The following is a 57,671-nucleotide window of genomic DNA, read 5'->3' as shown; positions in this document are numbered from 1 at the left end:
GACGCGCTCAAACATTCGCTTATAGGTTAATTGAATATTGAGCTGTCCTTCTTGAACAGAAGCACCAGACGTTGTTTTTAACAAACGGCCAAATGCCATTTCGTCTTCATCTAATATCGCCAGTGCTTTTTCATACTTGCCTAACTTGATACGTTCAAGAGCCAAGCTCTCTTTTAAAACGTCTAACTCCATATTCAGAATAAGAGTCGATCGTTGGTTCCGCCCAGCTTTCGGGTGCCAGCTCAACCACGCCTTCTGCTGCATCTGCGTTAGCAGGCTACGAGCATGCCGAGAAGAAGTGAACATGATGTCGGCAATGTCCTGTAACGTGGTTTTTGTTTCATCACCAACGCTAAACGAGAGTAATCGTTGGTAATAGCGAAACAAATTGAGATCAGACACTGAATCAACCTTAGATCTGTGAAGTTTGTGGATAGGAATAGTTTACTTAAGTTGGCGGTAATAAAATAAGAAAACTTCCTAATTATCTGTTCCCCTTTTCCACAATTAACCTCCAAATTCGGCTTTAAAGCCCCATATATTTACGTTATTAGGAAAAAAGCCAACAAAAGCACTCTCTTTTTTATATCCCCTTTTATACACATAATTTACTCGTCAGCGTAAAGGAGGAAGAAATGAAGAAGCCAATGATGGCGTACTTTTTTCAGCAACGCCTAGCTCAATCGAGTAATAAAATAGAAGTGATGACTCTGGTTTATCTTAACGATATGTTCCAGTGGTCATAGCCTAACCTCAAGCAGAACTTAGCTCCTGATACTACACCCCCACTTCGTTGTATCTTAAGTTCTGCTTTTTCATCTTTTGCACTCTACTACCTTATTGCAGGTTACTAAAAGTTAACTAGTTGAAACACAGCAAAACAGAGTCTACATTGAAGTCTCATCCCCCAATCGCTTTGTTGAGAAAGGGGCATTCATGGATATACACCACCAATTCGGGAGTCAATATGGCAACTTCAGTGAAACTTAAAGCGGGCGACAGCTTCCCTCATCTTCAAGCCACTTTGCTAGATGGTTCAAGCGTAACGTTGGGTCAGCCGCAAGGTGATGCGACTTGGCAAGCAGTATTCGTTTATCGTGGTAAACACTGCCCTCTTTGTACTAAGTACCTCAACGAGCTTGAGAGTTACAAACAGGCTTTCGCTGATGCTGGCGTCGATATTCTTGCCGTTTCTGGCGATTCAAAAGCACAGCTAGAGGGGCATCTAGAGAAACTCGAAATCAGCTTCCCTATCGCTTACGGCCTGACCGAAGAACAAATGAAAACGCTAGGCTTGTATGTATCTATTCCTCGATCTGAACAGGAAACCGATCATAATTTCGCAGAACCAGGTCTGTTTGTGGTGAATGAACACGGCGACTTACACGTGGTGGATATTTCAAACAACCCGTTTGTTCGCCCTGAGCTTGGCGCGCTATCACGCGGATTGGCATGGATTCGCGATCCAAACAATAACTACCCTATCCGTGGCACATTGGATTACTAATATCTTCTACACCCAAGTAAACTTTCTATCCTTAAATAAGCTAAGATTCTTGCCTTAGTGAGAATAACTTGGAATGCATATCAGATCCGTGAGATCTGATATGTATCAACAAGTTGGAAATAGAGTCCTTGTTCATTATACAACGCCTTGATGAAAAACAAGATCAGTGAAGCCCAGGCTCCCCTCAAACAACGTTAGTTATTTACTTCTAAGTCACTTTCGCGATAAATACATGAAATTAAGACTAAAAACTTAGACTTAACGGATATATAAATCATAACGGTACCTACACAAGTAGTTGGCTAGCGATTATTATCCTATTGCAACTCACAATTGTGCAAATCTAATAATTCATACCATAAATGAAAACATAGATACCGTAAGAGACAAAATAAAAGCAAACGATTAAATTACCAATAAAACACCGTTCAATTAAAATAAAAAACATTTCACTTTATAAAAATGTAATTAATCGTTATTTGCAATCACACATCTTAATTGAGAAATACAGTATGAATAAAATCTCTTTGCTTTATATGGCCGTTTGTATCGGATTAGTTGGATGCGGTTCAGGAGGAAGCGACAACGATCCAGCAAAAGATATACATCCCACCATTTCAAATCCGGAACAAGTCAACGCAATGACGGTGGACAAAGGTCATTTCTATTGTTCTGTAAACCAACAAAAACTGGAACACGGAGGGACATCTGCAACTATGTCCTACCTGATTGAAAAGAAAAGAAATTCTACGGTTGTCGACGATTATGAATGTACCGAATACGGTTTAAAGAAAGGTGAGTCAATTATCGTCACTAAAAGTGCAATTGAAAACTTTTCATACTCAAAACATTATAAAAGCACGAAGAAGAATGACATTAATAGGTTTAAAATCATCTACCCTACAGGGCTTACGACTCCGATTAATAAAGATTATGAAAAAATTACGATCACGTATAATACGGAGAGACCTGACGTTAACATTAAGATAATTCAATATTTTGACGAAAAGTCTAAATTATATACCATCAAAAAATATGAAAGCCACGTTAACGACAACTCACCAATAGGTTTAGTTGAGAAAGAGGAATTCGATAAATATTCCGATTTTGAAAAGAAACTGGAATTAAATAGTGCTTTTTTAAATTCAACTGAAGTGAGTGATTTATTCTACAACTTATTAAGCATGATAAAATAATAACTAAAAATCAAAAAGTTAAAAAGTACGATTATGCTCAAGTAGCTTCGATATGCCTGACTAGAAAGAGTACGTTGTTTTACGAAACAAATTACGATTTGAATAAAGCACATCTAAGTTACTTGGGTATAAACGGCGATGTATTGTTAATCAGCTTTCAAAAGAGAGTGACGTTTGCGATTAACTACTTTGGTCTTAACGAAGCTCAATTTGATGCTTTTCAGACCAAATTCGCAAATCATCAAGAATCTTAAGTGCGGTACGGCCGAACTCTGTTAGCTCATAGCTGACTGCAATTGGGCGATCGCTGATCACTTTGCGTACCACCATACCTTCCGCTTCTAGCTCTTTGAGGCGCTGGTCGATCATCTTTTTGCTTGCGCCGCCTAGCATGCGTGCTAAGTCATTGAAACGAACTGGGCCGTCTTTCAAATGAAAAATCAAAGAGCCTTTCCATTTACCACCAATTAGACGCATCCCTTTCTCGATAGCACATGGCTCCGCACATACGTTCGCCACTGACTTACGACCTTTGCTATCTACACTGATTCTGCTTTCCACAATACACCTCAAGATACGCACCTAATCTAGGTAACGAAAAGTAAGCTAGATACATTTAGTGCTTTAGAGTAATAAAAACGTCACCTCGCCGCAAACAAATAAAAATGGACCGCATGCAGCAGTCCATCTCAATTCATCATTCAGTTCGCACTATGTTTCTAAAAGGATTAGAAGTTTTCGTTAATGTGCGCTTCGAAACGAACAAAATCGTTTTCGATATCTGCGTTCTTCATCACGTCGTAACAAGCGAATGTAGGCAGTGCTGACATACCAAAGAAGCGGAAGTTAGCGTGCATGTGGAACATCAAATCGTCCACGCCTTTACCTTGGAATAGGTATTCGTTCTCATCATCAAACGATTCTTCTGGCGCGTTGAATGTCAGTGACAGCATGTATTTGCTGTTGGTTTGAGTGCCGCCTGTACCATAGTTTTTCTTTGGTTCTTCTGCGCTACGGCCATCGAATGCACACAGTGCGCCGCCCATACCCGCAGTAAACACGTCGTCCATGTATTTTTTGAATGACCAAGGCACAGACATCCAGTTGATTGGGCTTTGGATGATCACGCGATCAGCCCATTCAAAGTGTGCGAGTTGCTCATCTACGTTGATCTCATCTTGCATTGTCACAACGCGAACCTCATGGCCTTTTGCTTGCAGAAGCGTCTGTGCTTTGTCGACAAGAGAAGCGTTTAGACGACCTTCTGAGTATGGTGATGGTTCGTGTGCATTGATGATCAGTACGTTGCTCATGGGATTACCTTTAAATAAGTTCACAAGATGACGCAATAACCATTGTGCGTCGGATGTGGTTTATTATGGTAACCTAGAAATATAGTGCAATTAGTTAACTTTTAGTAACCTACTTGAATTTTGATTATATTACTGTTTTTAAAAGAGATATTTTTTCAACTTTTTATTCATCGTTATTTCCCGATTAATTTTTTCATCGATTTGTTGCATCTTCCACAGAGCAGGCGTACACTTTATCGCAATTCGACGATTAACTATTAAGGCCAGCGAATGAGTGATAAGTGCAAGGACACGTGCGAAGTCGTTTTTCAGACAACGCAACAACAGCTCGAGAAAGAACAAACTCTAGCAGCGCAAGCAAAAGCTTTGTCGCATCCAGCACGTTTGCGCATTCTGCATATCCTGCACACGCTCGATACCATGGGCGGTTGTTTGAACAGTGATTTGGTTTCTGAACTGGGTCTTGCGCAATCTACTGTTTCCGAGCACTTGCGTATTCTAAAGCAAGCAGGCTTTATCAGCGCCGAGCCAAACCCACCTAAGGTGTGTTACCGCATTCAACGCGACGCGTTTGATCAGTTCAATCTAGGATTTTCCAAGTTATTTGATTAATGCCCTTTGCACGCTGTTCAGGCGTGCAGAGATAAACTATACCTTTAACTATCGCCTTTCGACGATAAACGAATAAGAGAACACTATGACTACTCAAGTTTTAAATAGTGCCAGCGACAAAATGAGCTTCTTGGACCGTTACCTAACGGTGTGGATTTTTGTTGCAATGGCAATCGGTGTAGGTATTGGCGCAGCATTCCCTCAAGTTGCTGAGTGGAACGAGTCAATGTCAGTTGGTAGCACAAACGTACCGCTAGCGATTGGTTTGATTTTGATGATGTACCCGCCACTCGCAAAGGTGAACTACAACCTGCTAGGCACTGTGACGAAAGACAAAAAAGCGATCACGCTGTCTTTGGTCATGAACTGGATTGTCGGCCCTATTTTGATGTTCATCCTTGCATTGACTTTCCTAGGTGATCATCCGGGTTACATGGTTGGTATCATTCTGATCGGTCTTGCTCGTTGTATTGCGATGGTGCTTGTCTGGAACGATATCGGTGGCGGTAACAAAGAATACGGCGCAGCCCTAGTTGCACTAAACAGCGCTTTCCAAATCGTGACTTACAGTGTGATGGCATGGTTGTTCATCACTGTGTTGCCACCAGTCTTTGGTTACGAAGGTTTCGTGGTTGATATCTCGATGATGGACATCGCGGAAAGCGTTCTGATTTACCTTGGTATCCCATTCCTAGCGGGCTTCCTAAGCCGTAAATGGCTGGTCGCTGCGAAAGGTGAACAATGGTACAACGACGTGTTCATCCCACGCATTTCACCAATTACGCTTATCGCCCTGCTTGCAACCATCGTACTGATGTTCAGCTTGAAAGGTGAAATGATTCTTGAACTGCCAATGGATGTATTCCGTGTAGCAATTCCACTGGCTATCTACTTTGTGTTGATGTTCTTTGTCAGCTTCTTCGTTGGTAAGAAAATGGGCATCGACTACGACAAAAACGCATCGATTGCTTTCACGGCAACAGGCAACAACTTTGAATTGGCAATAGCGGTTTCTATCGCGGTGTTTGGCCTAAACTCAGACCAAGCTTTTGCTGGTGTCATTGGTCCACTGATCGAAGTGCCTGTATTGATTGCTTTGGTGAACGTAGCATTGCGAATGAAAGCCAAATATTATGGCTAACCTAAAAAGCACAAAAAATAAAAAAGCGGTAAAACATTAACTCACTACCGTTTTAATATACTCGCTGGGCGTTAGGCCGAACTTACTTTTAAAGCGTTGGCTAAAACGCCCCTCTGACTGATAACCACACAACTGTGCGAGCATAGCAACGTTATACGAGCCATTTTGCATCAAGTAAAGTGCGTGATTTAAGCGCACTTCTGCCAATACTTCACGATACTGGGTACCTTCTTGTTTCAGTTTTCGTATCAATGTTGCTCGGCTCGTAGCAAAGTGCCCCGCGACCATATCTAATGGATGCTCCTCCCCTGGAGAGCGCGATAAGTAACGACTAAGTTTCTGACTAAAAGAGATATGTGAACTCGAGAACAACCGATGCAATAACCCTCTCTCAGCTAGCTGCTGATATAGGCCCATAATCCAATAGCGTTGTGTCGCTTCACTTAAGCTTTCCCGCTCAAACGAAAACAAAGCATTTAACGTCGCTTGCAATGCTTTATCTGTCTCAACAACGGGTACATAGTTTCCTAATGCGTTGCTCATGCTTAGCTCCAACATTTCATCGCTAGGCACACAGTGAAAACTGAACATTCGAGAAAGAAATCGCCCTTGTAGAGGAAGATTTTCAAAATTTAGGGATGCATTTGCTTCACAAAGCATGATATTTGGATGATGGATGTCGAGTACTTCGTCTTTCCAGAAAAGATGTTTACTCCCCTTAACAATCTGAATAATGCTTGGGGAGTGAATCCTGACATTACGAAGCTTCTGCTGCTGCTCCGCACGAAACAGCGTAACCTGATATTGGTGACCCATTCTCTCCCCTTATATTCAATTATCGCGTGTAAGTCGTGGTTAATGTCGCTTTACCCAAAGCAACACTATTCAAAGTAAACCCTACAATGGCTGGTGGCGTGTTTTCATCCAAATTCAGTTCTTCAGTTGGCAATGCCCACACCGTAAACTGGTAACGATGCATCCCATCATTCTTAGGAGGACACGCGCCGCCGAACCCCGTTGTGCCGTAGTCAATACGAGATTCTTTACCGCCTAACTTGTTCATATCAATGCCTCGAGGTAGCTCGCTAACGGTGGATGGAATATTAAACGCTATCCAATGCCAAAAACCACTGCCTGTTGGTGCATCGGGGTCATACACGGTGATCGCAAAACTTTTTGTGCCCTTTGGAGCTTCTTTCCACATCAATTGTGGTGATTGATTCCCGCCATCACATCCCCAACCAGAGTATTCAAACGTCTTCGCCATCGGGTGGCCTTCTTGAATATCTCTACTCACGAGTTCAAATGCATGGGCAGAACCGACCGCAAAAACACTCAATGCCAAAACTGATTTGTAGATCGCTTTCATGTTTTTCTTCCTTTCAATGAATTCAACACTAGTGTAAGTACCCAGCAGTCCGAATCCTTGTCAGTAAGTATCAAAAAAAACAAAATAATCTATAATTTTGACACTTTAAGATTCTAACACAAATTTCTTACTCTCTTAATTGCACTTGGTTTATGCTAATTAAGCGCTCACGGAATAAGGAAGGGAAATGGAATTGGATATCTACGTGGTGCACGCCTTCACCGATACGCAATTCAAAGGCAACTCAGCAGCGGTGATACCGTTAGTGGAATGGCTAGCCCCAGAATTGATGCAAAATATCGCGACAGAAAACAACTTATCGGAAACGGCCTTTCTAAAATCCATTGGCGCAAACCGATATGAGATTCGTTGGTTCTCTCCGATTACTGAAATCGATTTCTGTGGACACGCAACACTGGCCTCTTCGTTAGTGCTGTTTGATGAGTTTGGCATTAATGGCACGATTGAATTTCATACTCTGGAAGTAGGAACCCTCACCGTAGAGAAGAATGCGCAAGGTAAGATCGAGATGACGTTCCCTGCTCGTCCTCCAAAAGCCGTTTCTGATATTCCCTCGGCATTGATTGAAGGCCTAAGTTGCGATGTGGAACGCGTACTGCTTAGCCCTCAAGCGTATTTCGTGGTGGTCGGCAACCAGCAGGAGGTACTTGAGGTTCAATACCGTTCAGAGCACCTCAAGACACTCGCTCCTTACGATGTGGTCGTTACCGCAAAAGGCGATCAACAAGACTTTGTATCTCGTTACTTTTGGCCTGCAAATGGTGGTGACGAAGACCCCGTAACTGGCTCGATTCACGCTGGGTTAGCACCGTTCTGGGCAGAAGCGTTAGGCAAAACATCACTGGTCGCTTACCAAGCTTCTCAGCGCGGAGGCATTTTGCACTGTGAAGTTACTGGCGAACAAGTAAGAGTATCTGGCGACGGCGTGCTCTACATGAAAGGCAAGATTTTTGTTTAAATGATATTCATGTAATCAACTTAAAAGAGCCAAGTAAAGCACGGCTTCCGCAGGATCAAGCCAGCTTCAATAATTAATCAATTGATGAATATTGAAGGAATTAACTTCCTAGCCGGACAAAACTGACTCACGTTACACTGAATGCAGTCCCATACTCTTCTATAGCTTGATACGAGTTCAAGCTCACCTTCTTAGAGGAAGCGTCGCATGATGAAGCGAATCATTCTTGGCACCCTAGCCCTGACTCTTTTAACTGCCTGTTCCAAAGATGATGGACAGCAAGCCCTTGGTACGCTTGAGCGTGACCGCGTAACTTTTACTGCCACCTCTAGCGAGATAATTCGTGCCCTACCCATCAAGGAAGGCAGCCAAGTCACCGAAGGAGAAGTGCTGGTTCAGCTCGATACAAAGAACCAAGAAGCCGTTTTAGCTCACGCCGTAGCCGAACAAGCCAAGGCTGACGCTTATCTTTTGAAATTGACCAATGGTGAGCGACCAGAAGACATTGCCGCAGCGCAAGCACGTGTTGCAAGAACGGAAGCTCAATTGATTGAAGCGCAAAAGAACTACCAACGTAAAGCGGAGTTAGTTCGTAAAAAACTCATCAGCCAATCAGAAAAAGACACCGCTTTAGCAGCCAGAGATTCTGCCCGTGCAGAGCTAGACTCCTCACAAGAAGAGTTCAGCAAACTGACGGCTGGCTCTCGTCCTGAAGATATTGAACAAGCGAAAGCCGCACTCATGGCTGCAAAAGCCGATGTAGCACTGCAAGAACAAAAGCTGGCAGAACTCACCATCACGGCCACGCGAGATGGCTTGTTAGATAACCTACCGTTTAACCTTGGTGAACGCGTTCCTGTGAATGGCATTGTTGCCGTAATTCAAGCGAGCCGCGTCCCATACGCCCGTGTTTATGTTCCTGCCAATTATCGAGTCAACTTTGTGCCGGGTAAAACGGTTAACGTGCATGTAGATGGCGTTGAGCAACCTTATAGCGGCACCGTTCGTTGGGTTGCGACTGAGCCTTCATTCACGCCTTATTTCGCGCTCACCGAGGAAGAACGCTCGCGTTTGATGTACCTAGCAGAAGTCGACCTACAAGACTCCGCACAATCCTTGCCTTCGGGTATTCCAGCGCAAGTGGATTTGGTGGAGTAAGCCAATGACCGAATACGCGATTCAAGCTGAAAATGTGGTGAAGAAGTTTGGTGACTTCACCGCCATCAACAACATCACGCTTAATGTGCTCAAAGGCAGTATTTATGGTTTTCTTGGTCCTAACGGCTGTGGCAAATCGACAACTATTCGTGTGTTAACTGGCTTACTTAGCCCAAGCGAAGGCAATGTCGATGTACTCGGGCTAGAGATCCCAAAACAATCTGAGCTTCTGCGCCTCAAGATTGGCTACATGACGCAAAAGTTCTCGCTTTATGATGATCTGACGGTTCAAGAGAATCTTGAGTTTATTGGACAAATCTTTGGTATGGAAACCAAGGCCCTAAAAGCTCGCATCGAAGAACAACTATCCACCTACGGTCTCGACCAGTTGCGTAAACAGCGCGTCGGCGGAATGAGTGGCGGCCAGAAACAACGCTTGTCTCTCGCCGCAGCGACCATGCACAAACCAGAACTGTTGTTTCTCGATGAACCCACATCTGCGGTTGACCCAGAAAACCGACGCGATTTCTGGGAGCAGTTGTTTGATCTCTCTGACCAAGGCACGACGATTTTGGTCACTACGCATTACATGGATGAAGCAGAGCGTTGCCATCGTCTGGCTATTATGGAAGCGGGGGAAATCCGCGCCGATGGTGAGCCAGAAGAACTCATGGCGCAAATGGGCGTTAACATCGTCGAAGTCAAAGCGGATAACTTACGCGAGCTAAAAGAGAAAGTCATTCAGCGTGAAGAGGTGCGCTCGGCCGCACAGCTCGGCATTCGCTTACGCATTTTGATCCACCAGCACATCGAAGAACCGATCGAATGGTTAACCCAAACCTTTCCTGAGCTTGATGGCTGCGAGATGAACATTGCTCGTCCTAGCTTGGAAGATGTGTTTGTCAGCGTGACGGGAGAAGGTCGCCAATGATGAAATCTATTGCCCGTATGAAAGCGGTAATGATCAAAGAGATCCGTCAGCTTTCACGTGACCGCATTACCTTTGGCATGGTCGTGATGATCCCGCTAATTCAGCTTCTGCTGTTCGGCTTCGCTATTAATACCGATATTCGCAATATTCCGGTTGGTGTCGTTGATCAAAGTGGCAGTACCGCCGGGCGCGTGATTACCGAGTCCGTTAAAGTAACGCAAGTGGTCGATGTGGTTGAAACCTTCGCTACCGCAACAGAAGCCGAGCAAGCCATTCAAGACGGCTTGGTACGAGCGGCTTTAATTCTGCCTAGCGACTTAACCCAACGTATGGTGCAAGGTCGAGAACTTGGCCAGTGGATTGTGGATGGTTCAGACACCATGATCAGTTCTGCGATTCTCTCGCTACAAACCATGCCGTTAACGGATTTTGATTTTGAGATACGTCCTGCTCCAACCAAAACCTTTGAAGTTGCGCTGTATTACAACCCGAGTCGGCGCTCAGCGGTGAACATTGTCCCTGGTTTGTTGGGCGTGATTCTAACCATGACGATGATCTTGTTCACCAGTGCAGCCATTGTTCGAGAACGGGAGCGTGGCAATTTAGAGTTACTGATTACTACGCCAATCCACTCCATAGAACTCATGGTGGCGAAGATCATCCCTTACATCTTTGTTGGTCTGATACAGGTGTTTATCATTTTAGGCTTGGGGCACTGGATATTTGGTGTGCCGATAAACGGCGCCATTAGTCAGATACTGTTTGGTACGCTGCTGTTTATCGCCGCGAGTTTAACCTTAGGTTTGGTGATATCCACCATTGCGACGACGCAGCTTCAAGCAATGCAGATGACGGTGTTTATTCTTTTGCCATCGATTCTTCTGTCCGGATTTATGTTCCCTTATGAAGGAATGCCCATCGCGGCACAATGGATATCCGAAGCGCTGCCTGCCACCCACTTTATGCGAATTATTCGTGGTGTGGTGCTGCGTGGTGCAGACCTAATAGAGCTATGGCGAGATACAGTTTGGTTACTTGGATTCACCGTTATCGGCCTTATTGTCGCTTCATTTCGCTTCAAAAAATCACTCGACTAATCCCACGATATTGCGTTCATTCCTTAAAAACAAAAATAGCCCCAACGAAGGGCTATTTTTTGTTTCTGTATTCATACACTGTGCTATCGAGCTCAACTCTCAGACAATATTAATAGTACTCACCGTAGGAGCAATCTCGTAAATCGGAAATATTGTAGTTTTTCAAAGAGTTTATTTTAAAGTTGAACACTACCTGTTTACAGACAACGCCTTCGCGATCCGTGTACGTGATAATACCTTCACTGTACGCACGCTGACCATCAGAGGATGTCACGTCAGCAACAAGTTCCAAATGGCCCTTATGCGCGTCTACGCGATTCATCATCTCAAACACATCTACCCACTCTTCGCGATTTGCCATTTGTATTAGCATGGACTTCGCCTGTGTTTCCAACTGCTGGGGGTATACATAATAACGGTTGTAACCAAAGTATGCGCACATAAGTAATAAAACGAGTGCAAATGAGGTTGTTCTTGTCATACAAGCTTCCTCTTGTTGTTATAAAAATCTTGCTTCGTTAATTCAGTATAGGAAGCGAGCAAAGTTTAGGTTATAGAACTTGCCCAAATAACAGAGGACAGTCAGAGACAGTCAATTCTATGACAAGCTCAACAACAAACTTTATTGCACTCTCATCATGGGCTTGAACAAAAATACGCCATAGAGACAGTAAGAAGTAAGAAGTAAGAAGTAAGAAGGGAAAACTAACCGGAGCGCGGTGATAACAGAAAAGTAAAAGGAGTTTGAAGAAAAAGACAATCCGAGTGAATGTAGTGAGAGCGGAAATCAAGATTAGATTATCCGCCCATCAACTAGGCTCAAATTGTCAGTGACAACAACGTGACTCACCGAGTTTAAACGTGTTGGTAACTATCTTCGAGAGACTCTGTCTGCGTTGTTTTCTCGCTCACTTCCACTTTAACCGCAGCGACCTTGAACTCAGGGATCTTCGCATGCGGGTCAGTTGCCGTTGTCGTTAGGCGGTTGACTGGCGATTCAACAAAGTGGAAAGGAATGAACACCACACCTTTTTGAATCCGCTTAGTCACAAAGGCATCAATCTCAATGCTGCCGCGACGTGTAGACACCGTCAGACGCTGACCATTACTGATGCCTAGCGCTTCTGCGTCTTCCACGCTCACCATCGCACGAGGGCCAGCAAGATTATCCAACCCTTTGGTTTTGCGCGTCATAGTGCCAGTATGGAACTGCTCAAGTACGCGACCCGTCGTTAACACAAGTGGGTACTCTTCATCTGGCAGCTCAGCCGCATAACGGAACGGTACGCCCACCATTTGACCTTTACCACGAGTAAACTGGGTTTGGTGCATGATGCGAGTACCCGCAGGGTTGTTCTTGTTGCTCGGCCATTGCACACCGTTTGGCGTAATGGCATCCCAACGAAGACCCGCGTATTGAGGTGTCACTCGTGCGATTTCATTAGTGATATCAGACACGCAGTGGTAATCCCAATCACTACCCATTGCATTGGCGATCTCTTGGATAATCCACCAATCTTCTTTCGCTTCACCCGGCGCCGTTACGACCGGATTCACGCGCTGAACACGACGCTCCGTATTGGTGAAGTGACCCGCTTTCTCTGCAAACGAGCAAGAAGGCAGAACCACATCCGCGTATTGCGCGGTTTCCGTTAGGAAGATGTCTTGAACTACCAAGAAATCGAGCGCTTCTAAACCTTCAATCACATGCGCTTGGTTCGGGTCACTCAACACTGGGTTCTCACCCATGATGTACATACCACGAACGTCACGATGGCAAGCCGCATCAATGATTTCTGTCAGGGTTAGACCTTGCTCAGAAGGCAGATTTGGTGCGTTCCATTCAATCGCAAACTTCTGACGCACAATTGGGTTGTATACCTTTTGATAGCCCGGGAAGCTGTTTGGCAAAGCGCCCATATCACACGCGCCTTGCACGTTAGATTGACCACGTAGTGGGTTAATACCACCACCTTCAATACCGATGTTGCCACACAGCAATTGCAGGTTAGCGATAGAACGCACGTTGTCATGACCTGTCGTGTGCTGAGTAATACCCATCGAGTAGTAAACAGCCGTACGATCTGCTGTACCGATCATGCGCGCCATTGCTTGAATGTCTTCGGCTTTTACGCCCGTAACCAACTCCACTTTATCGAGGTTATAGGCTGGCGACATCACTTCTTGCAGTAAGGTATCAAAGCCGTCGACACGTTCTTCGATGTACTCTTGATCGTACCAACCGTTCTTGATGATCTGCTGCATGACACCGTTTAGGAGCATCACATCCGTACCCGGACGGTGCGCCATATACAGCTCAGCATGCTCTGCCATATCGACACGTTTCGGGTCAGCCACAATCAAACGAGCGCCGTGGTGACGAATTGCTTGTTTGATATGTGAAGCAATAATCGGGTGCGCCGATGTGGTATCCGAACCAATAATAAAGATCACATCCGAGTGCTTAATGCTTGGAATGTCGTTGGTCATTGCACCACTACCCAGTGACGCTTCAAGACCGGTTACACTCGATGCGTGGCACAAACGCGCACAGTGGTCGACGTTATTGGTGCCCAGTTCACGACGGACAAATTTTTGGAACGCGTAGTTGTCTTCGTTGGTGGTTTTCGCTGAAGAGAAACCCGCCAATGCGTTGCTGCCAAAATCTTGCTTGATGCCAGAGAACTTGCTCGCAATCAGTTGAATCGCCTCTTCCCAACTTGCAGGCTGCAACCAACCGTCTTTACGAATCAATGGCGTGGTAAGACGCTCTTCACTGCCAATGAAATCAAAACCAAAGCGCCCTTTCACACACAGCATGCCTTGGTTCACTGGCGAGTCACCGCCCTTCACGTAACGAATCGTATTGGTTGCTTCATCCACGAACATAGTCAACTTACAGCCCACACCACAGTATGTACAAATGGTGTCGACCGCTTTCAGATCTTCGGTACGACCTTGTGAACGGTCACGACTATCGACCATTGCGCCCGTTGGACACACTTGAACGCACGCGCCACATTGCACGCAGTTCGAATCACCCATTAGGGTTAAGCCATTCTTGTTACTTCCAAAGTGTGGACGATCGTCAGGACGTAATGCAGGACGACCTTGTTTATCGCACACGAAGTTCAGTACACCGTGTACGGCTTTGTCGCGGCACGCTTGGATGCACTGACCACAGCTAATACAGCGGTTAGCATCAAACTCAATAAACTCAGAACTGCGGTCAACTTCGTACTTATGACGCAAGTCTTTCGCACGAAGATCTAGCCAATCTTGGTGTGATTTAATCTGCAAGGAGAAGTCAAAGCTTTGCTCAGCTTCATATTCGGTGGAGTAATCACGCAGCGCACAATCAGTATTTGCCTGACAGCCACATTCTAGACAGCGCGCCGCTTCCTTCATTGCTTCTTCGTTATCAAAGCCCAACTCCACTTCAGCGAAGCTTTGCTCGCGTTGTACTGGAGTCAGCTCAGGCATGATAGATCGAGCAACTTTCTGGATGTTCTCGAAGTGAAGCGGATCGACTTGAGAGAGCTTCTTCTCTTTTCGTGAGTTGAACGCCGCCTTTGGCATATCCGCCATATCACCATTCAAAAATAGGTCTATTGCTTTTGCCGCAACACGACCATCACCCACCGCTTCAACTGCCGTTGCTGGACCACGGCGGAAATCACCAATACTGAAGATGTTACCCGTGCCGGTGTGCATGGTCTTTTCATCGGCATCAGAAGTATTCCAGCGCGTAAGTGGAATCGACAAATCTTCGCCTTCGAGGAAGCTCAGATCTGGCTTTTGCGATACTGCTGCAATCACGGTGTCGAACTCTTCGGTAAAGAACTCGCCAGTTGGTTTAGGGCTGCGACGACCAGATGCATCCGGCTCACCCAACGCCATGCGCTCTAGACGAATCGCATTCACGCGTCCGGTTTCATCGGCAAGGTTTTCTGCAGGATTGGTCAAGAAGTGGAATTTCACCCCTTCGTGTTCCGCTTCAACAATCTCGTAGTCTTCTGCCGGCATTTCGTCACGGGTACGACGGTAAATCAACGTGGTGTCTGCACCAGCACGACGCGCAGTACGAGCACAGTCAATTGCCGTGTTACCACCGCCGATCACCGCGACTTTCTGACCCGTTACATAGTTTTGCTCAGTCACGTAATCTTTGAGGTAATCAACACCTAAGTAGCAACCTTCAAGGTCACTGCCTGTGTAATGCATTTCGACCGCTTGAGACGCGCCGACCGCCAAACACACCGCGTCGTATTCTTCGCTCAATTGAGAAAGCGTGAAATCCACACCTAGCTTTTGATTGGTGTGAACTTGCATACCGTTGCGGCACATCAATTCGATTTCTTTATCGAGAATGTCTTTTGGTAAACGGTATTCAGGAATACCGTAACGCAACCAACCGCCCGCTTTTGGCATGGATTCAAAGACCGTAACGTCGTAGCCTTCATTCGATAAGTAGTAGCCAGCTGTTAGACCACCAGGACCACTGCCCACGACGGCAATGTTCAAACCTTTACTTGGTTTCTTTTCCGGTACGTAGGCTTCATGCGCAGACAAATCCGCATCCGCGGCGTGACGTTTTAGCTGACGAATTGCGATTGGTTCATCGACTAACGAGCGGCGACATTCGCTCTCACAAAATGCTGGGCATACACGGCCAATCGATAGTGGCATAGGAAGCGTACGCTTAATCACTTCAATCGCTTTTTGATGATCGTTCTGTGCAATGTGATAAAGGTACGACTGGATATCCACGCCCGCAGGACACGCGGTTTTACATGGCGCTTCACAATCGGCGTAATGGTCCGTCATGATGCGGTTAAGTGCTTTTCTGCGGTGCTCGCTTAGTTGTTCTGATTGCGTGACCACATTAAGGCCGCGGTAAACTTCGAGTTCACACGCACGCTTAGTACCGCCGCTTTCGACTTCAACCACACACAAGTCACACGGTACTTTTTCATTACTTTTGTTCATTCCGCACAGCGATGGGATCTCGACCCCACACACTTTTGCTGCTTCTAAAAGGGTTAGACCCTCTTCTACAATTCTATATTTTCCATCGATGACAATTTCTATCATGCAACCCCCGCAGCAAAGCAAATCCAAATCTGCACAAGTAAAACCATGCATTCTATAAGGATAATCATTTGTAAGACAAGTTAGTGTGATGTAAAACTTATAAACCACATTTTTCACGTGTCATAAAAAGCGAGGGCTTCTTTCGCTAACTTTCAACACTCGGTGTTTAACAAACGTTTTACTCCCTCGAAAGTGCGAAAACTGTAGGGGTGGACTATTTTGATAATAAGAGTAATAAATGATTGACCTTACCCTTAGGTTAACCTTTAGAATCGAAGGGTTTTCATCATTTTCATCAAACACATGGGAAAAGGTATGCACTTAAAATCGCTGCATACAATCTGGTTAACTCTCTTCACGACGCTAGTACTATTGGTATCTAGTGTGGCGAACAGTGAGCCGTTGATGAATATTCAAATGATGTCTACTGGCATGGCTCATCATCCTTCTATGATGAGTGACAGCGAACACTGCGGTATGCCCGGCATGATGGACGTCTCCATGACAGACGCTTCTATGTCCGAAGATGGCGATGCAAGAGAAACCAGCATGAACTGTGGTGGAGGCTCTGGCATGGTTCATACCTGCTGCACTGCCGCGTGTACGATAGTTTTCGTCCCCCTACCGAATCCTATCAATAGCCCAATGCCCGTCGTCTATCGCGCAACTATTACTCCTGAAGTTGCTTCCCCAGTCGTACACGTCAGCCGCGACCTATACCGACCTCCTATAGCCTAAATCCGTCCTAGCATTCGACCCTGCGCGTGTATCGCAGGTTGTTTTAATGCGCCTGAACGATGAGGTGACAAGGCTTTACTGTTCCCGCAATAAAATCAGCACCTCCATCGATCCGGCGAACACTGGATTTAGATTATGGATATCAAACCATACCGCTTAGCTGCACCTATTTTTATGGTGGCTCTGGTCGCTGCGCCAACCTTGGTTAACGCCGCAGGTAAAGAGACGCACGCAGCGCAAAATTCCGCATCAAGTGAGCGAGCTTCAACGACCAAGCTTGCCCAACTGATCAACGTCGCTTTGAGTAACGATGGCAATCGTAAGCAATACTCAGCGCAATCTGCTGCCATGCGTGAAACGGGCGTCGCGAGTGCGACCTTGATGGACCCAAAACTAAAAGTAGGTTTTGGTGGCTTGCCTGTCGACAGCTTCAAATTCGATGAAGACCCAATGACCAACATCTCCGTTGGTTTAATGCAACAGTTTGAGCGTGGCTCTACGCTTGATTTACAGCAGAAGAAAGCCAATCAACAAGCCGACGGCCTTGGGCTTCAAGTGCATGCTCGTGAGCTTGAGGTAGCCAACAGCATGACTCAACTTTGGTTAGAACTTGGTTACCAGCAACGCGCTGAGCAAATCATGCTTGAGAACCGCAAGTTGATGAAGGAGATGGAAAGCTTTATTCAAACCAACTATTCGATTGGTAAGAGTGAAGCGCAAGATCTGCTTAACGCCCAACTTCAAGTCAGCAAGTTGGATGAGAAACTGCAAGCCAATGCACAAATGCAACGTCGTCTTATCTCTCAACTCTCCGAATGGTTGGGTTCAGATTGGTTGGCGAATGAACAGGCTCTGCACGCGAGCAACCAACTTAATTGGGACACACTGAACGGCAAACTTGCTGCTAGTCAGGGTTCCACCAAGCACTACCAACAACTTAGTCAGCACCCAATGGTTAAAATGGCCGACGTCAGCATTTCTGCCAATAAAACGCAGGTGGAAATTGCTGAGCAAGCCTACAACCCACAATTTGGCGTCGAAGTAATGTACGCCTACCGCCAAGCCGACAACATGATGGGTGAGCCAGCATCAGATTTGGTCAGCGCTTACCTCACCATGGACATTCCGTTGTTTACGGGTGACCGCCAAGATCGCAATCTCGCGGCCGCTCAATACCAAGTTGGCGCGGCACAATCACAAAAGGACACCTTACTGACGCAGATGAATGCCAAGGTGAACACTCTGTTGGTTGATCGCGGCAACTTAACCCAACGCTTAGAACGTTATCAATCCACCTTATTACCTCAAGCGAAAGCGCGCATTCAAGCCGTTGAGCGGGGTTATCAAAACAACACAGCGCAGTTTAACGATGTGATTTCTGCCACGACTGACGAGTTGGCTCTGCAATTAGAGCAACAACGTCTGCTGACCGATCTCAACATCGCAAACAGCAATTTAGCCACCCTACTCGGTGGTTTCGACTACCAAGTCGCTTCACCAGAAGCTCGCTCTATTTCGACATATTAATTTGTGATTCCCCAAGACAGTTGGGGCTACAGCTAGGCGGCAAACGAGAGAATCCCATGAGCATAGATCTGCTATGTGATTTGGGTGAACGAGAGCAGGCAACAACGCTGTAGCGTCAAATGTGAAGGGGAAAATAAGGTAAAACAATGAAAACATTACAAGTTGCAACCATCTCGCTGATTGTTGGTGGTGCTTTAGGGTTTGGTGCGAATCATTTTCTTACGGGCTCGACTCACGACATGAGTGCGATGGGTGGCGAATCTGCTGCAAGCTCTAATGATCCGCTTTACTGGGTTGCCCCAATGGATCCGAACTACAAACGCGACAAACCGGGTAAATCTCCAATGGGCATGGATTTGATTCCGGTTTACGCAGAAGACCTATCCGGTGAACAAGACGCTCCGGGTACAGTGACTATTGACCCTTCAGTAGAAAATAACCTCGGGGTTAAAACCGCAAACGCGACACTACAGCAGTTATCACCACGCATCGAAACCGTTGGTTATATCGCCTTTGATGAAAGTCTGTTATGGCAAACCAACGTTCGTGTGGCGGGTTGGGTAGAAAAACTCTACATCAATGCTGTGGGTGAGAAAGTGAAGAAAGGCGATGTGCTTTTCACGCTCTACTCTCCTGAACTGGTTAAAGCACAAGAAGAATTGCTAAATGCGTACCGCACTGGCCGCAAAGGTCTTGTAAAAGGCGCGACCGAACGCTTGGTAACGCTTGGGGTTGACCGCGCTCAAATCAAATCCATTACTCGTAGCGGTAAAGCATCGCAAACCATTGAAATCAAAGCGCCTGCTGATGGCGTTATCGCGAGCTTAAACGTGCGTGAAGGTGGCTATTTATCCCCTGCTCAAGCGGTGATCAGTGCGGGTCCCTTGGACAATGTTTGGGTTGATGCAGAAGTCTTTGAGCGTCAAGCGCACTGGATGAAAGCGGGTTCTCAAGCCACGATGACCCTTGACGCGATTCCGGGCAATGAATGGCAAGGTGTTGTCGATTACGTGTACCCAATCCTTGATTCGAAAACACGTACGTTGCGTGTGCGCCTTAAATTCCCTAACCCAGATGGCGCATTGAAGCCAAACATGTTCGCCAATATTGCCTTGCAGCCTGTTACTGACGACGCAGTATTAACGATTCCTAAATCATCTGTTATTCGCTCTGGCGGTATGACTCGCGTTGTTCTGGCGGAAGGTGATGGCAAATACCGTTCTGCTCGAATTGAAGTTGGCCGCGAAGCTGGAGAACAAATCGAAGTATTACAAGGGCTTAAGCAAGGCGACAAGATCGTTACTTCATCTCACTTCATGCTCGATTCTGAATCAAGCCAGTCGGCGGATCTGTCTCGCATCAATGGTGTAGAAGCGGCAGTAGAAACGGCATGGGCTAAAGGTGAGATCACGGATGTGATGAAAGATCACCGTATGCTGACCATCAACCACCAGCCTGTACCAGAATGGGATTGGCCGGGCATGGTAATGAACTTCACTTTCGCAGATGGCGTTGAGATGGGTGACTTGAAAAAAGGTCAGGCTATCGAATTTGAAATGCAAAAGACGGAGTCCGGTCAGTACCAAATCATCGACTATAAGGCAGACAACAGCGTCATTGCCGCAGAAGTTTGGCTAACTGGTGACATCACCATGCTGATGGCTGATTTTGGCATGATCACCTTAAACCACCTACCGGTTGCAGAATGGAACTGGGATGCAGGCGAGATGAACTTCTCTGTGGGTGAAGAGGTTGATCTAACGGGTTTTGAAGAAGGACAGAAAGTTCGGTTTCTAGTTGAAAAACAAGGATCTGACTACGTTCTTAGACAGCTAGTTCCTGCAACAACAGCCGTCGAGGGTTAATTATGATCAATGCTATTATTCGTTGGTCACTGAGCAACCGATACCTAGTGTTGGTCGCGACCTTAGCCCTTATATTAGGCGGACTTTACAGTGTAAAGAATACGCCTGTTGATGCGATTCCGGATCTTTCTGATGTGCAAGTGATCATCAAGACAAGCTATCCGGGGCAAGCTCCTCAAGTCGTCGAGGATCAAGTCACTTACCCACTCACCACCGCCATGCTTGCCGTGCCGGGTGCTGAGACAGTTCGTGGCTACTCATTCTTTGGTGACTCTTACGTTTATATCATTTTCAACGATGATACCGACATGTACTGGGCACGTTCACGCGTGTTGGAGTACTTAAGCCAAGTGGCACCTAAGCTGCCACCGAACGCAAAACCAACCCTAGGTCCTGATGCAACGGGCGTGGGCTGGGTTTACAGCTACGTATTACAAGACAAAACCGGCAAGCATGATTTAGCGGATCTTCGCAGCCTGCAAGACTGGTTCTTGAAGTACGAATTGCAAACCGTTGATGGCGTTTCTGAAGTCGCAACCGTGGGCGGTATGGTGAAGCAGTATCAAGTGCAGATTGATCCTGCCAAACTGCGTGCTTACAACCTCACTTTGCAACAAGTGAACATGGCAATCCAAAACGGTAACCAAGAAACCGGCGCGTCCGTTATCGAAGTGGCCGAAGCCGAGCACATGGTTCGTACCACGGGTTACCTAACCAGCATTGAAGACATCAAATCACTGCCTCTCAAAGTCACTGAGAAAGGCACGCCGTTGCTATTAGGAGACATCGCAGACATTAACCTTGGCCCACAAATGCGCCGTGGTATCTCAGAGCTGAATGGCGAAGGTGAAGCGGTCGGTGGCGTTATCGTGATGCGCTTTGGTGAAAACGCCAGTGAAGTGATTGCGAAAGTCAAAGACAAACTCGCAGACCTACAACGCAGCCTGCCAGAAGGCGTGGAAATTGTTGCAACCTACGACCGCTCTACCCTTATCGATTCAGCGGTAGAAAACCTATGGAAAAAGCTTGCAGAGGAGTTCATCGTCGTTGCGATTGTGTGTGCGTTGTTCCTGTTCCACATTCGTTCTTCATTGGTTATCGCTCTGAGCCTACCGGTCGGTATTCTCACTGCGTTTATCGTAATGCATTGGCAAGGCATCAACGCCAACATCATGTCCTTGGGCGGTATTGCGATTGCCATCGGTGCCATGGTGGATGGTGCAATAGTAATGATTGAAAACGTTCACAAGCACATTGAACGAACGCCACTGACCGACAAGAACCGCTGGCAAGTAATTGGCAAAGCCGCAGAAGAGGTTGGCGCACCGCTGTTCTTCTCGTTGCTGATCATTACTCTTAGCTTCGTACCGGTGTTTGCCTTAGAAGGTCAGGAAGGCAAGATGTTCTCGCCGCTTGCGTTCACTAAGACGTACGCCATGGCAGCAGCAGCAGGTTTGGCAATCACACTCGTGCCTGTTCTTATGGGCTACTTCATTCGCGGTAAGGTGTTACCAGAACACAAAAACCCAGTTAACCGTGGCTTGGTCGCGTTGTACCGTCCGCTGTTGAACACCAGCTTAAAATACCCTAAGACCATGATTGTTATCGCATTAGGTCTGATGGCATCGGCTTACTACCCAACCAGTCAACTGGGTAGCGAGTTCATCCCGCCGCTGGATGAAGGCGACTTGATGTACATGCCAACGACCTATCCGGGTATCTCAATTGGTAAGGCGCGTGAGCTTCTACAACAAACCAACAAGCTGATCAAAACCGTTCCAGAAGTGAAAACCGTATGGGGCAAAATTGGCCGAGCTGAGACCGCAACCGATCCAGCGCCACTCACCATGATTGAAACCGTGATTCAGTTGAAGCCACGCGACCAATGGCGTGAAGGGGTAACAACCGAGTCACTGCGCAAAGAGTTCGACAAGCTGGTTCAGTTCCCTGGTCTTACTAACGCTTGGGTAATGCCGATCAAAACGCGTATCGACATGTTGGCAACAGGCATCAAAACCCCTATCGGCATTAAGATCGCCGGACCTGATCTGAAAGTGATTGAGAAGATCGGTTCTCAGCTAGAGCCAATTCTTAATGACGTACAAGGCACGGCATCGGTTTACGCAGAACGTGTAGCAGGTGGTCGATATGTCACGATCGACATTAAACGTCGTGCCGCAGCACGTTATGGCTTAAGCATCAAAGACGTTCAGCAGGTGATCTCCACCGCGGTTGGCGGCATGAATGTGGGTGAAACCATCGAAGGCTTGGAGCGTTACCCAATCAACGTTCGTTACCCACAAGACTACCGTGATTCAGTGGTTAAACTGCAAAACCTACCATTAGTGACACCAAATGGCGCTCGTATTGCGCTGGCTGATGTAGCGGACATTCGTTATGAAGACGGCCCTCCAATGATCAAGACAGAGAACGCACGCCCGAACGGCTGGGTATTTGTCGACATCGATGGCCGTGACCTCGGATCTTACGTCGTGGAAGCACAGCAAGTCGTGGCCGATCAACTGGAGCTTCCTGCGGGTTACTCGCTGGCTTGGTCTGGTCAATACGAATACATGAAGCGTGCGAAAGATCGCTTGAGTGTCGTGGTGCCAATCACCATCGCCATCATTATGTTGCTGCTTTACTTCAGCTTCCGTCGTGTCGGCGAAGTGATGATCATCATGCTTACCCTACCGCTCGCTATGGTTGGTGGTTTGTGGCTCATGCATATCCTCAACTACAACTTCTCGATTGCCGTTGGGGTCGGCTTTATTGCCCTAGCAGGCGTCGCGGTTGAAATTGGGGTCATCATGCTCGTCTACCTCAACCAAGCATGGCACTACAAGAAGCTAGATGCGGAAGAGAGCCAACAGAATCTTGAAGCGAAAGACCTAACTGATGCCATTCGTGAAGGTGCAGGCCTGCGTGTTCGCCCAGTAATGATGACGGTACTAACAGTAATTATTGGTCTGATTCCGATCATGTACGGCGAAGGGACAGGATCAGAAGTGATGCAACGTATCGCTGCACCAATGATTGGCGGTATGGCATCAGCACTGCTGCTGACGCTGTTAGTGCTTCCAGCCATCTTCAAGCTGTGGAAACAACGTGAGTTGCGCCCAAGCAATGCGACTAATCACCAAGCTAGCACTCAAGCTAGTGATGTAAACAACAACGCTTAATCCCTACCTTCCTCTCAAACATGCCGTTTGAGGGGAAGCAACCAAGTTATTAATGAATTAAAACAAGGATATAAAAATGAAAAAGACACTAATCACTCTTGCTCTAGCCCTAACAACAACGACTGCGTTTGCCCAAATGGATCATTCAAACATGGACCACGCGAACATGGACCATGGCAACATGAAGCATGAAAACATGGACCACGGCAGCATGAAGATGGACCACAGTAAAATGGACCATTCAAACATGATGGATATGCCGGGCATGTCGGCAGTAGGTATGCCAGCGAAAGGGGCAAAGCCAGACAAGGTGGTACACGTAATCTTGGGTGATGACATGACCATCAAGTTCAAGAAAGACGTTAAGATTGAGCCAAACGATGTGGTGCAGTTTGTAGTCATGAACACAGGTAAGATCAACCACGAGTTTACGATTGGTTCGGCTAAAGAGCAGCTAGAACATCGCGAAATGATGAAGACAATGAGCGGTGATCATATGCACGACTCGGGCAACTCTGTGACGGTCGAACCAGGCAAAGCGAAGCAGTTGTTGTGGCATTTCCACGGTGACAACAACGTTGAGTTCGCGTGCAACATTCCGGGCCATGCAGAATCGGGCATGGTTAAAAAGATTGAACTGTAAGTAATTATCCAACTAGACAAAGGAGCTGATGATTCAGCTCCTTTTATTTCTCTGGATCAAACTATTCGTTAGCTCATGATAAGAAATTCTGAGCCAGTGTCTCACGCTAAGATATTTTTATGACCGAATCACCGACGTAATATATAAGCCAAACTACGGGCCTTGATAGCAACACTCTTCTCCTCATATTGAGACCGTATAAGCGTATTGCAAAGAATCCTACATAAAATAGACATAGATTTAACAGTGTTTAGAGTATTGGCTCGTTATAGTTTACGTGACATCGCTACGGTGCGAACTAAAACTAAAATTGAAGAACACGATCCATGAAAAAGTTATTTTTGTTGGCTGGGCTAATGGTTTGCTCAACCCTAAGTTACGCGTCCCAACTGAATGAGGACATTTCTCTCCTCGAGCAACAAACCTCAAGCAGAATTGGGGTGTCAGTTTGGGATACCCAAGCAGACGAGCGTTGGGATTACCGTGGCGATGAACGCTTCCCACTCATGAGCACATTCAAAACCCTAGCTTGTGCCAAAATGCTAAGTGATATGGACAGCGGTAAGCTAAGTAAAAATGCGACCGCAAAAGTCGATGAGCGCAGTATCGTTGTATGGTCTCCAGTGATGGATAAGCTCGCAGGCCAAAACACACGCATAGAGCACGCGTGTGAAGCCGCTATGTTAATGAGTGATAATACTGCAGCCAACTTGGTATTAAATGAAATTGGCGGCCCTAAAGCCGTAACAATGTTTCTGCGAACAATTGGAGATAAAGCAACGCGCCTAGACAGAATAGAACCTCGCTTGAACGAAGCCACACCAGGCGACAGCCGCGATACAACCACACCTAACGCCATACTAAACACTCTGCGAACCTTGATCGAAGGCGAAACGTTGTCTTATGAGTCTCGTGTACAATTAAAAATCTGGATGCAAGACAACAAAGTTTCAGACTCGTTAATGCGTTCTGTATTACCAACAGGTTGGTCTATTGCAGACCGTTCTGGTGCGGGTGGTCATGGTTCGCGTGGCATTAACGCGATTATATGGAAGGAAAATCATCGACCTGTTTACATTAGTATTTATGTCACAGAAACCGAGCTCTCACTTCAAGCTAGGGACCAGCTCGTTGCGCAGATAAGTCAGTTGATTTTACAAAAGTACAAAGACAATTAAGTCTCTACTCACCTGACCCCATTTGTATCCTTTTCTAGCCCTTCTCTTCCAGAAGGGCTCATTCTGTACTTCCATCTTAAAAACATCACTTATTGAGTAATGACTTACTTATAAATAGGTATAAGATTTACTTATTTAGGGTGAGTTAACGCCCACATTAAGCAACCAAATGCACACAAACGGCGATAATTAAACCATACTCTTACCAAGAAGCACATTTTCTACAAAATAGCTTCACGTAATTTATTGTTGGTATTTGCAACATTGCCAAGGAGATGTCTATTGAGACTTGAAAGAACTTTTAACCCTGATGACTTATCGATGCAAAACATGGAAAGTCCGATATGTATGCCGATAGGGTTTGTTCACTTTTTAGCTCAATCGGAAACACTACAGCAAGTACTTGATACGGTGGCAGAATGGATAAATCGTATATTTAATTCTGACCGTGCGAGTATCACACTTTATGAAAACAATGATCATCTAAAGGTCTACTCTTTCTCTGGTAGTAAAGCGATTCCCGCTGAATTTTTAGTGCCCATTCATCAAGCGTTTGTTGGCCGAGTGTTCAAAAAGCAACAACTGATGATCTGCGATGATGTTACGCAATCTGATGAGATCGATTGTATGATGCTCGCATCCAATGGTATGGGTACGTGTATGGACGCGCCTTTAATGCACGGTAAAGTCTGCCTAGGAACGCTTAATGTTGCGCATCATCAAACGCACATTTACACAAACGAACAAGCGGCACAGCTTCAGTGCATCGCTAATTGGATTGCTTTAAACATTGCCCTTCATATACAGATTATGAAGATGGAGCACCTCGCCACGACGGATGATCTAACAGGTATTCCAAACCGCAGAGAGTTCATGCGACAAATCGAAAGCCGCCTAAATGAATACCGAACCCAGGGCATTGACTTCCATGTTGCTATTTTAGATCTCGACAATTTTAAAAGCCTCAATGACCGATTTGGTCATGACGCAGGCGATAAATCACTGATCCATGCAGTTAATACTATTAAAAGTCATCTACTTGATTGTGACTTACTTGCCAGAGTTGGCGGTGAAGAGTTTGCCATCGTATTAAGAAGTCGCTCATCACAGCAAGCTCTAGACACATTAGAAACGATTCGTAATGCACTAGAAACGACGACCGTTCAACATTCAGGTTGTGATATGAGCTTCACCGCGAGTATTGGGGTAACTCAAGTCTGTCGTCTCGACGACTCATTTGAACCATTAGTTAAACGCGCCGACTTAGCACTTTAAAAGGCAAAAGAAACTGGAAGAAATCGCGTTGAGTTTCATATTGGTGAAGAAAGGTAGAAAAAATAAAAAAAGGTAGCGACTCATTGCGCTACCTTTTATCGATTCTAACCCGCTTAAAATAACTAATACGAACTTTAAGCCAGTTAAAAATAAGAATGAGCAAATTTAATTATGCTTTCTTAAGATCTTTAGCTGGGTAAGTTAGTGTTTTTTCGCCTGCTTTTACATGTGTGTAAAAACCGCCACTGCTTAAACCTGTAACAACCATTTCGCCAAGATCGATACCTTTAGTCGCTACTACTACGTCACCGATTGAAAACATATTGAATACCTTGTTTGTTTAGATTAAGACACTAAGTCGTTGCGCGGTATTTAATACGATATTAGGCAAAGCACCTAATCGAGTTTTTTATCGTAAAGATTAATTTATATTTGTCGTGAACTCTAAGTTTCCACATTGAAAATCACAGGATATTTTCCAAAAAAAGATGCGCTATTCTTGTGAAATACGGTAATATTTTCTAGCATCAAGTGCGGAGGTATTCTCCGCCCTCATTGGAGAAAAATGATGAAGAAAGGCCTAAAAATGCGTGCATTAGAGCGTTCTGATTTGCGCTTTATTCATGAACTGAATAACAACCGAAATATCATGGCCTACTGGTTCGAAGAACCTTACGAGTCTTATGACGAGCTCGAAGAACTTTATCGAAAACATATACATGATGACGCTGAAAGGCGTTTTGTCGTCGAAGATGAAGACGGCATCGTAATTGGCTTAGTTGAGCTGATCGAGATTAACTACATTCACCGCAGCGCGGAATTTCAGATAATCATCGCCCCAGAGCATCAAGGCCGAGGTTATGCGACAGAGATGATTAATCGTGCGTTAGATTACTCATTCTCAATTCTTAATCTACGTAAAATCTACTTATTAGTCGCAGTGGATAACGAAGTCGCTATTCACTTATACAAAAAGTGCGGCTTTATCGAAGAAGGTCACCTTGTAGAAGAATACTTTATTAACGGCGCTTACAGCGATGTTAAGCGCATGTATATATTAAAACACCAGTACCAGAAAAAGATCGAAGAAAACAACTCAATTCACTAGTTCATTCTATCAAAGTAAAAACGCAGCTATTTGGGCTGCGTTTTTATTTATTCAAATTGATATTGATATGATAACACGATGCGCTTGTCTGCTTCATCCAAATAGGTGTTGTTGTCCATGACAAACGTCATTACGTTAAAAGAGTGGCGTTTGCTCACGAGGTAACCAAGACCAATACCACCAAAGAAGCCTTTGTAGTTCTCTCCTTCACTGTTTTCTGAGCCGTAAGTGCCTGCTGCGAAGCTGATTAACGTCAGCTCTTTGGTAAACAATTTCAGCGCAAATGCACCAACGTAACCGCTACTGCCTGAAGAGCTCATCATGTTGAAGCCATTCTCTGCACTTGGCGTCCCCGTAAAGTTAGGCTCGCTACAGAGACTACTTTCTGCACCGTCACAAACAGGAACATCACCAGTGTTGTACGTATAGCCTGCCATTGGGAAAATTTGGAAGCCTGCTGGCTCAATCCCGAAATAACTTAGCGGCATAAAGGTACCAACGCTGTAGTTGGTTTGATCCGCGCCGTTTACGTATTCATTTTTACCGAAGTTGAAGTTCACGATACCGACCGGAAACAACCACGAGCCACCAATACGCCACTCGCTCGCATCATCATTGATACGCAGGTTAATTTTGCGCGCTTGGTCAAGCGCAAGTGAGCCCGAGAATGAGATGTTTTGATCATCAAAATCGTAGTTGTTTGCGTACGACGCGCCAAATTTCGTGATGACTTTTGTTGGGTCATCCGCCAACTTGTTTTTATTGTCTTTTACTCGATGCTCGGCACCATGAGCCAGCGTACTAACCAACAAAGTCGTACACACTAACGCTAGTTTATTTTTCATTTTTTAGTCCTTTGAGATGTTGAATACCCGCACTTAGCTGCGCAGATACTTTTTGAATCATCACTCACTGGATGTGACAGAAGCGCCCTAACTACCTTAGATGGTGTGACAGCATCCAGTGCAGGTAGTTAGGGTAGAATGGCCTGTAAGGAAGGCGTTTTAGCGATTAGGAATGATTAGTTTTTCCAGTTGTAGCTCATGCTCATGAAGTACAGCGCAGGCTCATCAAAACCAGCTTGTAAGCGTGGCGTTTTTGACGATTCCATCAAGATCGCTTCAAACGCGAAACCAATTGAGTTTTCTGAATCCAATTTGTAATCAATGCCTGTACCAATGCGGTACGCCTTGCCAGTAGGAACGGTAATGTCACCGTTTGATTGACTTTCATACATGCTGGTATCGAATGCAAAACCTGCATTCCACATCATTTTTTCATTCAGTTTGTACTGAGTACCCAATGCGATTTGGTAAGTGTCTTGTGTCTCTACGTTCAGCGTGGTTGTGTATTCGCTCCAGTCTTGCCAGTTCACGTTCCACATCACCGCTAGGTCATCATTCACTTCGTGGTAAGCACTGAAGATCAGTTGTTGCGGAGCAATGGAGTTACTATTGTCGAATTCAAATTCGGTTTCAGAAGAGTAAGACAGACCAAGACGCGTGCCTGGTGTTGCTTCATAAAGCACACCTACTCGGCCGTTGAGCTGAGTATCTTGGTCTTCGTCATTGAAGTTCAAGGCTCCCTTCGTTTCCACTTCATACATACCGTACTGAATGCCAAGCGCCGCACCCACAGACCAGTGATCATTGATGCGGTAAGAAGCGGAAGGTTGAATGGTCAACGCTTGTGTCGTTGCTGTAGGAATATCTAAATGATTATCCAAAAGACCTTCGTACTCTAGGCCAAGACCGTAGTTGCCATACAGACCAATACCCAGCGTCCATTTGTCGTTCACTTGTTGGCTGTAAAATGCCGACGCCATAGGAACAAAACCAATCACGTTGCCCGCATCGCCAGTCATCGTGTCTAGTTGCGCGTCACCGTAAAGGCCAATCAGGTTACCAGAGAAAGATTTACCAGAAACATTCGCCAGACCAGCCGGGTTTGCTGCCATTACTGAGGCATCTTGCGCACGAGCCGCCATACCAGCGGATGCCAAACCAATATCCGATGCTGTAGTTTCGTAAAGGTATAACCCACCCGCTTGCGCAGCAGCACAAGTCAGTAGAGAGCTCGCTACGACGATTTTTGAAAGATTTTTCATGTTAAAACCTATTATTGTTAGGGGAACCCACGCTGCGACGGTGGTTGTATATCAATGAAAGGCATTGGCCAATCGCACACAGCGTGGGGGTGTTGTGGAGTCAGTCAGTTGAAATCAGCGTTATTGCTCGCTCACCTCAAGTTCAGTGGGTTTCTTTCGCTTAAACTTCTCGCGCAGAGATTGCATCATCACGAAGAACACTGGCGTCAGTAACGTGCCAACAAACGTAGAGAGAATCATGCCGCCGAATACCGCAAAGCCCAGTGAGTGACGAGATGCCGCACCGGCACCCGATGCAATCACCAACGGGAATACCCCCCAGATGAAGGCAAATGCGGTCATCTGTACTGCTCGGAAACGGATTCGAGCAGCTTCTTTGGCAGCATCAATGATGGATAAGCCCTTTTCTTCTCGCAGAACTTTGGCAAATTCCACGATAAGAATCGCCACTTTGGCGGACATACCGATCAAGATGACCACACCAATCTGCACATACAAATCGAACGGTTGTCCCACCAGCAGTAGCGTGCCCATTGCGCCGAGAATCGCGACTGGAACCGCCATCATTACCGCAGCAGGAATAGTCCAGCTTTCGTACTGAGCCACCAAGAACAAGTAGGTGAACAGCAAAGACAATGCGAACGCGATTGGCGCCATGTTGCCTGCTTTCATCTCTTGGTAAGTCATGCCTGACCACTCGTACGAGTAACCACTTGGCAAAGATTCCGCAGCCAGTTTTTCAATGGCTTTTACAACATCACCCGAGCTGTAACCTGGCGCTGGCGCACCGTTCACGGTTGCAGAACTGAACATGTTGTAGTTCGATAAGGTATCAGGGCCGAAGATCGGCTTCACTTTCACTAGCGTTGCCAGTGACACCATTTTTCCAGAGCTTGAGCGAACAAACAGATGGTCGATGTCGTCGATGTTGTCACGGTATTGCTCTTCTGCTTGCACTTTCACTTGGTACGAACGACCAAACAAGTTGAAGTCAGAAATGTAGGCACCGCCCAACTGCGCTTGCAGTGTGCTGAAGATTTCATTCAACGGTACGCCCATCGAAATCGCTTTATCGCGGTCAATATCGATGTAACGTTGCGGAATGTTCGCACGGAAAATCGAGAACGCACGCGCCACTTCAGGCAGTTGATTGATTTGGCCAACAAAATCAGCGGTTGTTTTTGCCAACTCTTGTGGAGAACGGCCCAAGTTGTCTTGCAGCACAAGGTTGAAACCATCCACCGCACCCATGCCTTTGATTGCCGGCGTCGCGAAAACGAACGAAGCGGCATCTGGCGTTGAGTTCAGCATTTGGTTAACTTTGCTCATCAACGCGCGTTGGTGTAACTCAGGGTCTTTACGTTTGCTCCAGTTATCCAGTTTGATGATCAACATGCCCGAGTTTGGAATCGACGCCATGTTAATTACCGAGAAGCCCGCAACCGAAACCACGTTCTCCACACCTTCCATCTGTTTTAGCTCATCAACGTACTTCTTCATTAATGGTGCAGTACGCTGCAATGCTGCTGCGTCTGGCAAACGCATTTCGACCATGAACACGCCTTTATCTTCGTTCGGAACGAAAGAAGAAGGTACGGTCATGAACGCAAATGCCAGCACCGCAATAAGCGCGCCATACACACCGATACTCAGCACAATGCGGCGGCTCAAGAAGCCAACTAAACCTTGGTATTTGCGCGTTATTGCTTCAAAACCGCGGTTAAACGCACGCAAAGGCGCAATAGGTTGCGAGTGAGTAGATTTCAACATCAACGCACAAAGCGCTGGCGTTAACGTTAATGCGTTGATCGCAGAGATCAGCACCGACACACAGATGGTGACCGCGAACTGGTTGAACATCCGACCAGAAATACCCGGCAATAGCGCAACCGGTACGAATACTGCCAACAAAATGAGCGTTGTTGCCAATACTGGCCCCGTCACTTCTTTCATAGCTTGGATCGTGGCCGGAATCGGGTCTAAATGCTCTTCATGGATAACCCGCTCCACGTTCTCTACCACGATGATCGCATCGTCCACCACGATACCGATGGCGAGGATCAAGCCAAACAACGAGATGGTGTTGATGGTCATGCCCATCACGCCCATGATTGCGAACGTCGCAATGATGGAAACCGGAATCGCTAAGGTTGGTATGATGGTCGCTCGCCAGTTCTGCAAGAAAACGTACACAACGAAGGTTACAAGAAGTACCGCAATCACTAGCGTCTCATACACTTCATCAATCGATGTCTCTACGTATTCGGTAGAGTCATACGCGATGTCGTAGACCAAATCATCTGGGAACGATTTCTCGTACTCTTTCATGGCCTCTTTCACGCGTTCCATCACGTCTAGCGCGTTCGCTGTCGGCAACTGGTACAAGGCCAGAACGGCGGCTGGTTCGTTATTCATACGACCATCAGCTTCGTAACCTTGTGCGCCAACTTCGACACGAGCCACATCTTTCAAGCGAATCAAAGAACCTTTCTTGCTCGCACGGATGATGATGTTCTCGAACTCTTCCGCAGAAGTAAGGCGGCCTTTGGTTTGCAAAACATATTGATATTGCTGGTCACCCGGAGCTGGCATACCACCGATCTTACCCGCCGCCACTTGGATGTTTTGCGTTTTAATTGCGCCGATAACATCGCTAGCAGAAAGCTTCAAGGTGGCCAATTTATTTGGGTTCAACCAAATACGCATTGAGTAGTCTTTCTTACCCAGCAGCGTAATGTCACTCATACCTTCGATACGTTTTAGACGCTCAACGATATTGAGATCCGCGTAGTTAGAAAGGTAGATACTGTCGTAAGACTGTTTCGGAGAACGCAGTGTGATAACGCCCAGCATGTCGGAAGATTTCTTCTTAACCGTCACACCGATTTGGTTTACTTCTTGTGGTAGAGACGACGTCGCCTGTGCCACCAAGTTGTTCACACGAACCTGTGCCATATCGCCATCTGCGCCCACTCGGAAGTAAATACGCAATGTGTATGAGCCATCGTTACCAATCACAGAAGACATGTAAATCATGTCTTCAACGCCGTTGACTTTGGCTTCTATCGGTTGTGCTACCGTCTTTTTAACCACATCCGCGTTTGCACCCGGATACATGGTGCTCACCGTAATTACCGTTGGAGAGATTTGAGGATACTCAGAAATTGGCAAGACTTTCAGGGCGATCATACCCATCAATGTCATCGCCAGTGAGATCACCAAAGCAAACTTCGGCCGGTGAATGAAAAATTTACTTAACATCAGTACTCACTCAGCCTTGTTCACTCTGTAGCTCAACGTCTTTCACCGTTGCACCCGGACGCACTTTTTGTAGACCATTGACGATGACTTTTTCGTTAGCCGCCAAACCAGTCAGCACAGCACGTTTCACACCGTAGGTCTGACCGAGTTCAACGTTACGACGAGACACCACGTGATCATCACCAACCACCATGACGTAGTCACCCGCTTGGTCTTGTTGAACAGCCGCCGATGGGATAAGCAAACCATCAATGGTTTTATTGCGCAGCTTGATGGTCAAGTTGCCATATTCACCCGGCATAAGCGCGTAAGTTGGATTATCGAATTGTGCTTCTGCTCGAATTGAGCCTGTTTCTAAATCGATCTTGTTGCCAACGGCGTAGATCTTGCCATCAAGTGGATACAATGAGCCGTCTGAAAGCGTCAGTGTTAAATCAACATCCAGTTTGTCATCGTTACGATGAGCCACATCAATGGCACTTCTTACTCGGCGGTAGAGCTTCTCATCCACATCAAAGCCAAAGCGAATTGGGTCTACTTGAGTGATCGAAACAAGAGGAACGATTTGAATTTTCGAAATACGGTCACCCACTCGGAAGTTGCTGAAACCCACGCGGCCAGAGAAAGGAGCGCGCACAGAGCTAAATTCAAGATCGAGCCTTGCTGAAACCAGCGTCGCTTTCGCCTCTTCTACCGAAGCAATCGCTGCGGCGTGCGCTGCAATGGCGTCATCGTATTGCTGCTCACTGATGCTTTTATCTTTGATGAGTTTCTTCACACGTTCTGCATCACGCGTAGTTTGAACGAGTTGTGCTTTTGCTTTTTGCAACGACGCTTTTGCATACGCCAGTGCCGCTTTGTAAGGACGGTCGTCGATTTCAAACAACAATTGGCCTTTTTCGACCATATCGCCATCTTTAAAATGAATCGCGGTTAATTCGCCACCGACTCGCGGCATAATATCAACGTCATTTACCGCTTCAGTTCGACCGATAAAAGTATGATAAGGAGTGATTTTTGTTTCGGTTAGGGTAACGGTTTCAACAGAGGGTGCTTGGGCTGTTTTCGTTGCGATATCGCCAGTTTTGCATCCTGATAGTAATGCAGAAGATATAGCAATAGATACCAACGCAAATTTATATTTGGCTTTCATGATAAACCTACTTTATTTAGAAAGTGCCCTAGCCTAAATATTTAAATATATGGATAAACACACTTTATATTCTGGAAATAAACGAGGGAGTTAGAATTGGTAGTTAAATTCGATACGGTGATCACCATCACCGAAATTAACGTGCTCATTCCAGTTTGCAAAGTAACGAATATTTGCGCGAGGATTAATTTGATAAGACAACGCAAACTCATGAGTCAAGATATTATCCTCACCCGCGTAATAAGTATCTTTATATTGACTAGACCCTGACAACGTATGCATATACATTGGGTTGTAGTTAATCCAGATTTTATCGGTTAATTCAATTTTTGAGTACATACCCACAACAGTGAAAGTACCTGGAATTTCATAACCTTTGTCATCACCACTAAAATCATTAGCAATAGTGACACCCGCACCAGCTAAAGGAAATAGCTGCAACATACCAAACTTAGGTAGACCTTGAATAAAGCTATAAGATGCATCTAATTTATCGTTATCAACGTCGTAGTTTACATCTAATTGACGGCCTAGACCTTTTGCGACTTCTACTTGGAAATTACGTAGTCGGAAAGAGTCAATGCTGTCATCAACGTTGGCATATATTGGATCGTCATTGTCGCGAATGCCAAATAGCTCACCACCAATGCCTTTCATTTCAATGATGTTCATCGCCATGGTACCAGGCTGGCTAGATTGGTAAGTTTGACCGATTTTGATGTTCGCGCCTTTATCAGTAATACCAAAGCCAGCTTGGGTGTATACCGCAAGTGGGTCAGACATATCTTGTAGTTCTTCGTTATTGTTTGTCTGCGCATAGGCAGAAGACGCGAGTTGTAGGGCTGCAACCATAATGGCAACAGACGGTTTCACTAAATTCATAAAACTGTATCCATTTTAATGATTATAAAATTATTCACGTCATGAGGTCATCATAAATAGCAAGCAACACAACTCGCTTTGGATAACATAAATTATCAAAGCAAATTCAATAATGACGAAACATTCGACGTTTTAATTAAAATAAAATAAAGCATCGTAAAAGTTCAATCACCGCTACTTATATCTTATATAACTTGAAATTTGGTAATACCAATGAAGAAGGAAATATTAAAACTTATGAAAATTCAATTATCATTAGAACAAATGATTAATTAATTTTACCATATAAATAGAGAGTGCAATGGATTTAGGTGATCGCGATCAATGTTTCATTTCGATCGTACAACACTCTTCAGATTAATTAGAACATTATAATAATTTAAAAAACCTTAGTTTGATTAGCCTAGCATCAGATTAGAATAGTAGGCCTATAATAAATAAAAAGGGAGTCACTCTCTGTGATTCCCTTTTATTATCGAGCGATAAAGCGCCGATGCGTTTCGATAACTAAAACGCAAACAATTCGCACTATTGCAGTTTCTCTATTCCCATATTGAACAGTGCAAAACTATAAATATCTGCATTTGTCTCAATTATTTTACGCGTTGGTGTGCCTGCACCATGTCCTGCATTGGTTTCGATGCGAATTAAGGTCGGATTTGAACCCGCTTGCTTCGATTGCAACTCAGCAGCAAATTTGTATGAGTGAGCAGGAACAACACGGTCATCATGATCACCGGTTGTAATCAATGTTGCTGGGTATTCCACCCCTGCTTTTACATTGTGCACCGGCGAATAACTTTTCAGATATTGGAACATCTCTTTACTTTGCTCTGCCGTGCCGTAGTCATACGCCCAACCAGCACCTGCGGTAAAAGTATGGTAACGCAGCATATCCAGTACGCCGACTGCTGGCAGCGCCACTTTAAACAGCTCTGGACGTTGCGTCATAACGGCCCCTACTAACAAGCCACCATTCGATCCACCGTTAATGGCTAACTTGTTTGATGACGTTACCTTTTCATCAATTAGGAATTCAGCCGCAGCAATAAAGTCATCAAACACATTTTGCTTTTGCATTTGAATGCCAGCGTTGTGCCATTCTTTGCCATATTCCCCACCACCACGAATGTTCGCTACCGCGTAAACACCACCAAGCTCTAACCAAGCCGCACGTGTCGGGCTAAAAGATGGCGTGAGGCTAATGTTGAAACCGCCATAACCATATAGGATGGTTGGTGCACTGCCGTCCATCGGTGTCCCTTTTTTATAGGTGATGATCATCGGCACTTTTGTTCCGTCTTTTGAGGTGTAAAACACCTGGCGAGATTCATACAAAGCTGGATCAAATGGCGCTTTAGATTTGTAGTACACCTCGCTATCACCATCTTTGATGTTCAGACGATACGTAGTGCTTGGCATCTTGTAGTTGGTGAAAGAATAGTAGACTTCGGTTTCATCTTTTTTACCCGAGAAACCGTATGCGCTGCCAATATCAGGCAATTTGATTTCTCGGATGAGTTTGCCGTTCATGTCGTATTGCTTCACCATCGAGATCGCATCAACAATATAACTCGCAAACAAATTGCCACCCGCGGTAGAAACGCGTAACACATTCTTTGTTTCAGGAATCAAATCTTTCCAGTTTTTGGGCTGCGGCTGACTCGCATCCACCGTCACGACGCGTTTGTTCGGCGCGTTAAGGTTCGTAACCAAGTACAGCTTCGTGCCTTGGTTGTCTATCACCCAAGTATCAGAACTGGTGTTATCTAAAATGGTTTTCAGCGGGCTATTTGGCTTACTCAGGTCTTTGAAGAACAGTTTGTTGCCCGACGTCGATACGCTGGCTGAGATAAACAAGTAGCGTTCATCTTCCGACGTGTAACCCCCAACGTAGCGATACTTTTCGTCCTTTACACCACCGAAAATTAATTGGTCTTCACTTTGTTTCGTTCCAAGTTTATGAAAGTAGAGCTTGTGTTGGTCTGTCTTCGCGGAAAGTTCACTCCCTTTTGGCTTGTCATAACTTGAGTAATAGAAACCTTGATTGCCGAGCCAACTGATGCCGCTGAACTTAATATCCACCAGCGTTTCGCCGACGGGCTTTTTGGTTTCTGTGTCTAACACAATGACTTTGCGCCAATCGCTACCGCCTTCCGAAATGCTGTATGCAACCAAAGAACCATCACGTGAAAAGCTCACTCCCGCTAACGATGTGGTGCCATCTTCACTAAAAGTATTTGGATCGAGGAAAATTTCTGCTTCGCCATCACCTAACTGCCGATAAAGCACATCTTGGTTTTGTAGCCCGTCATTTTTGTAGAAATAAGTGAACTTACCCTCTTTGAACGGTTGGCTTTGCTTTTCGTAGTCCATGAGCTTAGTGATGCGCTCTTCAATCTGCTCGCGGTAAGGGATTTTCGACAGATAATCAAACGTCACTGCATTTTGTGCCTTAACCCATTCTGCGGTTTCTGGGCTGAGATCGTCTTCCAACCAGCGATAAGGATCACTCACTTTTGTACCAAAGTAGTCATCGACAACATCCACTTTTTGTGTGGTTGGATACGTGATGGTTTTCGGGGTTACCTGTTCAACCGACGATTGCGCCGCTTCATTTGCATACGCCACAGACAACACACTTCCGAGTACGAGAGCCGTTGTGAGTGCTAGGGTGTTCTTTTTCATGAAATTCCTTTTTATTTTTCTGTTGTCTTTTTGTGCAATACATCAGAACTCTACTATATATCGACAAAATGAATCTAATTTCATTAAACGAGTTGTGAAAGCCATCCTAACTCCCTCATTTCCTTCCAGTTCTACAAACTAGTAAGTGGAAGTGTAGAACTTGGGAACAATACTGAAGAGCCACGATGGCGTTTACTCTCTTTCGTCTAAGTCAGCTCGATTTGGCGCAAAACCCCAGACTCAGAAGCGAAATCTTGGTCGTGACTAATCAGAACAAATCCACCTTTGTATACATTTAACGCCTGACTAAGCATTATTTTTGACTCGAGGTCGAGATGGTTATCTGGTTCATCAAGCAGCAGCAAAGGCTGAGAATTTTGGTGGCTGACTATCAGCATCGCGAGCTTCATCTTCTCGCCACCGCTCAGTAGGCGCCCCAATCGAAACACTGCATCTCGACGAAAACCGATCCCGGCCAATAAGGTCCTCGCTTCACTTTCCGTCATCTCTTGGCAGCTCTCCATTACGTTCTCAAGTAACGAAAGATTTGGATTCACTGCACCAAAATGTTGGTCGAGATAATACAAAGGCGTATTCACTTGCAACTCACCACTCTGCAATGATAACTCGCCAAGCAACGTCTTTAACAAGGTTGACTTTCCGCAGCCATTTTTCCCTTTGAGATGGACTTTATCGTTCGCAAAAATCTGCAAAGTGATAGGAGTAGAATCCCCAAAAGGCAATATACCTTCTTGTATCGACAACACTTTTCTCGAACGGTTCGGATTATCTGCAAGATAAAACTTTTGCGCTTTGAGCTGCTCATGTCGCGATTGCAACGCCCGCTCTTTGGCTTGTAAATGCGCTTGTCTGAGTTGCTCATTCTTATTGCGATTTGAGGCGCTGGCGGTCGCGCTATCCTTTTTGCCATCAAGCAAAATTTTGGGCTGACTGCCGTCTTTGCGCAGTTTGTTCCCTTGCGCGGCGCGTTGGTCTGCTTTTTCGCGATTTTTCTGGGCTTGCTCAGCTAACCGTTTTTTGTGTTTATCGACCTGCGCTAACTGCCTTTCGACCGCTTGTAACTCAGTGCGTTTTTGCTCGGCATACACATCGTAATTTCCACCAAAAACCTGTAAGCCTAGGCCCGAGAGTTCCCAAATTTCCTCCATTGCTCGAAGCAGATCGCGATCGTGACTGATGAGTAAAATCGCGCCACCGAAATGCCTCATAGACTCTATCAACCATTGTTTCGCCTCGGTATCGAGGTGATTGGATGGCTCATCGAGAATCAAAAGCTCCGCTTCGTTTTCAAACAATTGCCATAACTGCAAACGCGCCAACTGCCCCCCACTGAGCCGAGCACAAGAGAAATCAGGGTCTTGCGGCAAGCCCATCGCAGCAAGCTGCTGTTTGAGTTTCTGTTCAATATCCCACTGTTCGCCAACCAGTTCGAACCAATGCTCAGAAACATCACCTTGTTCAATCTGCTTCAAAGCATGTAAGACCGAGTCTGTTCCCAGAAACTGGGCGATCGATTGCTGACCTGAAAGCAAATCAGACGGCTGCTGGCGATACATCATGAAAGAAGAGGGAGAAGTCACAACACCGCTGGCAGGCTGAGTTTCGCCCGCCAAAATGGAAGCCAAAAGCGACTTACCGATGCCATTGCGCCCAACCAAACCAACACGTCGTTTAGTCATGGAACAAGAAATAGACTGGAATAGCGTCTCGCCATTATCAAACTGATGGCTAACATTAAAAGCTTGTAAAACTGGCATAATTTGCCTCCTGTATGACAGGGACAACAGCCGTAGCTATGATTTGAGATTGCAACAAAACGCGTGCACAAACGCATTAAGCTCTATGTAACGCTCGACGATAAACGTCAAATCAAAAGGTCGTCTTGTTGCAAAGAAATATCGGAAAGTGAGCTACGCCTACTAACCCTGCAGATCCAAAAAATAAGTAAAAATATGGATGACAGGTTTAGTTCTTCATGTTGGCGTAATCTCCTAGAGAAATGATGCGCAGAGTGTAGCGGCTTTTTTGTTCAAAAAGCAAGCTTTCTAACCAAATGAGTACAAAGAGAAAGTTTCACAGCAAGTTGTTATATCGTATTAACTTTTTAACAAAACTTTGAACAATTTCGAGATCTTATCAACACAATTTTTGCCCAAGCCATACTATGCTTAGGGTAAAGATAATCCACATAAGGGCGTGGTTATGAAATACAAACATATCCTTGTTGCACTCGAACTGTCAGATGAAAGCACCGTGCTTATCGACAGAGCGGTATCAATGGCAAACTATCTCGACTCCGATATCTCCTTTATCCATATTGATGGTACGCACGGAGAAATCTATCGCGAGCTTGTAGACATTAAAGAGAACCCGGATCAAAGGCCGTTGAATGAGCATTCAATGGAATGTTTAAAAACATTTAGTGATTACATGGATTACCCACTTAAACATTTCTTCGTAGGTACTGGCGACTTGGCTGATAAATTAGAGGTCACCATTAAAGAGCAAGAAGTGGATCTTCTGATTTGTGGTCACCACCAAGATTTCTGGAGCAAGATTATTTCTTACTCCAGACACTTAATTAACAAGTCACCGGTGGATATTCTAGTCGTCCCTATTCATGATTAGTAAAACGTAACACTTCCCAAAACCACCAATTTATTTGGTGGTTTTTTATTGATATTGAAACAGCTTAAACAGTTTTCCAAACTAGCTTGGCGATCATTTATGAGTTACATTTTCTAACCAACCCGCGCTCCTACTGGGCATGGTTATTTAGATAGCAAGGATCCCTATGGCAAATAAAAAAGTACTCATTCTCTTTGCTCATCCTTCCCAGCATCGTTCAGAAGTGAATACTCCACTTTTCAAAGAAGCTCAAAAAATTGAAGGCGTGACATGTGTTGATCTCTATGGCGAATACCCTCGTTTCGATATTAATATCGACCGTGAGCAGCAACGCTTACGTGAGCATGACGTGGTGATTTTCCAATTCCCACTATATTGGTATTCAACGCCTGCGATTTTAAAAGAGTGGCAAGATCTGGTTTTGGAATATGGCTTTGCTTACGGTACAGATGGCACAGCACTGCAAGGCAAGACCATGCTTTGTGTGCTGTCTGCAGGGGGCAAAGAAGAAGCTTATAAGGCAGAGGGCTACAACCACTTTACGATTCGTCAACTGCTTGCGCCCATTGAACAAATGTCCGCACTGACCGGCATGAACTACATTGCCCCTCTCGCGATGTTTGGCGCACGTACAGCAGATGAAGAAGGGCGAATCCCTCGTCATGTTGAGCGGTACAAGAGCCTGCTAACAGCTTTAGTCGAAGATAGGTTGGATGTTGAAGCTGCGGCGTCATTAATCAAGCTTAACAGCGCATTGCCAGAGCTCATTAAGGAGGCTTCATGACAGGAATATTCTTACAAGCCTTCATATATTTGATTGCTGCTGTAATTGCAGTCCCACTTGCTAAGCGTTTGGGACTTGGGTCCGTTTTAGGCTATCTCATCGCAGGTGTGGTCATTGGCCCAATTATCGGTTTAGTCGGTGAAGAAACAACAACAATCCAGCACTTTGCCGAGTTTGGCGTGGTGATGATGCTGTTTCTCGTTGGTTTAGAGCTCGAACCCAAAATGTTGTGGGCGATGCGCAATCGCTTAATGGGTTTAGGAGGTCTGCAAGTCGGCGGTACCGTCGCGGCGATTATGGGTATTGCCTTATACTTTGACCAGCCTTGGACCATAGCCTTAGCCATAGGTTTGATCTTCGCCCTCTCTTCTACTGCGATTGTTTTGCAAACTTTTAGCGAAAAAGGATTAACGAAGACGGAAGGTGGACAAAACGCTTTCTCCGTGTTGCTTTTTCAAGATATTGCAGTGATACCAATGTTGGCGTTCATTCCCCTATTGGCCTTACCTGAATTAATTGAACAGGCACAGTCCGCAGCACAAACAGCCGCAGCGCACCATGAAGAATTAAGCCTCGTTGCGGGGTTACCCGGCTGGGCATACGGCATCGTAATCACAGCATCGATAGCAATCGTCGTCGTTGGTGGACACTTTTTAAGTCGACCTCTGCTCAATTATGTGGCTAGCTCTGGTTTGCGAGAAATCTTTACCGCAACTGCACTCATGCTTGTCATTGGTATCGCTGCACTGATGAGTTTAGTGGGCTTATCTCCTGCCTTAGGAACCTTCTTGGCTGGCGTTGTATTGGCGAACAGTGAATTCCGCCACGAGTTAGAATCCAATATCGAACCATTTAAAGGCCTATTGTTAGGTCTGTTCTTTATTACCGTTGGCGCAGGGATCAACTTCTCGGTCCTTTTTGGTGATTTCTGGTTGGTCATGGCATTGACCATTGGCGTGATGGTTTTGAAAGCCTTGGTGCTGTTTATTCTTGCACTGATATTTAGGGTGAAAGGCAGCAACCGCTGGCTGTTTACCCTAAGCTTGGCTCAAGCAGGTGAATTCGGCTTTGTGCTTCTAAGCTTTTCAGTGCAAAACCACGTCATCCCATTTGAACTCTCACAAACTCTTGCGTTAGTGGTTGCGATTTCGATGTTCCTGACACCAGGTTTGTTTATTCTGTTTGATAGAGTGATTCTGCCGCGCTTTGAAAGCCAGTCAAATGAACGCGAAAGCGATACGATTGAGGAAACAGGCACGGTGATCATCGCCGGCATCGGCCGCTTTGGACAAATAGTGAATCGCCTATTGGTATCAAACGGCGTGACTACCGTGGTACTTGACCATCAATCTGACCAAGTCGATAACATGCGCCAGATTGGCACTCGCGCCTATTTTGGCGACGCGACTCGACCAGATATGCTACATACAGCCGGCATTGAGCACGCCGCTGCGTTGGTTGTGGCGATTGATAACCAAGAATCGAGTGTAGAACTGGTGAAGTACGTTAAGCACACGTACCCAAAAGTAACAGTGATTGCACGTGCCTTTGACCGTGGACATGGCTATCTTTTGCGTCAAGCGGGGGCTGATATTATTGAATCAGAGACCTACCATTCTGCATTGGAGATGGGCGGTCACACAATGAAAGCCCTTGGCATTCACCCCTTCTTTGTTGAACAACAGAAGGCGACATATAAGCGTGTTGAAGCACGTAAGTCAGAAATACTTTACAAAGCTTGGGAAGATGATTCTGAAGGTGAACGCTATGACAACAATTTCCGACAACTGTTTATTCAGTTAGAGGAGAAAATGGCGGAAGAGATGCAAAAAGATCGTCATGACAAACTATCGCGGTCAGAACGTGGTTGGACACCGCCACCTAAAGGTTACGCAGATGACTTTAATGAAGATAACGTCCAAGAGCTAACACCACCAAGAGAAGAGCCTATCCAACGATAACGCACTCCATATTAAAAACCTCCCGCTTGGGAGGTTTTTATTTTTTCAGTACAGAGCCACACGCCGTGCAGGATAAAATGATCTTCTCGATATTACATAAGATCATTCATTAAAATCTCATACTCTTCGTTTGCTTCTTCCACTAAATGAGAAAGCTCTAACGCATCAGTAACTGCAAGATTGAACTGCCACGGAGTTGTGTCTTCTTTACCACAGATTCGAGTTTCACACCCACGACTCTCAAAAGACAAATCATCAAACTCTGTGGTGTGGCGCTCTTGAAGTTCAACAATCTCAACTTCTAATTTACCAACAGGGTTGACTTTAACGTGGGCATGTAACTCCGAACTGTTAGACAAACAATAATCTCTATGAACCGCAATCATGGCCGCCTCCTTGGTCTGCCAACTGACAACTCAACATTGAGTGTAGACGAGGGATTTTGAACGTGGCGTGAAATAATAATGAAGATTGATCTGTCTCATTAGAACAGACAATTGTTGTCATGAAGGCATTAGCCAGCATGAATCTCATCTGATTTAAATTGTTCTGAGATCGTAATAGTTGGCATTTACCGAGACTTTCCCTATTATCGAAACAAAATTACTGTGGTCATTCTTTAGAGGTCAGTATGGAGCTTGAAGCCGTTGCTAAAGCACTAAAAGAGTTAGGGCATCCGACTCGTTTAAGTATTTACAAAGAAGTCGTCAAAGCGGGATACAAAGGTATCGCGGTAGGCGGCGTACAAGAAAAGCTTGGCATTCCAGCATCCACTCTCTCTCATCATATCTCGAGCCTTGCTTCAGCTGGTCTTCTCACCCAGCGCCGCGAGGGTAGAACCCTTTTTTGTGTTGCAGAGTATCAGTGCTTAGATGACGTAATTGGTTTTTTAAAAGCAGAATGTTGCGTTAACGAGTGCTCATAAATTTCTAGCAAAAACGAGAGAGTTTGAGTTTCTATTGAACTTCAGCAGAACGTGAATGACGATGAAAAACATACACACCGAAGTTGCTAACCTCGGTGTGTACATCTTCTACTTCGCGACGAGTAACATCGACGACTTAGATGGTACGATTAACTTACCGTCAGTTGGAATGATTTGTTCTGTCATCAAATCAACCCAATTACCATCGATTTTTAATGTCAAAGACTGTTGACGCTGTGATTTATTAAGCACCACAATACCTTTGTCACCTCGCTTCAGTACGAGCATGTCATCGTTACCTTCAAGAACACTCATCGGCTCGCCATGCGTCATATTATGGAACTGGATCATTTTTGCCATTCTCGGATCGCTCCATGCACCTTGCCATCTTGGCTGACCATTTTTACCTTTAATACCGCTGGTGTTTAAGTCGGTATAAATCAACGGCACACCACCATCTCGGCCTAGAATATAGGCATAAGCTAACCATTCGTTTTCCTCGTCCATGATGAGATCAAGAAAGACATCATTGTTAGGAATATCATGTGTGATAGCAAATGTAATCGCACGACCGGGGGACAGAGCCTGACCAAAACAATAGGGATCAATCAGAGACTTGAAGCTGCCCTTTTTAGCAAACGCCTTAAACATGGTTGAGAACAAAGGGAAATCGTACGCACCTAGGCGAGTTTCCTGTAGATACGGCTCAAGAAACAGCTGATACTCTTCTTCCGTCGCACCGCCATCGGTAATAATTTCACCAAATATATGCACATCCCGCGTGATGTCGTCTGTCCAAACACGCTTAAGATGCTCTAACGTCATGTGTTTCGCAGCGTCAATACGAAAACCTTTCACACCAATAGCTTTCAGCGCCGTTAGGTACGCTCGCTGCTGTTCAACGACATGGTCACAAACACGAAGAGTTGGCAAGCCAGGGTCGGTTGGCCCACCTGTGATACGTCCATTTTGAACCTGCCACTTATCTTTCCAGTCTTTAATGCCGAATGCTTCAACAAAGTCCTCTTCATCAAAAAGTGGTTGAGATAGATCGCCAAACAACGCTAGCGACTGATATTTCTGCTTGTTGTTCTGGTATTCCTCCAAGACCTCTTGTCTTGGGTACTGAAGGTCTCTGCGAAGGTGGGCCTCATTTGCCATATGGTTAAACACTACGTCGGCATAAACCCACACACCAACTTGCTCCAGTTCACGAACCATATGAATAAAATCTTTGGTATCACCCAAGGCATTATCGATAACACGATAATCTTGTGGTTGATAACGCTGCCACCAGCGCTCATCGTGTGCGCTTTTCATTGGTGGCGAAACCAACACAGAGCCATAACCAAGCTTGCGGATTTCTTTTGCTCGTTGGGCAATGTCAGCATACTTCCAATCAAACGCATGTAAGATAACGTTTGCACCGAATGATTGTGTTTCCTGTGAGCCACTCATGTTGTTCTCCTGCTCGTTTCCACTCACGATTACTTGTTTGCATTTTTTTGTGAGTGAATTCAATAATCGAAATTATAAAAGCTATTCATCAGAGGCACTCACCCTTTTAGCACTAACTCAAGGCTGAAATCGAAGGCGTAGCGACTCATCCATTGCACAGAGATAAATCGTTCTGAGTGAATAACGGGCACACAACATACACCCCAAACAGCCCAGAACAAACCTAAGACATTGTTTTATTTATCAAAAATATCAATCAAAAAAGATGCAACATAAGACCTACGTACGCCCTAAAATAGGCCCAAAGGATAAAAATAGCCAAGCCAACCCGTTGAGTAATCAATTGTTAATAAAACGAAACTGGCAGGTGGATCACGTTTGGCGCGTTTCAAAAATCCAGTAAATCACCATACCTAGCGTTAAAAGACTAAAGATTTCTGTTTGTATCTGTCCCGAAATGACTTCAAAATGCGAAACTTAGCTTATCTCTATGGGGTATGCTCTACCTTGGAGGATAATAATGAATATCAAAGAATTTTCTGACCTCGTCGGGCTATCTGCTCATACACTTCGATACTATGAAAAAATCGGTTTACTTAAACATGTCCATAGAAACGCGAGTGGACATCGAATGTATAGTTCGAAAGATCTAAACTGGATAAGCTTTGTTAAGCGTTTAAAAGAAACTGCAATGCCACTTGAAGAGATTCTAGAGTATGCCAAATTAAGGGAAGTCGGCTCTCAATCTGTACCACAACGTCAAGCCTTGTTAGAACAACACCAAGAAAACCTCAAACGCCACATTGAGCAACAGAAAAAGCACTTATCGGCTCTAGAAGAAAAAATTGCCTTGTATAAAAGCGGAAAAGTTCGTTGACTTAGAGTTAACTCTAACGATTAAGGTGTGTTTACGTTTATTCACTAGGAACATACCGATGGAACAATCACGCTTTAACAAAGGATTAGAACTACTCTCTCAAATTGATGGCGACGCTGGTCATAATGTCATCGAAACCTTACAAGATATTTGTCCAGATTTAGCTCAGTACACCATTGAGTATCCGTTTGGCGATATTTATGCTCGCCCGGGCTTAGACCTAAAATCGAGAGAAATCGCAACCGTCGCCGCGCTAACGGCAATGGGGAATTGCGCGCCGCAACTAAAAGTGCACTTAAATGCAGCGCTGAATGTAGGCTGTAGCGAGGATGAGATTAAAGAGATCATTTTGCAGATGTCCGTCTACGCAGGTTTTCCCGCGGCATTAAACGGCATGTTTGCATTCAAAGAAGTGCTAGCGGAAAGAGCAGAGTAATAACGACGTTGAAATCAATTTAACCGCAATTAAAAACGGCCCTTGGGGTTCGGGCCGTGATTAAAACAACGAGTGAATTAGCGCTCAGGAGTTTCAAGCAGTTTAACCGCGCAATCTACCGCGTTGTTAATGCCTTGACTGCTCTCCAACTTGCCTGAACTTGCAGGACCAAGGGCACAAGAATACAAAGCCAGCTGCTTATCGAACGGCAGATCCAACTGTTCATAGAGATTTTGTCGGATTCTTGCATGTTGTTCTGGTTCTTGGTTAGCAAGGCTAATCAACGTTTCATAAATAAGCGTTTTCATGTCTTTCCCTTTTCACTTTATTGCACGGGGTGCATATATATTGTATCCATTTGGGAAGCACAAATCAGAAGCTAGGTCACAGAACGCGTCGCTAAAAAAGTTTATGTGCGCGGTAAATTGCAATACAAACCTAAAGCCGTTTAGAAAAAGGGCAACTGATAACTCGATAGATCAGCCGATTAACTAGCATTCGCCGCTGTTTGTTTATAATCGTGTCCGATATAAACAAAAACGTCGCTGTATCAGCGACGTTTTATCTCGACTTTAGTTAATCGAACCTGTTTAGTTGAAGTGCACTAGCATTTCAACGTCATCGCCTTGCTCTGGAGCCTGAAGAGCGAAGTGCACGTACCCTGCTTCAGTAACAGGAATCGCAAGGTATTCATTGCTGCCTGCATAGTTGGACGCATACTCGTGCTGCTCTACTGTAGGCCAATGCTCCCTACTCGCGTATAGATCGACATTACCAGTTTGAGAGTGAGCCGTTAGCCATACACGAACCTCTTCAACACCTTCAGGCACATAAACTGCTGCATAACGCTGCTTGTGAACGGTAAGCATTTTGGCTTCACCAGACTCTAATACCACAGGTGCTAAATCATCTTGCACTTGGGTTGGCGGTGTTTGCGCTTCCACTTCTAACGCAGCCACAAGATTCACTGAGTCATAGCTATCACGTCCAGTTAAGCTGATGTAGTAACGACCCGCTTTAACGTAACCATCTTGCTCTGGTTCAAACACAATCTCTTCATTGCTGCCATCAGCATAATGACTCATTTCGAAATCATAGTAATGCGCGACTTTGTTGTAGCTCATGTAAAGATCCGCATCACCCGCACCCTCAATAGATACATTGAAGTTAACGGTGTTGGCTGGAACATCAACGTAGAACAGTTTTTCGCTGTATGCTTCGCCACTGAGCTGAAGGCTTTGGTTCGCCGTCAATTCAGTCACTTGTGCTTCAGGGCTTGTTGGTTCTGTTGGCTCTTCTGGGTCTGTATCAGGTTGCTCAGGTTCCACTTTTAATGTGTCCAACCAACGTTCAAACTCAGCATCGTATTGTTGACCTAAAGACGTCACCTGCTGTGCCCATTGTTCGAACTGGCCAGAGCGCGACAATGCCAACAAGCTTTCGACGTCTTGTGGATGATTTTCTAACATGAATCGAACAGCTAGATAACCCCAACGATAGATACGATTGGTATCGTGAGAGTACGTGGTATCAAACACAGTGGAAAGGCTCAGTTTACCATCTGCAATCAGCTCAATCGCAGCTTGGTAACCTTGCTTGTAATGCATGTATTCAGCAAAACCTTCTAGCCACCAAACAATATGACCATGAGCCAAGTTATCGCTGAACGAACCGTATTGGTTAAATCGTGCATCTAAATAGTGCGTGTATTCATGTTCTAGGTTCAAGATAGAGAGATCTTCACCATTCGCGTAGCGATAAGCGACGAAACGCGCAGTATTGTCCGCTTTTGAAGGGTCACCTTCTAGGTACTGACCACCGTTGTCCGTTGTATTACCAAATAGGAATGAAGAGTAATCAACGTAACTAGTGTTACTCGCGAATACCGCCACTTCAACACGATCATTCAAATCATCAGCGACAGGTTGATTACCCGTATTCGCAACTCGATGGAAGTCGGCTTCTTTTGCCGCTAGCACTTCACACGCTTTCGCTGCTTGAGCATCGGTCAGATCCTCAGAGCGAATAATGGCAGGTCCCTGACATTCAAAACGATTTGGCATTACACGTGCAGCTAAATCTTGCTTGGCTTGCTCAATATTCAGACCATTTAGGCCTTCTGGTGCGTAGTAGCTCATCATTTCAACGGCAGCAAGCCATAGTTTGTCATGCTCACTACCCAGTGGATAACGCTGCATCACCTGTTGCATTACTGCCAATGCTTTGCGTTTGGTCTCCTGATCTGGGCTCGCGAGCAAACGACCAGTTTCACGTAATGCATTGAAAACGATAAAGCTTGCATCCGTATCTAATGCCCAAGCATTATCAGATGCGAATTTCACCAACGTATCAATATGGTGTGTATTGTTTGCCATGTATCGGTAGAACGCATCGTTCGCCGCATGGCCTGCCATAGAGCGGAACAAGTTGTTTAAACCATCGACCCATTGCGTGTCCTGCGCGGTTTCACGATTAAAGTGCATCAACGCGGCCATCATGCTATCCATGGTCAGCGGCAACTGCTTAACGTTATCAACCATCAAAGTCAGGCTCTTCATTGCACCAACTTGTTCACGACCTTGATCCAAAGCATGAGGGTTGTTTAGGAATAGGTTCGTCGACTGAGCAAAACGCTGACTCAACGCTTGCGAAAACTCAGGTGTACCAGTACCAGCGTTGTAGCGAACGTAGTAGGCCGCTCGAATAAATTCGCCTAGGTTCTCTAGAATACGAGCTTGATCTGCTTCACCACGATAGCGAGCGATTTCTTGATCCAGCGCGACTTGGATACGGCTTAGGCTCGCTTCACTATAGATATCATTCAGCGTTTCTGAAGGTGCTGAAAACCAAGCGTGGTAGCAATCATACTCAGCACCAGAAACGGCAGTAGCCAGATCTCGCGATTGTTGTAAATCAGCAACAGCACACTGATTTTGTGCAAAAGAGAAGCCAGACACACTCGCTAGCATACAAGCAAGCGCCAAACGATGGCGCGGGAAAAAACGGATATGAGACATAACAACACTCATTGATTATTAACATACATTGAGTGGGGATTTATATTCTTTACAGCTCAAACAGTGAAATCAGTGTCATAAAATTTATGAAACCGCTCCCAAAAATAGGTCTTTTACTCTAATTAAATGGGAGCAATCCCACTCCCAAAAAACTCACAATTATCAATAAAAACATTAATTTACCTTTTTCTAAATAACGACTTTATGAGGAAAATTGCCCTTAAACGCCCCCCTTAACTCTTCCAGATAGAGTTCACGACAATCAAAGGTTCTAAATTAAATTTTGATGCTTGATACCATCTATTTTTATTTGTGACTCATTCCCAATAAGTCATCGAGTGCATATCAAAAGGCTGGCATTAATGGTAAATTCTCCGCCAAATCAAACACATTTACTCCTCCAGTCATTGATGAGTGAATAAAGCAGATATTTGGCTAGGGATAATACATGTCACTTTGGGGATTTTTGGGAGCGGGGATTGCCTACTTCATGACAACGTTTGCCTTTGTTTTTGGTGGCATTTTTTGGTTATGTGCTGAAGGTAATACATTAAGAGAAACAAAGCGCCAATCATCAATAATGTCCGGGGTTATTGCTTGTACTATTGGAACTTGGGTGCTTGCTTTTGGTGTTTACGTTTACGGTTACTTTTGGGATAACTCTTCTCACTATTATTTTTATTTGCTCGCTCCATGGGGACTTGCCATTTTTGGGGTAAAACTTCGTAACCGCTGGGTTAAGCAATACGCGCGTGTAAAACACGCAAAAGAAGAACAGTGGCAAAAGCGCTGGCGAGAATTATTAGGGGAAGATACTGAAGAGCTTCCACCATATACACATGATTACGAGCTCTACTCGGGCATTTGGCAAGCCAATGAAGCGCTCCAAGAACAGTGTTTTGCAGCCCTTCCTCACGGGAAAGCAGTCTACGAGAGAGTGAAAGCCTTCCAAACGATGGCCTCCCCCGCTGGTGACATAAACAATCAAGTTTTGCTGAGTAAACTCGATCAACTAGAGGATGAAATCATTCAAGTTCTTGAGCAACACTCGCAAAAGAAAGTAAGCATTGAAACTGGCGCAGGTACTTTACACAAAGAGTCAAAACGCAATGTTTATCACCATGAGAATGGCCCAACAGAAGAGCAACTGTACGACTCAATCAACCTCCAACATGATTTGGATCGAGAGCTACGCAACATTATCTATGATCGGCTCGGTTACGATGGCGAAGATGAGTACTTTTTCCTCCAAGCGCCACTCGAAGAGCTTACCGAGAATGAAACCGCAATCAACTGGATGCTCTGGGGGTTAGTAAGCAACCATTTTGCTGTTGACCCATACCAAACGGCGTTGGATCTCAGCCTAATGAATGCGGAACCAAGATGGGGGCAAAATGAACGGTTTGTAATGATTACGGCTCAATAAACGCAAGTACTAAGTCTAATTTTAATACAACCTATTCTGAGACCACCCTCGCGTTGGTTAACTTAGCCAGTAAGCGGCCAACGCGATCGCGCATTTCACGTCTATCGACAATCATATCTAGCGCACCATGCGCTAGTAAAAATTCACTTCGCTGAAACTCGTCTGGTAACTTTTCACGTACCGTTTGCTCAATGACACGTCTTCCCGCAAAGCCAATACTTGCTTTAGGTTCACCAATATTGATGTCTCCTAACATGGCTAAACTCGCCGAGACGCCACCATAAGTTTGGTCCGTCAATACTGAGATATAGGGTAATCTGTGCTCAGATAAGTGGTTTAACGCGGCGCTGGTTTTTGACATTTGCATTAGTGCCACCAAAGACTCTTGCATGCGCGCCCCTCCGCAAGCGGAAAAACATACTAACCCAGATTTTGTATTAATTGCGCTTTCAACTGCTCGGACAAACTTCTCGCCAACCACTGCGCCCATCGAGCCTGCCATGAAAGAGAATTCGAATGCACACGCAACAACAGGCAGCCCCAATAACTTGCCCTCCATCACCACCAACGCATCTTTTTCTCCAGTCGTTTTCTGTGCTAAAGCAATTCGCTCTTTATATCGCTTTAAGTCTTTAAAACCCAAAATATCTTGTGGCTCCAACTCACTTGCCAACTCTTGTTGTGTTCCATGGTCCAGAAAAGAGATCAACCTTTGACGCGCAGCCATTCTCATGTGATATGAGCATTTAGGGCATACTTCCAAATTTTCTTTTAACGCGGCACGATAAAGTATTTGTTCACACTCAGGACACTTTGTCCAAACTCCCTCAGGGATAGACGCTTTGCGCGAACCTATTATATTTTTATTCTCAAATAACCGTTCTAACCAGCTCATAAATTCACCACTATTGATTACGTTCTAGCGCGATATTTCGTTGTTTGTTCGCTTAAACTTGTAAATAAGATTGTATGTAACTTAGTACAGGGATAAAGTGCGATATGCTGGCTTGATAATCCAATAAAGTGGGATAATGAAATGTTTGATAACGTTGACCAAATCTGGTTAAAAAGTTTTCACTGTGTTTATGAGAACAACAGCTTTAAGCGAGCCGCTGAGTGTTTGAATATACCAACATCAAATGTCAGCCGACACATTGCCCTGCTTGAAGAAAAGTTAAACATTAGGTTGTTCAATAGAACAACAAGGCGAATGACGCCTACCGAGGCTGGAGAAGAGCTCTATAGCAGCACTCGTCCGTTATTGGAGCAACTCAACGCCGCACTAGAAACGGTAACGCGCCACTCACACACGGTAACAGGGGAACTGCGAATTCTTATGCCAGACACACCTGTACTGGCCAAAGCGGTTGTCACCTTTTGCACGCAATACCCGTCAATCTCTTTGTCTTGCGATACAACGCTAAACCCTAAAGATGATGTTATTGACAGCTTTGATGTCATTTTGAGTTTTCATAGAGGGACTTTGTCAGACAGTAACTGGGTGGCGAGAGAGATAAAACGCTGGCCCAGTGCCATTTTAGCCGCGCCTCAACTAATTGAGAAATACGCCACCCCTTACAAAATTACGGATCTAAGTCATGTTCCCTGCATCACGACGCTTACCGCAGTAAATGGTGCACCATGGGTATTCAGAAACCCTGTTGGGGGCCATATTACTCAAACTGTGCAATCTTCATTCAAAGTAAACAGCGGTCATCTCGCCAGATATGGCGCGTTATCAGGGCTTGGATACGCAATATTGCCAATTGAGTCATGCCAAAATGAGATCAAAAATGGTGAGCTAGAAATCGTCACTCTAGAGTACGAACCTGAGGATTTAGTGCTTTACGCCTTTTACTCGTCTAGAAAACATGTAGCTAAGAAAATATCTATGTTTGTTGAACATTTAAAGCAAAACGCAAAACTTAACGCCTAGCTAAGCTTTACTCAACTAATTTATCGTATTCTGTTTTATCGTCTAGAAAGGACAAACACCGCTAAGCGATTTGAGACTCGATTTTTTCAAATAAAAAAGCCAGCAATTAACATTTACTGGCTTTTATTAAAGAGGGTCAGTTGGCGTTTAGATTCTAAACGCTCCTACGTGACGATCGAGTGTTCGCGATAGCTCCGCGAGTTGTTGACTTGATTCTTCTAGTTGCTCACTCGCCGTTAGCGCACTTTTCACTGAGTGGCTGACGGTATCCATGTTCATATTAATTTCGTTTGCTACCGTTGATTGCTGTTCTGTTGCGGTTGCTACTTGAGTATTGATATCTGAAATAGTCGTCACTTGTGCAGCTATTGCTTCTAAAGCCTGTCGAGCTAACTCGGTTTCTGCCGTTCCTTCTTCAATAAGAGTCTTACTATTGCTCATTGAATTCACCGCACTTTGAGCTTCAGTTTGTAGCTGGTGAATCATGTTGTCAATTTCATCGGTAGAATGAGCCGTTTTAGTCGCTAGGTTGCGAACTTCATCAGCTACGACTGCAAAACCTCGGCCGGCATCACCAGCGCGTGCAGCTTCGATAGCCGCATTGAGAGCCAATAGATTGGTTTGCTCCGAAATACCTCTAATAACCTCTAGAATACTACCAATCGACTGAGTATTTTCAGCAAGACTCACGATAATGTTGGAAGTGCTGTTCATCTCGTTTTCAAGATTAGTCATCGCCGTTTTGGTTCTTTCTAGCGTCGTGTAGCCATCTTGCGCTTCATTACTTGCTGCACTCGCAGCATTTGCCGCTCCGGCAGCATTGGAGGCAATTTCATTGACCGTCGCAATCATTTCGTTCATGGATGTGACAACCAGCATGGTTTGCTCGTTCTGCTCTTGCCCTCTTGTGAGCGCTTGCTGAGATTGCCCACGCAAAGCGACAGCTGAACTATTAAGCTCCACACCAGTATTTACAACTTGTGTAATAATCTCATGTACTTTCCCAACAAAAACGTTGAAAGCAGAAGAAATTTGCGCGACTTCGTCATTACCTTTCGCTGGCAAACGAACGGTTAAGTCTCCGTCTCCTTTTGAGATGTCTTGTAGAGCGTCTTTAAGCGCAGAAAGCGGTCTCATCAGTTTATTTAGCAGAAGTGACAGAATCAAAACACACATAACGAAGATCGCCACCATAGAGATCAACTGGTAAGTAATAATTCCATTCGTCGCTTGGCTCACTTCGGTAATAGGAATACCAATATCAAAAGTACCGTATAACTGACCATCCACATAAATTGGTGCCATGATGTCAAACACCCATACTTTCTGGACATCGGCATACCACTTTGAGTACTGTTGAACACCTCTCGTCGCGCCTTCAACAGTATATTCATCGTTATAGGTTTTGTTCAGCTTGTGCTTATCACTGTGGGCTACTGCCGTTACGTTACGGTCAATTACAACGGCATAACTCACGTCTGAACGTTGTTTCAGCCCCTCAACAAGCGATTGTAAATCTTGCATTGGATTGGCTGAGTTCTCCAAAATATAACTCGCATTTCCCGCTAGAAACTCAGCTTGAACTTGGGATTTGTTTAAGATGATGTCATCGATTTTCTGACTCGAAATTAGGTACGTTGATGCCATACTCGCCACGACAGCAATACCAAACATGGCGCAGACTGCTAATAAGATGATTCTTTTCATTATAATTGTCTCAATACAATTCAATTGATGCTCATTAATCGAGCGCTAAGCCTTTCTTCTCCAAAACCAACCAAACTGCATTTTGGGTCTGTTTGGCAGAGCAAGACATAACTTTATAACTATGTATCTGCTTGGTTCCCGATTACTTTAGACAGAAGGAAAAAAAGTCTTCAAAACGTCACATTTCTACGAGGTTTGGCGAAGGGACGAGTACGCAAAAGGAAACGTTTGCATAGTTAAATTTAACTATGCGACCAAATTGGTATCGAACATTAAAGAAAAGACTTCTAATTAGCGTTTTGACCGTCGGGAGCGCTGTGGTCAGTGCTCCCGTTTTATCATTTAGTATCTCAGGTTCAGATATTAGAGCCACAATCGCAGCGGTTGTAATACGAGATGTTTGGTGAAGCGAGAATGACTTGGTTTGTAGATATGGCAGCGATGTCAGATCGAGTAATTCTCAATCAAGAATCGGCAGCAAAATAGGTAAACCAAGGCATGAAGCCATTGCCCATAAAAAAGAAAGGAAAAAAATCTTTACCACAGAGTTTAACTCGTCAGCGATATGTATCCATGCATACCCATGTATAAACCAACTGCACTGATCAAGACGCCCGATAAGTAAGGAGCTCGACGTGCAACATCATTCAAACCGCTCCATTTAGATGTCGCTTTTTGCACGCCCACTGCAGCCACAACGCCAACAGCAACCAGAGTCAAGGCTAAGCCAATACTGAATGACACAACTAAAGTCGCACCAAGAGTCATTGCCTTAAGCTGCAAACAGATAAGCAAAACCGTTACCGCAGCAGGGCATGGAATCAAACCGCCCGTTAATCCAAACAGCAGAATTTGCCCATTCGTCACGTCTCGATTCTCAAAGCGCTTTTGAATGTCTAAAGCGTGAGCGCGCTCGTGAGCATCTTGATATTCCTTATCTTCGCTTTCTAAATGAGACCCAGGACGGAAATGTACATCAAAGTCATGGGTATGATCATGGTGCCCGATGATCAAAGTGACAGAAAGTCCATTAGAGACTTCAATGCAAGACGCCGATTCCAAGTATCCATCACGCTCTATAAAGTGATAAATATCAGCAGGTTGATAACCATCACTCGATACCGAAACCTTGATACCTTCAGCAGTTAAAGGTTTACCGCTGAGTGTTCGCAATTGGAAACGGTGATGCTCCCCTTCCTGTGTAATCGAAAGCGAAACATGCCCATGTCCTGTATCCACAACTTGCGTCGTCCAGTCGCGAGCATGCTCCTGAGCTTTGTTCCAAGCTCGCTCATCGCTCCATGTCCGCCAAAACATCCATACGCCGGTTGTCACGATAATGACCCCAGAGATAAGTTGCATCCATGGTTCAGCCGCTTCAGCGGTGAATTTCTGGCTAATATACATCCCGCCAACAGCGATTAACCATACAATTGCAGTGTGAGAAAGTGTGGCAGCTAAACCCAGCATCACGGCTTGTTTGACCGTTCCTTTCACAGCGACAATGAACGCCGCCATCATCGTTTTAGAGTGCCCAGGTTCTAAACCATGCAAAGCGCCAAGCAAAATGGCACTGGGAATAAAGAACCACCCATTACCTTGTTGTAGTAACGCGACAAAATCCATTGTTGTTCTCTGTTGTTGATTCTAATTTATCGCAAACTATACTCCCCCCTAGTATTAAATACTACCCCCCAGTATAAATTGAGTGCTACATTATCAGTTAGAATAACTCGGCCCGTAACTTAAAGAAGATAAGACATGTCGCATACAACCAGAGATCAAAAGAAGCTCAACACTCGAGTCAGTAAAATACAGGGTCAGGTGAATGGACTTAAAAAAATGCTGGAAGAAGAGCATGAATGCCAAGATGTGTTGCAGCAGATTGCCGCTATTCGGGGAGCAGTAAATGGTTTGATGCGAGAAGTAATTAAAGGTCACTTACTTGAGCACGTTGTACTTGAGGAAGACAAAACTCAACGTGAAAAAGATATGGAAGTCGTATTAAAAGTACTGGACTCTTATATAAAGTAACCCTACTTCGCTAGAGTAAAGTCACTAGGGTTAAACTCGAATAGATCCTTTATAGGTAATCGCTTACTAAGCGGGAAATAACAATTCCATTTCATATTGATTAAGTTGAAAATGGAACCTATATCGGTTCGAGTTAAATAGTTTATTTATAAGAACTAAAACGGCCCAAACATAGGGCCGTTCATATTATTAAAAAACTCTAAACTATCTGATAAAAATACATATTGTGATAGGTTTTTACTTTATGGAAGAGTACAAGTAAACCTTTATACCTCTTGTAATTCGACGTGCTTAGCGCTGTAAGATTTTGTAAATGCAACACACCCCAAAAGTACAGCAAGTGGTAACACAGGATCAAAGATTGAACCATGAGATCCGAAGAATAAGTTAAGAATCATGACTAATGAACCACCAATAGCCCAAGCAATTGTTGTTGGAATAGTCCAAATAATGAGTT

General features: G+C 45.1%; 48 protein-coding genes (2 of these 48 only partly in view). 25 read left to right on the top strand and 23 right to left on the bottom strand.

Annotation, left to right across the window (positions count from 1 at the left end; translation table 11 throughout):
- A protein-coding gene (locus tag R7P69_RS02975) for an SgrR family transcriptional regulator (protein ID WP_171342515.1) crosses the window boundary here: on the bottom strand, nucleotides 1–402 show its start. The gene continues 1,356 nt to the left of window position 1, outside the view; the window shows 402 of its 1,758 coding nt (coding positions 1–402); the start codon lies at nucleotides 400–402; its stop codon lies off the left edge, out of view.
- 565 nt (nucleotides 403–967) lie between these two features.
- Between R7P69_RS02975 and R7P69_RS02970 the strand changes: the two genes are divergently transcribed.
- Both R7P69_RS02970 and R7P69_RS02965 read left to right on the top strand, forming a co-directional pair.
- Nucleotides 968–1,507: a redoxin domain-containing protein gene (locus R7P69_RS02970; protein ID WP_005385152.1), complete on the top strand. Its 540-nt coding sequence runs from the start codon at nucleotides 968–970 to the stop codon at nucleotides 1,505–1,507.
- A 512-nt stretch (nucleotides 1,508–2,019) separates the two neighbouring features.
- Nucleotides 2,020–2,703, top strand: coding sequence for a hypothetical protein (locus R7P69_RS02965; protein WP_017821619.1), 684 nt, complete (start codon nucleotides 2,020–2,022; stop codon nucleotides 2,701–2,703).
- Between the two features lie 195 nt (nucleotides 2,704–2,898).
- Here the strand turns inward: R7P69_RS02965 and R7P69_RS02960 are convergent, their stop codons facing one another.
- Together R7P69_RS02960 and R7P69_RS02955 are read right to left on the bottom strand one after the other, a co-directional pair.
- Nucleotides 2,899–3,264: a winged helix-turn-helix transcriptional regulator gene (locus R7P69_RS02960; protein WP_017821620.1), complete on the bottom strand. Its 366-nt coding sequence runs from the start codon at nucleotides 3,262–3,264 to the stop codon at nucleotides 2,899–2,901.
- A 167-nt stretch (nucleotides 3,265–3,431) separates the two neighbouring features.
- A complete protein-coding gene (locus R7P69_RS02955) occupies nucleotides 3,432–4,016 on the bottom strand; it encodes an NAD(P)H-dependent oxidoreductase (protein WP_005375454.1) in 585 nt (194 codons plus the stop codon).
- A 270-nt stretch (nucleotides 4,017–4,286) separates the two neighbouring features.
- Here R7P69_RS02955 and R7P69_RS02950 point away from each other — a divergent pair, with 270 nt between their 5' ends.
- Nucleotides 4,287–4,628, top strand: coding sequence for an ArsR/SmtB family transcription factor (locus R7P69_RS02950; protein ID WP_005375451.1), 342 nt, complete (start codon nucleotides 4,287–4,289; stop codon nucleotides 4,626–4,628).
- Between the two features lie 85 nt (nucleotides 4,629–4,713).
- Complete coding sequence (gene arsB / locus R7P69_RS02945; protein WP_005385145.1) at nucleotides 4,714–5,769, top strand: ACR3 family arsenite efflux transporter; 1,056 nt, start codon at nucleotides 4,714–4,716, stop codon at nucleotides 5,767–5,769.
- Nucleotides 5,770–5,805: 36 nt separating this feature from the next.
- Here the strand turns inward: arsB and R7P69_RS02940 are convergent, their stop codons facing one another.
- Nucleotides 5,806–6,585 (bottom strand): AraC family transcriptional regulator, encoded by a 780-nt coding sequence (locus R7P69_RS02940; protein WP_238952539.1) that lies wholly within the window; start codon nucleotides 6,583–6,585, stop codon nucleotides 5,806–5,808.
- A 19-nt stretch (nucleotides 6,586–6,604) separates the two neighbouring features.
- On the bottom strand, nucleotides 6,605–7,138 hold the full coding sequence (locus R7P69_RS02935) for a YbhB/YbcL family Raf kinase inhibitor-like protein (protein WP_005375444.1): 534 nt from the start codon (nucleotides 7,136–7,138) through the stop codon (nucleotides 6,605–6,607).
- Between the two features lie 187 nt (nucleotides 7,139–7,325).
- Between R7P69_RS02935 and R7P69_RS02930 the strand changes: the two genes are divergently transcribed.
- The 4 genes from R7P69_RS02930 (at nucleotide 7,326) to R7P69_RS02915 (ending at nucleotide 11,303) form a co-directional block, all read left to right on the top strand.
- Nucleotides 7,326–8,117, top strand: a complete 792-nt coding sequence (locus R7P69_RS02930) for a PhzF family phenazine biosynthesis protein (protein WP_238952538.1) — start codon at nucleotides 7,326–7,328, stop codon at nucleotides 8,115–8,117.
- A 207-nt stretch (nucleotides 8,118–8,324) separates the two neighbouring features.
- Complete coding sequence (locus tag R7P69_RS02925; protein ID WP_374040102.1) at nucleotides 8,325–9,275, top strand: HlyD family secretion protein; 951 nt, start codon at nucleotides 8,325–8,327, stop codon at nucleotides 9,273–9,275.
- A 4-nt stretch (nucleotides 9,276–9,279) separates the two neighbouring features.
- Entirely contained in the window at nucleotides 9,280–10,206 is a 927-nt protein-coding gene (locus tag R7P69_RS02920) for an ABC transporter ATP-binding protein (protein ID WP_238952537.1), read from the top strand.
- Entirely contained in the window at nucleotides 10,206–11,303 is a 1,098-nt protein-coding gene (locus R7P69_RS02915; RefSeq protein ID WP_174844543.1) for an ABC transporter permease, read from the top strand. Before R7P69_RS02920 ends, R7P69_RS02915 begins: the two co-directional genes overlap by 1 nt.
- 109 nt (nucleotides 11,304–11,412) lie before the next feature.
- Here the strand turns inward: R7P69_RS02915 and R7P69_RS02910 are convergent, their stop codons facing one another.
- The gene (locus R7P69_RS02910; protein ID WP_005375433.1) at nucleotides 11,413–11,784 is read right to left on the bottom strand and encodes a hypothetical protein; all 372 of its coding nucleotides are present in this window, start codon (nucleotides 11,782–11,784) and stop codon (nucleotides 11,413–11,415) included.
- Between the two features lie 374 nt (nucleotides 11,785–12,158).
- On the bottom strand, nucleotides 12,159–16,397 hold the full coding sequence (gene fdhF / locus R7P69_RS02905) for a formate dehydrogenase subunit alpha (RefSeq protein ID WP_017821515.1): 4,239 nt from the start codon (nucleotides 16,395–16,397) through the stop codon (nucleotides 12,159–12,161).
- A 315-nt stretch (nucleotides 16,398–16,712) separates the two neighbouring features.
- Here fdhF and R7P69_RS02900 point away from each other — a divergent pair, with 315 nt between their 5' ends.
- From R7P69_RS02900 to R7P69_RS02870, 7 genes are all read left to right on the top strand, one after another.
- Nucleotides 16,713–17,135 (top strand): hypothetical protein, encoded by a 423-nt coding sequence (locus R7P69_RS02900; RefSeq protein WP_017635236.1) that lies wholly within the window; start codon nucleotides 16,713–16,715, stop codon nucleotides 17,133–17,135.
- Between the two features lie 135 nt (nucleotides 17,136–17,270).
- Nucleotides 17,271–18,662 carry a TolC family protein gene (locus tag R7P69_RS02895; protein WP_065275409.1) on the top strand — a complete coding sequence of 464 codons (1,392 nt, stop codon included), beginning with the start codon at nucleotides 17,271–17,273 and terminating at the stop codon, nucleotides 18,660–18,662.
- Between the two features lie 146 nt (nucleotides 18,663–18,808).
- A complete protein-coding gene (locus tag R7P69_RS02890; RefSeq protein ID WP_238952536.1) occupies nucleotides 18,809–20,527 on the top strand; it encodes an efflux RND transporter periplasmic adaptor subunit in 1,719 nt (572 codons plus the stop codon).
- Nucleotides 20,528–20,529: 2 nt separating this feature from the next.
- Entirely contained in the window at nucleotides 20,530–23,709 is a 3,180-nt protein-coding gene (locus R7P69_RS02885) for an efflux RND transporter permease subunit (RefSeq protein WP_238952534.1), read from the top strand.
- Between the two features lie 76 nt (nucleotides 23,710–23,785).
- A complete protein-coding gene (copI, locus tag R7P69_RS02880) occupies nucleotides 23,786–24,352 on the top strand; it encodes a copper-resistant cuproprotein CopI (RefSeq protein ID WP_017635240.1) in 567 nt (188 codons plus the stop codon).
- A 326-nt stretch (nucleotides 24,353–24,678) separates the two neighbouring features.
- Nucleotides 24,679–25,530: a carbenicillin-hydrolyzing class A beta-lactamase CARB-56 gene (locus tag R7P69_RS02875; protein WP_017821520.1), complete on the top strand. Its 852-nt coding sequence runs from the start codon at nucleotides 24,679–24,681 to the stop codon at nucleotides 25,528–25,530.
- A gap of 282 nt (nucleotides 25,531–25,812) precedes the next feature.
- Nucleotides 25,813–26,805: a sensor domain-containing diguanylate cyclase gene (locus R7P69_RS02870; protein WP_238952529.1), complete on the top strand. Its 993-nt coding sequence runs from the start codon at nucleotides 25,813–25,815 to the stop codon at nucleotides 26,803–26,805.
- A 169-nt stretch (nucleotides 26,806–26,974) separates the two neighbouring features.
- Here the strand turns inward: R7P69_RS02870 and R7P69_RS02865 are convergent, their stop codons facing one another.
- Nucleotides 26,975–27,127: a hypothetical protein gene (locus tag R7P69_RS02865; RefSeq protein ID WP_005375418.1), complete on the bottom strand. Its 153-nt coding sequence runs from the start codon at nucleotides 27,125–27,127 to the stop codon at nucleotides 26,975–26,977.
- Nucleotides 27,128–27,373: 246 nt separating this feature from the next.
- Between R7P69_RS02865 and speG the strand changes: the two genes are divergently transcribed.
- Nucleotides 27,374–27,913 carry a spermidine N1-acetyltransferase gene (gene speG, locus R7P69_RS02860; RefSeq protein ID WP_005375417.1) on the top strand — a complete coding sequence of 180 codons (540 nt, stop codon included), beginning with the start codon at nucleotides 27,374–27,376 and terminating at the stop codon, nucleotides 27,911–27,913.
- 47 nt (nucleotides 27,914–27,960) lie between these two features.
- Here the strand turns inward: speG and R7P69_RS02855 are convergent, their stop codons facing one another.
- From R7P69_RS02855 to R7P69_RS02825, 7 genes are all read right to left on the bottom strand, one after another.
- The gene (locus R7P69_RS02855; protein ID WP_017821522.1) at nucleotides 27,961–28,758 is read right to left on the bottom strand and encodes a hypothetical protein; all 798 of its coding nucleotides are present in this window, start codon (nucleotides 28,756–28,758) and stop codon (nucleotides 27,961–27,963) included.
- A gap of 176 nt (nucleotides 28,759–28,934) precedes the next feature.
- Complete coding sequence (locus tag R7P69_RS02850) at nucleotides 28,935–30,020, bottom strand: OmpP1/FadL family transporter (protein ID WP_017821523.1); 1,086 nt, start codon at nucleotides 30,018–30,020, stop codon at nucleotides 28,935–28,937.
- A gap of 120 nt (nucleotides 30,021–30,140) precedes the next feature.
- The gene (vmeQ, locus tag R7P69_RS02845; RefSeq protein ID WP_182016428.1) at nucleotides 30,141–33,281 is read right to left on the bottom strand and encodes an efflux RND transporter permease subunit VmeQ; all 3,141 of its coding nucleotides are present in this window, start codon (nucleotides 33,279–33,281) and stop codon (nucleotides 30,141–30,143) included.
- 10 nt (nucleotides 33,282–33,291) lie between these two features.
- Nucleotides 33,292–34,434, bottom strand: coding sequence for an efflux RND transporter periplasmic adaptor subunit VmeP (vmeP, locus tag R7P69_RS02840; RefSeq protein WP_005375406.1), 1,143 nt, complete (start codon nucleotides 34,432–34,434; stop codon nucleotides 33,292–33,294).
- Nucleotides 34,435–34,524: 90 nt separating this feature from the next.
- The gene (locus tag R7P69_RS02835; RefSeq protein ID WP_017635247.1) at nucleotides 34,525–35,316 is read right to left on the bottom strand and encodes a hypothetical protein; all 792 of its coding nucleotides are present in this window, start codon (nucleotides 35,314–35,316) and stop codon (nucleotides 34,525–34,527) included.
- Between the two features lie 528 nt (nucleotides 35,317–35,844).
- Nucleotides 35,845–38,004 carry a prolyl oligopeptidase family serine peptidase gene (locus R7P69_RS02830; protein WP_017635248.1) on the bottom strand — a complete coding sequence of 720 codons (2,160 nt, stop codon included), beginning with the start codon at nucleotides 38,002–38,004 and terminating at the stop codon, nucleotides 35,845–35,847.
- A gap of 206 nt (nucleotides 38,005–38,210) precedes the next feature.
- Nucleotides 38,211–39,782 carry an ABC-F family ATP-binding cassette domain-containing protein gene (locus R7P69_RS02825; protein ID WP_085569317.1) on the bottom strand — a complete coding sequence of 524 codons (1,572 nt, stop codon included), beginning with the start codon at nucleotides 39,780–39,782 and terminating at the stop codon, nucleotides 38,211–38,213.
- Nucleotides 39,783–40,227: 445 nt separating this feature from the next.
- Here R7P69_RS02825 and R7P69_RS02820 point away from each other — a divergent pair, with 445 nt between their 5' ends.
- The 3 genes from R7P69_RS02820 (at nucleotide 40,228) to R7P69_RS02810 (ending at nucleotide 43,398) form a co-directional block, all read left to right on the top strand.
- Nucleotides 40,228–40,653, top strand: a complete 426-nt coding sequence (locus tag R7P69_RS02820; protein ID WP_005375398.1) for a universal stress protein — start codon at nucleotides 40,228–40,230, stop codon at nucleotides 40,651–40,653.
- Nucleotides 40,654–40,819: 166 nt separating this feature from the next.
- Nucleotides 40,820–41,437 (top strand): NAD(P)H-dependent oxidoreductase, encoded by a 618-nt coding sequence (locus tag R7P69_RS02815; RefSeq protein WP_005375391.1) that lies wholly within the window; start codon nucleotides 40,820–40,822, stop codon nucleotides 41,435–41,437.
- Complete coding sequence (locus tag R7P69_RS02810; RefSeq protein WP_005385095.1) at nucleotides 41,434–43,398, top strand: monovalent cation:proton antiporter-2 (CPA2) family protein; 1,965 nt, start codon at nucleotides 41,434–41,436, stop codon at nucleotides 43,396–43,398. The genes R7P69_RS02815 and R7P69_RS02810 overlap by 4 nt, the downstream gene beginning before the upstream one ends.
- 92 nt (nucleotides 43,399–43,490) lie before the next feature.
- Here R7P69_RS02810 and R7P69_RS02805 read toward each other — a convergent pair whose 3' ends face one another.
- Nucleotides 43,491–43,784 carry a hypothetical protein gene (locus tag R7P69_RS02805; protein ID WP_005375389.1) on the bottom strand — a complete coding sequence of 98 codons (294 nt, stop codon included), beginning with the start codon at nucleotides 43,782–43,784 and terminating at the stop codon, nucleotides 43,491–43,493.
- A gap of 245 nt (nucleotides 43,785–44,029) precedes the next feature.
- On the opposite strand from R7P69_RS02805, the gene R7P69_RS02800 reads away from it, so the two are divergent.
- Nucleotides 44,030–44,323, top strand: coding sequence for an ArsR/SmtB family transcription factor (locus R7P69_RS02800; RefSeq protein WP_005375388.1), 294 nt, complete (start codon nucleotides 44,030–44,032; stop codon nucleotides 44,321–44,323).
- Between the two features lie 108 nt (nucleotides 44,324–44,431).
- Here R7P69_RS02800 and R7P69_RS02795 read toward each other — a convergent pair whose 3' ends face one another.
- Nucleotides 44,432–45,781 carry an alpha-amylase family protein gene (locus R7P69_RS02795; protein WP_054701285.1) on the bottom strand — a complete coding sequence of 450 codons (1,350 nt, stop codon included), beginning with the start codon at nucleotides 45,779–45,781 and terminating at the stop codon, nucleotides 44,432–44,434.
- A 520-nt stretch (nucleotides 45,782–46,301) separates the two neighbouring features.
- On the opposite strand from R7P69_RS02795, the gene R7P69_RS02790 reads away from it, so the two are divergent.
- Both R7P69_RS02790 and R7P69_RS02785 read left to right on the top strand, forming a co-directional pair.
- On the top strand, nucleotides 46,302–46,658 hold the full coding sequence (locus R7P69_RS02790) for a MerR family transcriptional regulator (protein WP_005375386.1): 357 nt from the start codon (nucleotides 46,302–46,304) through the stop codon (nucleotides 46,656–46,658).
- Between the two features lie 58 nt (nucleotides 46,659–46,716).
- Nucleotides 46,717–47,094 (top strand): carboxymuconolactone decarboxylase family protein, encoded by a 378-nt coding sequence (locus R7P69_RS02785; protein WP_005375385.1) that lies wholly within the window; start codon nucleotides 46,717–46,719, stop codon nucleotides 47,092–47,094.
- A 77-nt stretch (nucleotides 47,095–47,171) separates the two neighbouring features.
- Here R7P69_RS02785 and R7P69_RS02780 read toward each other — a convergent pair whose 3' ends face one another.
- Both R7P69_RS02780 and R7P69_RS02775 read right to left on the bottom strand, forming a co-directional pair.
- A complete protein-coding gene (locus tag R7P69_RS02780) occupies nucleotides 47,172–47,402 on the bottom strand; it encodes a PAS factor family protein (RefSeq protein ID WP_005375384.1) in 231 nt (76 codons plus the stop codon).
- Nucleotides 47,403–47,684: 282 nt separating this feature from the next.
- Nucleotides 47,685–50,111: a M9 family metallopeptidase gene (locus R7P69_RS02775; RefSeq protein ID WP_085569320.1), complete on the bottom strand. Its 2,427-nt coding sequence runs from the start codon at nucleotides 50,109–50,111 to the stop codon at nucleotides 47,685–47,687.
- A gap of 448 nt (nucleotides 50,112–50,559) precedes the next feature.
- Between R7P69_RS02775 and R7P69_RS02770 the strand changes: the two genes are divergently transcribed.
- Entirely contained in the window at nucleotides 50,560–51,537 is a 978-nt protein-coding gene (locus tag R7P69_RS02770) for a hypothetical protein (RefSeq protein ID WP_005375380.1), read from the top strand.
- 31 nt (nucleotides 51,538–51,568) lie between these two features.
- Here R7P69_RS02770 and accD read toward each other — a convergent pair whose 3' ends face one another.
- Nucleotides 51,569–52,432: an acetyl-CoA carboxylase, carboxyltransferase subunit beta gene (gene accD / locus R7P69_RS02765; protein ID WP_017821534.1), complete on the bottom strand. Its 864-nt coding sequence runs from the start codon at nucleotides 52,430–52,432 to the stop codon at nucleotides 51,569–51,571.
- A 141-nt stretch (nucleotides 52,433–52,573) separates the two neighbouring features.
- On the opposite strand from accD, the gene R7P69_RS02760 reads away from it, so the two are divergent.
- The gene (locus tag R7P69_RS02760; protein WP_005385088.1) at nucleotides 52,574–53,473 is read left to right on the top strand and encodes a LysR family transcriptional regulator; all 900 of its coding nucleotides are present in this window, start codon (nucleotides 52,574–52,576) and stop codon (nucleotides 53,471–53,473) included.
- A 147-nt stretch (nucleotides 53,474–53,620) separates the two neighbouring features.
- On the opposite strand, the gene R7P69_RS02755 is transcribed toward R7P69_RS02760, so the two are convergent.
- The gene (locus R7P69_RS02755) at nucleotides 53,621–55,180 is read right to left on the bottom strand and encodes a methyl-accepting chemotaxis protein (RefSeq protein ID WP_017635256.1); all 1,560 of its coding nucleotides are present in this window, start codon (nucleotides 55,178–55,180) and stop codon (nucleotides 53,621–53,623) included.
- A 549-nt stretch (nucleotides 55,181–55,729) separates the two neighbouring features.
- A complete protein-coding gene (locus tag R7P69_RS02750) occupies nucleotides 55,730–56,806 on the bottom strand; it encodes a nickel/cobalt efflux protein RcnA (protein WP_158173187.1) in 1,077 nt (358 codons plus the stop codon).
- 135 nt (nucleotides 56,807–56,941) lie between these two features.
- Between R7P69_RS02750 and rcnR the strand changes: the two genes are divergently transcribed.
- Nucleotides 56,942–57,214: a Ni(II)/Co(II)-binding transcriptional repressor RcnR gene (rcnR, locus tag R7P69_RS02745; protein WP_005375370.1), complete on the top strand. Its 273-nt coding sequence runs from the start codon at nucleotides 56,942–56,944 to the stop codon at nucleotides 57,212–57,214.
- A gap of 266 nt (nucleotides 57,215–57,480) precedes the next feature.
- On the opposite strand, the gene R7P69_RS02740 is transcribed toward rcnR, so the two are convergent.
- A protein-coding gene (locus tag R7P69_RS02740; protein WP_005375369.1) for a GntP family permease crosses the window boundary here: on the bottom strand, nucleotides 57,481–57,671 show its final stretch. Its footprint extends 1,303 nt past the window's final position; 191 of the gene's 1,494 nt are visible here — the last part of the coding sequence; its start codon lies off the right edge, out of view — the gene reads right to left on this strand; it ends in the stop codon at nucleotides 57,481–57,483.

Source organism: Vibrio sp. 661 (assembly GCF_033339315.1).
Lineage (GTDB): Bacteria > Pseudomonadota > Gammaproteobacteria > Enterobacterales > Vibrionaceae > Vibrio > Vibrio alginolyticus.
The sequence above is the reverse complement of the archived record's forward strand: the minus strand, read 5'-3'. Positions and strand labels throughout refer to the sequence as shown.

Excerpts from the sequence above, each read along its gene's own strand:
- fdhF (WP_017821515.1), bottom strand. The coding sequence starts at position 16,397 with ATGATAGAAATTGTCATCGATGGAAAATATAGAATTGTAGAAGAGGGT.
- R7P69_RS02920 (WP_238952537.1), top strand. The coding sequence starts at position 9,280 with ATGACCGAATACGCGATTCAAGCTGAAAATGTGGTGAAGAAGTTTGGT.
- vmeQ (WP_182016428.1), bottom strand. The coding sequence starts at position 33,281 with ATGTTAAGTAAATTTTTCATTCACCGGCCGAAGTTTGCTTTGGTGATC.
- R7P69_RS02940 (WP_238952539.1), bottom strand. The coding sequence starts at position 6,585 with ATGGGTCACCAATATCAGGTTACGCTGTTTCGTGCGGAGCAGCAGCAG.
- R7P69_RS02755 (WP_017635256.1), bottom strand. The coding sequence starts at position 55,180 with ATGAAAAGAATCATCTTATTAGCAGTCTGCGCCATGTTTGGTATTGCT.
- R7P69_RS02910 (WP_005375433.1), bottom strand. The coding sequence starts at position 11,784 with ATGACAAGAACAACCTCATTTGCACTCGTTTTATTACTTATGTGCGCA.
- R7P69_RS02775 (WP_085569320.1), bottom strand. The coding sequence starts at position 50,111 with ATGTCTCATATCCGTTTTTTCCCGCGCCATCGTTTGGCGCTTGCTTGT.
- R7P69_RS02885 (WP_238952534.1), top strand. The coding sequence starts at position 20,530 with ATGATCAATGCTATTATTCGTTGGTCACTGAGCAACCGATACCTAGTG.
- accD (WP_017821534.1), bottom strand. The coding sequence starts at position 52,432 with ATGAGCTGGTTAGAACGGTTATTTGAGAATAAAAATATAATAGGTTCG.
- rcnR (WP_005375370.1), top strand. The coding sequence starts at position 56,942 with ATGTCGCATACAACCAGAGATCAAAAGAAGCTCAACACTCGAGTCAGT.
- R7P69_RS02855 (WP_017821522.1), bottom strand. The coding sequence starts at position 28,758 with ATGAAAAATAAACTAGCGTTAGTGTGTACGACTTTGTTGGTTAGTACG.
- R7P69_RS02815 (WP_005375391.1), top strand. The coding sequence starts at position 40,820 with ATGGCAAATAAAAAAGTACTCATTCTCTTTGCTCATCCTTCCCAGCAT.
- speG (WP_005375417.1), top strand. The coding sequence starts at position 27,374 with ATGAAGAAAGGCCTAAAAATGCGTGCATTAGAGCGTTCTGATTTGCGC.
- R7P69_RS02835 (WP_017635247.1), bottom strand. The coding sequence starts at position 35,316 with ATGAATTTAGTGAAACCGTCTGTTGCCATTATGGTTGCAGCCCTACAA.
- R7P69_RS02925 (WP_374040102.1), top strand. The coding sequence starts at position 8,325 with ATGATGAAGCGAATCATTCTTGGCACCCTAGCCCTGACTCTTTTAACT.
- R7P69_RS02970 (WP_005385152.1), top strand. The coding sequence starts at position 968 with ATGGCAACTTCAGTGAAACTTAAAGCGGGCGACAGCTTCCCTCATCTT.
- R7P69_RS02805 (WP_005375389.1), bottom strand. The coding sequence starts at position 43,784 with ATGATTGCGGTTCATAGAGATTATTGTTTGTCTAACAGTTCGGAGTTA.
- R7P69_RS02890 (WP_238952536.1), top strand. The coding sequence starts at position 18,809 with ATGAAAACATTACAAGTTGCAACCATCTCGCTGATTGTTGGTGGTGCT.
- R7P69_RS02955 (WP_005375454.1), bottom strand. The coding sequence starts at position 4,016 with ATGAGCAACGTACTGATCATCAATGCACACGAACCATCACCATACTCA.
- R7P69_RS02780 (WP_005375384.1), bottom strand. The coding sequence starts at position 47,402 with ATGAAAACGCTTATTTATGAAACGTTGATTAGCCTTGCTAACCAAGAA.
- R7P69_RS02790 (WP_005375386.1), top strand. The coding sequence starts at position 46,302 with ATGAATATCAAAGAATTTTCTGACCTCGTCGGGCTATCTGCTCATACA.
- R7P69_RS02820 (WP_005375398.1), top strand. The coding sequence starts at position 40,228 with ATGAAATACAAACATATCCTTGTTGCACTCGAACTGTCAGATGAAAGC.
- R7P69_RS02770 (WP_005375380.1), top strand. The coding sequence starts at position 50,560 with ATGTCACTTTGGGGATTTTTGGGAGCGGGGATTGCCTACTTCATGACA.
- R7P69_RS02785 (WP_005375385.1), top strand. The coding sequence starts at position 46,717 with ATGGAACAATCACGCTTTAACAAAGGATTAGAACTACTCTCTCAAATT.
- R7P69_RS02915 (WP_174844543.1), top strand. The coding sequence starts at position 10,206 with ATGAAATCTATTGCCCGTATGAAAGCGGTAATGATCAAAGAGATCCGT.
- R7P69_RS02830 (WP_017635248.1), bottom strand. The coding sequence starts at position 38,004 with ATGAAAAAGAACACCCTAGCACTCACAACGGCTCTCGTACTCGGAAGT.
- R7P69_RS02810 (WP_005385095.1), top strand. The coding sequence starts at position 41,434 with ATGACAGGAATATTCTTACAAGCCTTCATATATTTGATTGCTGCTGTA.
- R7P69_RS02795 (WP_054701285.1), bottom strand. The coding sequence starts at position 45,781 with ATGAGTGGCTCACAGGAAACACAATCATTCGGTGCAAACGTTATCTTA.
- arsB (WP_005385145.1), top strand. The coding sequence starts at position 4,714 with ATGACTACTCAAGTTTTAAATAGTGCCAGCGACAAAATGAGCTTCTTG.
- R7P69_RS02800 (WP_005375388.1), top strand. The coding sequence starts at position 44,030 with ATGGAGCTTGAAGCCGTTGCTAAAGCACTAAAAGAGTTAGGGCATCCG.
- R7P69_RS02895 (WP_065275409.1), top strand. The coding sequence starts at position 17,271 with ATGGATATCAAACCATACCGCTTAGCTGCACCTATTTTTATGGTGGCT.
- R7P69_RS02865 (WP_005375418.1), bottom strand. The coding sequence starts at position 27,127 with ATGTTTTCAATCGGTGACGTAGTAGTAGCGACTAAAGGTATCGATCTT.
- R7P69_RS02965 (WP_017821619.1), top strand. The coding sequence starts at position 2,020 with ATGAATAAAATCTCTTTGCTTTATATGGCCGTTTGTATCGGATTAGTT.
- R7P69_RS02760 (WP_005385088.1), top strand. The coding sequence starts at position 52,574 with ATGTTTGATAACGTTGACCAAATCTGGTTAAAAAGTTTTCACTGTGTT.
- R7P69_RS02950 (WP_005375451.1), top strand. The coding sequence starts at position 4,287 with ATGAGTGATAAGTGCAAGGACACGTGCGAAGTCGTTTTTCAGACAACG.
- R7P69_RS02900 (WP_017635236.1), top strand. The coding sequence starts at position 16,713 with ATGCACTTAAAATCGCTGCATACAATCTGGTTAACTCTCTTCACGACG.
- vmeP (WP_005375406.1), bottom strand. The coding sequence starts at position 34,434 with ATGAAAGCCAAATATAAATTTGCGTTGGTATCTATTGCTATATCTTCT.
- R7P69_RS02825 (WP_085569317.1), bottom strand. The coding sequence starts at position 39,782 with ATGCCAGTTTTACAAGCTTTTAATGTTAGCCATCAGTTTGATAATGGC.
- R7P69_RS02850 (WP_017821523.1), bottom strand. The coding sequence starts at position 30,020 with ATGAAAAATCTTTCAAAAATCGTCGTAGCGAGCTCTCTACTGACTTGT.
- copI (WP_017635240.1), top strand. The coding sequence starts at position 23,786 with ATGAAAAAGACACTAATCACTCTTGCTCTAGCCCTAACAACAACGACT.
- R7P69_RS02930 (WP_238952538.1), top strand. The coding sequence starts at position 7,326 with ATGGAATTGGATATCTACGTGGTGCACGCCTTCACCGATACGCAATTC.
- R7P69_RS02875 (WP_017821520.1), top strand. The coding sequence starts at position 24,679 with ATGAAAAAGTTATTTTTGTTGGCTGGGCTAATGGTTTGCTCAACCCTA.
- R7P69_RS02935 (WP_005375444.1), bottom strand. The coding sequence starts at position 7,138 with ATGAAAGCGATCTACAAATCAGTTTTGGCATTGAGTGTTTTTGCGGTC.
- R7P69_RS02750 (WP_158173187.1), bottom strand. The coding sequence starts at position 56,806 with ATGGATTTTGTCGCGTTACTACAACAAGGTAATGGGTGGTTCTTTATT.